General features: G+C 60.2%; 52 protein-coding genes and 3 pseudogenes (1 of these 55 cut by a window edge). 29 read left to right on the top strand and 26 right to left on the bottom strand.

Translation table 11 applies throughout. The annotated features are described in order from the left end of the window. A pseudogene (locus CKO36_RS08400) lies at positions 1–376 on the top strand (RNA-guided endonuclease IscB); its annotated part reaches 226 nt to the left of the window's first position; the annotation flags it as partial. A gap of 88 nt (positions 377–464) precedes the next feature. After that, entirely contained in the window at positions 465–2,513 is a 2,049-nt protein-coding gene (locus CKO36_RS08395; RefSeq protein WP_200283297.1) for a methyl-accepting chemotaxis protein, read from the top strand. A 61-nt stretch (positions 2,514–2,574) separates the two neighbouring features. Here the strand turns inward: CKO36_RS08395 and CKO36_RS08390 are convergent, their stop codons facing one another. Continuing rightward, complete coding sequence (locus tag CKO36_RS08390) at positions 2,575–4,380, bottom strand: PocR ligand-binding domain-containing protein (RefSeq protein WP_200283294.1); 1,806 nt, start codon at positions 4,378–4,380, stop codon at positions 2,575–2,577. A gap of 74 nt (positions 4,381–4,454) precedes the next feature. On the opposite strand from CKO36_RS08390, the gene CKO36_RS08385 reads away from it, so the two are divergent. After that, a complete protein-coding gene (locus CKO36_RS08385) occupies positions 4,455–5,189 on the top strand; it encodes a PAS domain S-box protein (protein ID WP_200283291.1) in 735 nt (244 codons plus the stop codon). Positions 5,190–5,192: 3 nt separating this feature from the next. Here CKO36_RS08385 and CKO36_RS08380 read toward each other — a convergent pair whose 3' ends face one another. Further along, the gene (locus CKO36_RS08380; RefSeq protein ID WP_200283288.1) at positions 5,193–6,956 is read right to left on the bottom strand and encodes a glycoside hydrolase 5 family protein; all 1,764 of its coding nucleotides are present in this window, start codon (positions 6,954–6,956) and stop codon (positions 5,193–5,195) included. A 502-nt stretch (positions 6,957–7,458) separates the two neighbouring features. Between CKO36_RS08380 and CKO36_RS08375 the strand changes: the two genes are divergently transcribed. The 3 genes from CKO36_RS08375 (at position 7,459) to hypE (ending at position 9,969) form a co-directional block, all read left to right on the top strand. Next, positions 7,459–7,713, top strand: a complete 255-nt coding sequence (locus CKO36_RS08375; RefSeq protein WP_200283285.1) for a HypC/HybG/HupF family hydrogenase formation chaperone — start codon at positions 7,459–7,461, stop codon at positions 7,711–7,713. Beyond that, a complete protein-coding gene (hypD, locus tag CKO36_RS08370) occupies positions 7,710–8,837 on the top strand; it encodes a hydrogenase formation protein HypD (RefSeq protein ID WP_200283282.1) in 1,128 nt (375 codons plus the stop codon). The genes CKO36_RS08375 and hypD overlap by 4 nt, the downstream gene beginning before the upstream one ends. 67 nt (positions 8,838–8,904) lie before the next feature. Next, positions 8,905–9,969 (top strand): hydrogenase expression/formation protein HypE, encoded by a 1,065-nt coding sequence (hypE, locus tag CKO36_RS08365; RefSeq protein ID WP_200283279.1) that lies wholly within the window; start codon positions 8,905–8,907, stop codon positions 9,967–9,969. Between the two features lie 15 nt (positions 9,970–9,984). Here the strand turns inward: hypE and CKO36_RS08360 are convergent, their stop codons facing one another. The 9 genes and pseudogenes from CKO36_RS08360 to CKO36_RS08325 form a co-directional block, all read right to left on the bottom strand. Further along, complete coding sequence (locus CKO36_RS08360; protein WP_200283276.1) at positions 9,985–11,940, bottom strand: proton-conducting transporter transmembrane domain-containing protein; 1,956 nt, start codon at positions 11,938–11,940, stop codon at positions 9,985–9,987. Positions 11,941–11,948: 8 nt separating this feature from the next. Next, positions 11,949–13,490 (bottom strand): proton-conducting transporter transmembrane domain-containing protein, encoded by a 1,542-nt coding sequence (locus tag CKO36_RS19660; protein ID WP_200283273.1) that lies wholly within the window; start codon positions 13,488–13,490, stop codon positions 11,949–11,951. Further along, positions 13,487–13,981, bottom strand: coding sequence for a hypothetical protein (locus CKO36_RS08350; protein WP_200283270.1), 495 nt, complete (start codon positions 13,979–13,981; stop codon positions 13,487–13,489). The genes CKO36_RS19660 and CKO36_RS08350 overlap by 4 nt, the downstream gene beginning before the upstream one ends. A gap of 9 nt (positions 13,982–13,990) precedes the next feature. Further along, on the bottom strand, positions 13,991–14,704 hold the full coding sequence (locus CKO36_RS08345) for a hypothetical protein (RefSeq protein WP_200283268.1): 714 nt from the start codon (positions 14,702–14,704) through the stop codon (positions 13,991–13,993). Between the two features lie 50 nt (positions 14,705–14,754). Next, positions 14,755–15,093: a hypothetical protein gene (locus tag CKO36_RS08340; RefSeq protein ID WP_200283265.1), complete on the bottom strand. Its 339-nt coding sequence runs from the start codon at positions 15,091–15,093 to the stop codon at positions 14,755–14,757. A gap of 121 nt (positions 15,094–15,214) precedes the next feature. Next, positions 15,215–16,063: a ribonuclease H-like domain-containing protein gene (locus tag CKO36_RS08335; RefSeq protein WP_275957836.1), complete on the bottom strand. Its 849-nt coding sequence runs from the start codon at positions 16,061–16,063 to the stop codon at positions 15,215–15,217. A gap of 164 nt (positions 16,064–16,227) precedes the next feature. Further along, entirely contained in the window at positions 16,228–16,350 is a 123-nt protein-coding gene (locus CKO36_RS20100; RefSeq protein ID WP_275957835.1) for a hypothetical protein, read from the bottom strand. Positions 16,351–16,354: 4 nt separating this feature from the next. Continuing rightward, positions 16,355–17,734 (bottom strand): annotated as a pseudogene (locus CKO36_RS08330) (DEAD/DEAH box helicase); the annotation flags it as partial. Between the two features lie 46 nt (positions 17,735–17,780). Next, positions 17,781–18,653: an HDOD domain-containing protein gene (locus tag CKO36_RS08325; RefSeq protein ID WP_200283262.1), complete on the bottom strand. Its 873-nt coding sequence runs from the start codon at positions 18,651–18,653 to the stop codon at positions 17,781–17,783. A gap of 69 nt (positions 18,654–18,722) precedes the next feature. On the opposite strand from CKO36_RS08325, the gene CKO36_RS08320 reads away from it, so the two are divergent. Next, positions 18,723–19,196: an EVE domain-containing protein gene (locus CKO36_RS08320; protein ID WP_200283313.1), complete on the top strand. Its 474-nt coding sequence runs from the start codon at positions 18,723–18,725 to the stop codon at positions 19,194–19,196. Between the two features lie 25 nt (positions 19,197–19,221). Here the strand turns inward: CKO36_RS08320 and CKO36_RS08315 are convergent, their stop codons facing one another. The 6 genes from CKO36_RS08315 to CKO36_RS08290 all read right to left on the bottom strand — a co-directional run bounded on the left by CKO36_RS08315 (position 19,222) and on the right by CKO36_RS08290 (position 24,282). Then, the gene (locus CKO36_RS08315) at positions 19,222–19,575 is read right to left on the bottom strand and encodes a hypothetical protein (protein WP_200283259.1); all 354 of its coding nucleotides are present in this window, start codon (positions 19,573–19,575) and stop codon (positions 19,222–19,224) included. A gap of 19 nt (positions 19,576–19,594) precedes the next feature. Next, positions 19,595–20,458: a phosphatase PAP2 family protein gene (locus tag CKO36_RS08310; protein WP_200283256.1), complete on the bottom strand. Its 864-nt coding sequence runs from the start codon at positions 20,456–20,458 to the stop codon at positions 19,595–19,597. Then, on the bottom strand, positions 20,455–22,110 hold the full coding sequence (locus tag CKO36_RS08305; protein ID WP_200283253.1) for an ArnT family glycosyltransferase: 1,656 nt from the start codon (positions 22,108–22,110) through the stop codon (positions 20,455–20,457). The genes CKO36_RS08310 and CKO36_RS08305 overlap by 4 nt, the downstream gene beginning before the upstream one ends. After that, the gene (locus tag CKO36_RS08300; RefSeq protein WP_200283251.1) at positions 22,107–22,685 is read right to left on the bottom strand and encodes a Uma2 family endonuclease; all 579 of its coding nucleotides are present in this window, start codon (positions 22,683–22,685) and stop codon (positions 22,107–22,109) included. The genes CKO36_RS08305 and CKO36_RS08300 overlap by 4 nt, the downstream gene beginning before the upstream one ends. A 123-nt stretch (positions 22,686–22,808) precedes the next feature. After that, a complete protein-coding gene (locus CKO36_RS08295; RefSeq protein ID WP_200283248.1) occupies positions 22,809–23,810 on the bottom strand; it encodes a glycosyltransferase family 2 protein in 1,002 nt (333 codons plus the stop codon). A 169-nt stretch (positions 23,811–23,979) separates the two neighbouring features. Next, positions 23,980–24,282, bottom strand: a complete 303-nt coding sequence (locus CKO36_RS08290) for a hypothetical protein (protein WP_200283244.1) — start codon at positions 24,280–24,282, stop codon at positions 23,980–23,982. A 328-nt stretch (positions 24,283–24,610) separates the two neighbouring features. Between CKO36_RS08290 and CKO36_RS08285 the strand changes: the two genes are divergently transcribed. Together CKO36_RS08285 and CKO36_RS08280 are read left to right on the top strand one after the other, a co-directional pair. Further along, positions 24,611–25,732 (top strand): efflux RND transporter periplasmic adaptor subunit, encoded by a 1,122-nt coding sequence (locus tag CKO36_RS08285; protein ID WP_200283300.1) that lies wholly within the window; start codon positions 24,611–24,613, stop codon positions 25,730–25,732. Beyond that, positions 25,729–28,776: an efflux RND transporter permease subunit gene (locus CKO36_RS08280; RefSeq protein ID WP_200283241.1), complete on the top strand. Its 3,048-nt coding sequence runs from the start codon at positions 25,729–25,731 to the stop codon at positions 28,774–28,776. The genes CKO36_RS08285 and CKO36_RS08280 overlap by 4 nt, the downstream gene beginning before the upstream one ends. A gap of 90 nt (positions 28,777–28,866) precedes the next feature. Here the strand turns inward: CKO36_RS08280 and CKO36_RS08275 are convergent, their stop codons facing one another. The 3 genes from CKO36_RS08275 to CKO36_RS08265 are packed head-to-tail and all read right to left on the bottom strand — an operon-like array spanning position 28,867 to position 30,714. Next, positions 28,867–29,862 (bottom strand): 2-hydroxyacid dehydrogenase, encoded by a 996-nt coding sequence (locus CKO36_RS08275; RefSeq protein WP_200283238.1) that lies wholly within the window; start codon positions 29,860–29,862, stop codon positions 28,867–28,869. Positions 29,863–29,901: 39 nt separating this feature from the next. After that, the gene (gene pdxH / locus CKO36_RS08270; protein WP_200283236.1) at positions 29,902–30,561 is read right to left on the bottom strand and encodes a pyridoxamine 5'-phosphate oxidase; all 660 of its coding nucleotides are present in this window, start codon (positions 30,559–30,561) and stop codon (positions 29,902–29,904) included. Between the two features lie 3 nt (positions 30,562–30,564). Continuing rightward, positions 30,565–30,714, bottom strand: a complete 150-nt coding sequence (locus tag CKO36_RS08265; protein ID WP_200283234.1) for a DUF2934 domain-containing protein — start codon at positions 30,712–30,714, stop codon at positions 30,565–30,567. A gap of 13 nt (positions 30,715–30,727) precedes the next feature. On the opposite strand from CKO36_RS08265, the gene CKO36_RS08260 reads away from it, so the two are divergent. The 8 genes from CKO36_RS08260 to CKO36_RS08225 all read left to right on the top strand — a co-directional run bounded on the left by CKO36_RS08260 (position 30,728) and on the right by CKO36_RS08225 (position 37,836). Further along, complete coding sequence (locus tag CKO36_RS08260) at positions 30,728–31,252, top strand: hypothetical protein (RefSeq protein ID WP_200283232.1); 525 nt, start codon at positions 30,728–30,730, stop codon at positions 31,250–31,252. A gap of 262 nt (positions 31,253–31,514) precedes the next feature. Next, on the top strand, positions 31,515–32,729 hold the full coding sequence (locus CKO36_RS08255) for a polysaccharide deacetylase family protein (protein ID WP_200283230.1): 1,215 nt from the start codon (positions 31,515–31,517) through the stop codon (positions 32,727–32,729). Beyond that, on the top strand, positions 32,726–34,192 hold the full coding sequence (locus CKO36_RS08250; RefSeq protein ID WP_200283228.1) for a glycosyl hydrolase family 57: 1,467 nt from the start codon (positions 32,726–32,728) through the stop codon (positions 34,190–34,192). Before CKO36_RS08255 ends, CKO36_RS08250 begins: the two co-directional genes overlap by 4 nt. A gap of 129 nt (positions 34,193–34,321) precedes the next feature. Next, the gene (locus CKO36_RS08245; protein ID WP_200283226.1) at positions 34,322–34,552 is read left to right on the top strand and encodes a type II toxin-antitoxin system Phd/YefM family antitoxin; all 231 of its coding nucleotides are present in this window, start codon (positions 34,322–34,324) and stop codon (positions 34,550–34,552) included. A gap of 2 nt (positions 34,553–34,554) precedes the next feature. Continuing rightward, positions 34,555–34,965 (top strand): type II toxin-antitoxin system VapC family toxin, encoded by a 411-nt coding sequence (locus CKO36_RS08240; protein WP_200283225.1) that lies wholly within the window; start codon positions 34,555–34,557, stop codon positions 34,963–34,965. Between the two features lie 78 nt (positions 34,966–35,043). Beyond that, positions 35,044–35,919 (top strand): TauD/TfdA family dioxygenase, encoded by an 876-nt coding sequence (locus tag CKO36_RS08235; RefSeq protein WP_200283222.1) that lies wholly within the window; start codon positions 35,044–35,046, stop codon positions 35,917–35,919. A 181-nt stretch (positions 35,920–36,100) separates the two neighbouring features. Then, positions 36,101–37,561, top strand: coding sequence for an NAD(P)/FAD-dependent oxidoreductase (locus CKO36_RS08230; RefSeq protein ID WP_200283206.1), 1,461 nt, complete (start codon positions 36,101–36,103; stop codon positions 37,559–37,561). A 71-nt stretch (positions 37,562–37,632) separates the two neighbouring features. Further along, on the top strand, positions 37,633–37,836 hold the full coding sequence (locus CKO36_RS08225) for a hypothetical protein (RefSeq protein ID WP_200283203.1): 204 nt from the start codon (positions 37,633–37,635) through the stop codon (positions 37,834–37,836). Positions 37,837–37,840: 4 nt separating this feature from the next. Here the strand turns inward: CKO36_RS08225 and CKO36_RS08220 are convergent, their stop codons facing one another. Continuing rightward, complete coding sequence (locus CKO36_RS08220; protein WP_200283201.1) at positions 37,841–38,917, bottom strand: diacylglycerol/lipid kinase family protein; 1,077 nt, start codon at positions 38,915–38,917, stop codon at positions 37,841–37,843. A 184-nt stretch (positions 38,918–39,101) separates the two neighbouring features. Between CKO36_RS08220 and CKO36_RS08215 the strand changes: the two genes are divergently transcribed. The 4 genes from CKO36_RS08215 to CKO36_RS08200 all read left to right on the top strand — a co-directional run bounded on the left by CKO36_RS08215 (position 39,102) and on the right by CKO36_RS08200 (position 43,269). Then, complete coding sequence (locus tag CKO36_RS08215) at positions 39,102–39,953, top strand: dienelactone hydrolase family protein (protein ID WP_200283199.1); 852 nt, start codon at positions 39,102–39,104, stop codon at positions 39,951–39,953. Positions 39,954–39,964: 11 nt separating this feature from the next. Then, positions 39,965–41,443, top strand: a complete 1,479-nt coding sequence (locus CKO36_RS08210) for an FAD-binding domain-containing protein (RefSeq protein ID WP_200283197.1) — start codon at positions 39,965–39,967, stop codon at positions 41,441–41,443. Positions 41,444–41,511: 68 nt separating this feature from the next. After that, a complete protein-coding gene (locus CKO36_RS08205; RefSeq protein ID WP_200283195.1) occupies positions 41,512–42,087 on the top strand; it encodes a hypothetical protein in 576 nt (191 codons plus the stop codon). Between the two features lie 717 nt (positions 42,088–42,804). Continuing rightward, a complete protein-coding gene (locus CKO36_RS08200) occupies positions 42,805–43,269 on the top strand; it encodes a peroxiredoxin (RefSeq protein WP_200283193.1) in 465 nt (154 codons plus the stop codon). Between the two features lie 31 nt (positions 43,270–43,300). Here the strand turns inward: CKO36_RS08200 and ccoS are convergent, their stop codons facing one another. Next, a complete protein-coding gene (gene ccoS / locus CKO36_RS08195) occupies positions 43,301–43,489 on the bottom strand; it encodes a cbb3-type cytochrome oxidase assembly protein CcoS (RefSeq protein ID WP_200283192.1) in 189 nt (62 codons plus the stop codon). An 80-nt stretch (positions 43,490–43,569) separates the two neighbouring features. On the opposite strand from ccoS, the gene blaOXA reads away from it, so the two are divergent. Continuing rightward, a complete protein-coding gene (gene blaOXA, locus CKO36_RS08190; protein ID WP_200283190.1) occupies positions 43,570–44,391 on the top strand; it encodes a class D beta-lactamase in 822 nt (273 codons plus the stop codon). Here blaOXA and CKO36_RS08185 read toward each other — a convergent pair. Together CKO36_RS08185 and CKO36_RS08180 are read right to left on the bottom strand one after the other, a co-directional pair. Then, positions 44,388–45,089 (bottom strand): PspA/IM30 family protein, encoded by a 702-nt coding sequence (locus tag CKO36_RS08185; protein ID WP_200283187.1) that lies wholly within the window; start codon positions 45,087–45,089, stop codon positions 44,388–44,390. The genes blaOXA and CKO36_RS08185 overlap by 4 nt on opposite strands. A gap of 15 nt (positions 45,090–45,104) precedes the next feature. After that, a complete protein-coding gene (locus tag CKO36_RS08180) occupies positions 45,105–45,527 on the bottom strand; it encodes a DUF2170 family protein (RefSeq protein ID WP_200283184.1) in 423 nt (140 codons plus the stop codon). Positions 45,528–45,680: 153 nt separating this feature from the next. On the opposite strand from CKO36_RS08180, the gene CKO36_RS08175 reads away from it, so the two are divergent. Then, complete coding sequence (locus CKO36_RS08175; protein ID WP_200283181.1) at positions 45,681–46,847, top strand: SPFH domain-containing protein; 1,167 nt, start codon at positions 45,681–45,683, stop codon at positions 46,845–46,847. A 38-nt stretch (positions 46,848–46,885) separates the two neighbouring features. Beyond that, complete coding sequence (locus CKO36_RS08170; protein ID WP_200283179.1) at positions 46,886–47,938, top strand: zinc ribbon domain-containing protein; 1,053 nt, start codon at positions 46,886–46,888, stop codon at positions 47,936–47,938. Between the two features lie 5 nt (positions 47,939–47,943). Here the strand turns inward: CKO36_RS08170 and CKO36_RS08165 are convergent, their stop codons facing one another. Further along, entirely contained in the window at positions 47,944–50,433 is a 2,490-nt protein-coding gene (locus tag CKO36_RS08165) for a heavy metal translocating P-type ATPase (protein WP_200283178.1), read from the bottom strand. A gap of 166 nt (positions 50,434–50,599) precedes the next feature. Between CKO36_RS08165 and CKO36_RS08160 the strand changes: the two are divergent. The 5 genes and pseudogenes from CKO36_RS08160 (at position 50,600) to CKO36_RS08135 (ending at position 56,509) form a co-directional block, all read left to right on the top strand. Further along, positions 50,600–52,335, top strand: a pseudogene (locus tag CKO36_RS08160) (IS1634 family transposase). A 237-nt stretch (positions 52,336–52,572) separates the two neighbouring features. Further along, positions 52,573–53,010, top strand: a complete 438-nt coding sequence (locus tag CKO36_RS08150; protein WP_200283172.1) for an AIR synthase related protein — start codon at positions 52,573–52,575, stop codon at positions 53,008–53,010. 3 nt (positions 53,011–53,013) lie between these two features. Next, on the top strand, positions 53,014–53,424 hold the full coding sequence (locus CKO36_RS08145) for a hypothetical protein (RefSeq protein WP_200283170.1): 411 nt from the start codon (positions 53,014–53,016) through the stop codon (positions 53,422–53,424). After that, on the top strand, positions 53,408–54,811 hold the full coding sequence (locus tag CKO36_RS08140) for an aminotransferase class I/II-fold pyridoxal phosphate-dependent enzyme (RefSeq protein ID WP_200283168.1): 1,404 nt from the start codon (positions 53,408–53,410) through the stop codon (positions 54,809–54,811). Before CKO36_RS08145 ends, CKO36_RS08140 begins: the two co-directional genes overlap by 17 nt. Positions 54,812–54,922: 111 nt before the next feature. Then, positions 54,923–56,509 (top strand): lysine--tRNA ligase, encoded by a 1,587-nt coding sequence (locus CKO36_RS08135; RefSeq protein WP_200283165.1) that lies wholly within the window; start codon positions 54,923–54,925, stop codon positions 56,507–56,509. Positions 56,510–56,688: 179 nt separating this feature from the next. On the opposite strand, the gene CKO36_RS08130 is transcribed toward CKO36_RS08135, so the two are convergent. Beyond that, positions 56,689–56,943, bottom strand: coding sequence for a hypothetical protein (locus tag CKO36_RS08130; RefSeq protein WP_200283162.1), 255 nt, complete (start codon positions 56,941–56,943; stop codon positions 56,689–56,691). Positions 56,944–57,040: the final 97 nt, after the last annotated feature.

The raw sequence follows: 57,040 nt of genomic DNA, 5'->3' as shown, positions 1-57,040 counted from the left end.
CGCCTGTGTGGGTCAACTCGATGCCCTGCAGGGCTGGGCCATCCCGACACTTGCGATCAAGGCCACCGGGCGCGGCTGTTACCAGCGTACCCGTCTTAACCGCTTTGGCTTTCCACGCGGTTATTTGATGCGTGAGAAGCGCGTTAAAGGATTCCAGACCGGAGATCGGGTCATCGCTGAGGTGCCAAAGGGCAAGAAAGCCGGAACCCATCTCGGGCGCGTGGCCGTTCGTGCATCCGGGCGCTTCAATCTCCAGACCGCAACGGGTCTGGTCCAAGGGATTTCATACCGCCATTGCCGAGTGCTGCAACGCGCCGACGGCTATGGCTATGCATTCACTCCAACCCAAACGGAGGCAGCGAAACCGGTGGGTTAACCGCGCTACGCGCGGTGCGCTCTACCTCCCCGCCCTGAAGGGCGGGGTTTCTCGCGCAAGACTGATGAAAATAATGAAAAAAAGTCACATGACGCTTAGCACAAAAATCACCCTCGGCTTTACAAGTGTGCTGGTGCTGCTGGTGTTTGGGGTCGGACTGGGAATCCAAAGCCTGATCGCGTCGCTCACCAGCTCCGAACAGGTGGTGCAGGCGGACAACTTGCGCACAGACCTGGTCACCCGCGAGGCTGAGCACCTGAGCTGGGCATCGGCGCTGAAGTCCTTTGTCCTCGACAAGGATGTCAATACACTCGATATCCAGCTTGATCCAACGCAGTGTGCCTTTGGGCGTTGGTACTACAGCGATGCGCGGCAGCAAGCCGAGATGATGTTCCCGGCACTCAAGCCAATGCTGGCAGCGATTGAGGAGCCGCATCGCAAGCTGCATGAATCAGCCGTCGCTATTAATGATGTTTACGAGCCGGTTGACCCGACGCTGACGCAGCAAATCTCCGACATCGAAAATAGCCAGCTGCATTGGGCGATGCAGGTACAGGAGGCCTTGCTCAACGGCGACACCAACCTGAATGTGCAGATGAATCCACGCGAATCTGCCCTGGGTAAGCTGCTCTATGGCCCCGAAGGCGCACGCCTGATTCAAAATGAGCCGCAGCTTGCGGAAATTTTCCAGGAGATCGCAGCACCGCACAATGTCTTGCATCAATCCGCTCAAGACATCCAAACCGCGCTGGCCGAAGGCCATCAATACAGCAGCGACTGGGGGAGTGTAGAGAGCGGCAATGCGGGCGTTGAGAAGGCCCAGGGCATCTATCGCGACGTTACCATGCCGGCACTGGAAACCATCGCTGGCTATTTGCACGACATTATCGAAACCAACGAAGAACGGCTGGATCGTGTGCAGGAAGCGGCATCCATCTACCGCAACGAATCCGAGCCGAATCTGGTGCAAGTGCAACAAAACCTGAGCGCCATGGGCGCTAAACTGCAAGCAGATGCCACCAGATTACAGCAGTCCATGGCTGACTCGGGTCATACCTCGAGTAATCTGCTGATGGGAGCAGGCCTCGTAGCTCTGCTACTGGGGCTGACAGCCGCCATCATGATTGTACGCGGCACTTCACGCCAGCTAGGTGGTGATCCGAGGGAACTCGTCGATGTCGCCGGGCGGCTCGCCGAGGGTGACCTGACGCGTGCGCTGAACGTACGTGCTGGTGACAAGACCAGTGTCATGGCGGTGATGGCGGTGATGACCGACAAGCTCAAGGAGGTGGTGAGCGAGGTTCGGGTGGGTGCTGAAAATCTGTCTTCGGCTTCCAGCGAAGTCAGCTCCACCGCTCAGGCACTGAGCCAAAGCGCCACCGAGCAAGCCGCCAGCGTCGAAGAAACCACCGCCAGCATTGAGGAACTCAATGCCTCGGTGCAGCAAAATACCGAAAATGCGCGGGTGACCAACAGTATTTCAAAAAGCTCGGCTGAGGAAGCCCGTGAGGGCGGTGCAGCGGTCAATCGCACCGTCACGGCCATGAAGGAAATCGCCAGCAAAATTGGCATGATTGAGGAAATCGCCTACAAGACCAATCTGCTCGCACTCAATGCAGCGATTGAGGCCGCACGTGCCGGCGAACATGGCAAGGGCTTTACCGTGGTCGCCGCCGAGGTGCGCAAACTGGCCGAAAACAGCGGCACCACCGCACAGGAAATCAATCAGCTCGCCACCAACAGTGTGTCGATTGCTGAGGATGCTGGGTGCATGTTTGAAGCCATGGTACCCAACATCATCAAAACCGCCGACCTGGTTGAGGAGATCACCGCCGCCTCCGGCGAGCAAGCCTCAGGCATTGCCCAGATCAACGATGCCATGGGTCAGCTCGACAAGGCCACCCAACAAAACGCCTCAGCCTCCGAGCAACTGGCCGCTACCGCCGAGGAACTCAGCGGACAAGCCGCGCAGTTGCAGGAAACCATGGCATTTTTCAAACTGACCGCCGGCAAGCGGTCAGCCTCCAGCCCAGCTGCCACAGCAGCGCCGGCAAGCGCCCCGCGTCACAGCCAAGCGGCTTCTGCGGACGATGAGTTTGGCAGTACCGGACACGAGCAAGACTTCGAGCGGTTTTAGCGAGCGGACCCGCTCCTGGTGCTGGGTGGGCTCGGCTTGCCGCACGGCGACTCAGCCGTTTTCAGTGCATGACAGGATCGATCTTGCCGGTCGGTGCGCGCTGCAACATCAACACCTCGCGCATCAGGTCGAGCAGCGACGAGAGCATCACCGGCTTGGTCAAATAGCCGGCAATCTCTGAGGCTGGCATCCCGGTCTCCTGGGCCTCTTGCTTGGCTGCCGCTAACTCCCGGGCGGTGCCCATGATCACCATTGCCACCGGAGTTTCACCGACGAGCGACCTCATGGTGCGGATGGTGGCCAAAGCATCCATCGCGGGCATCCGCCAATCGACCAAAACCAGGTCGAAAGCTGGAGCCTCTGTTGCTTGAACCCGCTCGATTGCGGTCGCACCACTGAGCACCGCTTCGGCGCCAAAGCCCATGGTCTGGAGGGTCTGCTGCAGGCTGCGACCCGAGGTGGCATTGTCGTCAATAATCAAGAGCTGTCGCGGGAGCAGCACGCGCACCATGGCCTGAGCCAGCGCACGAACATCGGTGGGTTGACGGCCAAGGTGGACCGTGAATTCGAACCGACTGCCCTGACCGGACGTACTCTCGACCCAGATCAACCCGCTCATGAGCTCGACGAGTTTTTTGGCGATGACCAGCCCCAGTCCGATCCCTGAATGACGACGAGATGTAGATGCAGCCATGTCTGCCTGGGCAAAGGGGCGAAACAGCATCGCCTGCTGAACCTCGCTGATCCCGATGCCGGTGTCACGCACGGAACAATGGAGTTCCAGGGCAGAAGCGGAGTGGACGGTATAGGCTTCGGCGCACACCACGACCTCTCCGCCGGGTGCAGTGAATTTCACCGCATTGTCAGCGAGATGGAACAGAATTTGGCCGAGGCGCAGCGGATCCCCCACCAGGGCGGTGGGAATGTCGGGGCTGAGATCGAAAATCAGCTCAATGTCCTTGGCCTCGGCCTTGGGGCCGATGTCATTGGCCAGACGCCCCATGACATCTTCCAACCAGAAATCAATGCGGTCGAGTACCAAATGGCCGATCTCGAGCTTGGAGAGATCGAGGACCGAATCCACCATCGCGAACAAGCGACCGCTCGCCGCGTCGATCTGGTCAAGCCATTGTTCCCGTTGCAGTGCCCCATCCGCGCGGCGCAACAACGCGGAAGTCTCGGTAATGGCATTGAGCGGCGTTTTGAACTCGTGGCTCATCACTGCGAGAAAGGTGCTCTTAGCGCGGTTGGCCGACTCGGCTTCATCCTTGGCCAGGGACAGCTCGGCGGTGCGGGCCTGAACCAACTCGGCCAGATGCGCTTGATGGTGCTGAAGCTCGCGGTTAACGTCAACCAAGTGGATGCGCGCCAAACCCATCTCGCCAATGAGCTGAGCCAGACGGGTTAGGAAGTCCATCATCGAATGAACTTGCGTCTCGGTGAAGACGGGTGCTTCCGCCAGAGTCTTGAGATAAGCCGATTCGTCGAAGCCGAATTCCCGCGCCTGGCGGCGAAAGTAATCGAGATTCGGTGGCTCGAAGAAAAACTGCCCAGTGAAGAAGTTAGCCAGATGCTCACCGCTGACATGGATGGGAACGGCGACATCGACCAAGCCATTCTGACAGCGATAGACATTGTAGCGCTCGCCGCTGTTGAGCCGTCCGGCGAGCATCGTATCGCTCTGGCGGCAGCGGGCAGCCGTCTGAGGACAAACGCGATGAAATTGCGTGCAGATGCGCTGCCAGCCGGTGGCCACCAGGATGGTACCCTCAAGATCCAGGATAGCGGTCACCGCCCCGGTCAGCGCGGTGAAACTTTGGCAGAGCTCGCGCAAGGCATTGATGTCGACGAGATCGGTGAATTTCATGCGGATGTCCCCCTTGCTGAACAGCATAAATCATTGGTCTACAATGATCTCTCGATCACATGAAGAATCAACTAATGAATACGATCCCATCCCTCCCGCCCACCATGGCGCGGGATGTTCTCGGCAGCATCAAGGATGGTGTCATCGCCTTGACCCCCAACGGTCGCATCCTGATGATCAACCCGGTGGCCGAATCCCTGCTGGGCGTGACCGCCCAGGGCGCAGTTGGGCAGACCTTTGCCGACACCTTCCTCAGTTACGATGGGCTGGATGCTTTCAACGACTGCATGCTCGAAGCCATCTACACCCCCGGCACGCCGCAAACCATTGAGCTGACTCTGAAGCCTAGTGGTGTGGAGAAGTTCGTCACTGTGCGCACCAACCTGCTGGTTTCCAGTGACGACGGCCAGATCGAGGGCGTGGTGGCCGTGATCGCCGACATCAGCGAGCGGGTGCTGCGACTGCGCGACCGGCTTGAGCAGGAACAGCTGCGTTCCGCAGCCGGGCGCTTCATTGTCGCGGTGCTGGCCATTTTCAGCGTGTTCACCTTGCTGCTTGAGCCCATTCAGAAGTTCGCCCTGGCCGGTGGGACCGATGTCGGCCCACTGGTAGGCTTGGCGGCCCTCATGCTCACCGCCTTTGGCATCAAACGATGGATCAAGCTGCGTTCGAGTTCTGGGTGCTCGACAATGGTCGCCAACCTAGTTACCACTCTGCCATTCGCAGCGCTACACGCGCATCTGAGTCCAGTGGTTGCGGCCATGGTCATCGTCCCGTCCATCCTCCGGGACGGGACAGTTACGGATTAATCGTCATTCGACAACCAAAGTGGTGGAGTCGAAAAACATTCGGTAGCCCTCCTCGGGTTCTTCCGTAGTGAGCGCGAAGTTGAAGTCATAGCGCCCGGGCGGAAGGCTGCCGCGATAGGCTTCGAAGTTGTCGAGTTGCGACACCGGGCCTTCCCAAGCAGGTGTACTTGGCAAAGCCAAGTTCTGATCTGACGCCCGTTTCCAGTTTCCTGACGGGCTATAGTGGTAGACGTCAAAGTCCTCGGGATCATCACTGCGATAAGCCGTCGCGCCCAGGTACCAGCGTGCCAGGGCCCCCTTGTAGGCATTGGGATTGACGCCTAGCAGCAGGCGGAAGGATTCGCCCGAGCCAATGACAGTCTCGCCGTTCGCTGCCAATTCGAGTATGGCCCCGTTGCCGTCACCCTCTGTCTTGATGTCGGCAAAGCTCTGCGCGAAAACTGCCATTGCTCGAGGTTGTTCGCGCGCGCGCACCGAGACCTCCGGATCAAGGTCGTTGAACAACCGGGAGATGCTGTCATAAGCCGCGCGTGGTACCAGGGTGTCAGCTGGCCAAGGTCGGTTGGCGGCCACGTTCCAATTCTCATCCCAGGGGCGGCTTGGATCCTTGACCACGGCATTAATACCAAACCATTCCTCATCCCACCAGTGACCAGGAAATGAGCCGGTTCCGTCACTGCCGTCCTGAACATTCGGCTCGCAGCTATTGCATCCCTGTTTGTCCCAACCATCAGACCACATGAACAAGGCTCCGCCCGAGGTTAGACCGCCCGTGAGGACGCTGTTATCGGTCATATCCTCATAATGATTAACTAGCCAGTCGGACTGAGCACTGGCACGGTTTGGAAGTTCCGCAGGAATGCCACCTTGGCTATAAGGGGCGTCCGGCTCATGGAATGAGGCTGGTACGCCCCATTCGGTAAAGAGCAGCGGCCGATCGCCATCACGTTGGAATTCGTTCCACAACTCGGGGGTAAAACCGTTCGTGCCATTGCCACGGTAGATATTTAGGCCCCAGACGTCGATGTTCGGCAAGGGCACGCCGTTTTCCTGTGGACCGAGTTCTTTGCCGGCGCGAACCGACGCCAAGCCGTCATCGACGAGGGAGGTAGTGACCAGTTTATCCGGCGCTTCTTCCTTAATGATGCTGCCAAGGCGGTCAAGCCAGGCCCAAAACTCCGGATTTTGAATAGTTGAGCTGTCGTTGAGTTCATTACCGACGATAAAGCCCATTAGTGCGGGATGATCTTTCATTTCGGAGGCAAGTTGGCGATAAACGTCCTCGATTTGCGCCTGGTAGTTGGTATTTTGCCAACTTCCGGACTCAATAAAGACGGTCACTAGCACATGCATGGGGTCGACGCCATTATTCCAAGCCATATCAAGGAATTTTTGATGGCTGAGGGTACGTGTTTTATCGACATTCAGTGGCATGACTTCCCACCTTTCATTGGCCCAGGCCCACATGGCGTAAAGGCGGATCATATTCACGCCTGCGCGGCGCATGGCCGGAAGGTCGCGATCAAGGATGTTTTTCCAGACCGGATTTTGCCCCTCAAAGTTGTAGAAGAAATCCCCATAGGGCATGTCCTTCTGGCGATTGCCGATTGGTAGAGGATAGTAGGCTACGCCTTTGGCGAAGAATGGTTCGCCATTGCGCAAAATCTCGTAGCCATCAGTCGACCATTGAGTGGTGTCCGACCAGGTTGCTGATGCCATGGTGGCAAGAGCAGCAAAAAGGACCCCAGTGATTGGGTGATGTTTCATATGTCCTCCCATTCTCCAATGAAATTGCCGTGTTTTGCTACAGTTCGCTTGTTTGTTAATGGGTTGAGTACCGCCTGAGCCTGGTGTAACCTCGCTAGCGATCGATGAGGCAGGAGCCTGATTTCAGCGACAACTCGCAACGAAACAGGCCATACTAGCTTACCTTGTTGTTGAGTAAAATACTAGGACATACTTCGCAGAAGTAAGCCGCTAAGCCCAAGGCGGTTCATTCGGAAATGAGTATAGGAAGTATAAACGCCATAATCTCAGAGTATCCAAAATGACGATTGATCATTTTGCAATGGCTATCTGTCCTCAGACCATTGATCTGGCTATGCAAAGGCTATGCAAAGCAAACCCAGACATCCGGATCATCCGGTACCCCCTGAAACGCGATATACTCAATAAAACATTGGCTTGATCAACACCAAATCGAGCCGCGCCAAACAAACGTTCACGGTCTGCCACCTACCCGTAACCGTAAAAACCCCGGAGTCTGTTCATGTGCCTTGCCATTCCTGTTGAAGTGCTCAGCATCGACAGCGCGACCGATCAGGCCTGCGTTTCGCTCGACGGTGTGCGTAAGGACGTTTCCCTGGCTTTGGTTGAAGGTGTGGAAGTTGGTGACTATGTGCTGGTTCATGTCGGCTATGCGCTTAATCGCATCAGCCCGGAGGAAGCCGAGGAAACTTTGCGGCTGATGCGTGCCATCAGTGCTTACGCAGAGGACGAGACGTCACCAGGGAGCCACACATGAAATTCGTCGATGAATATCGCGACGGCCCCCTGGCGCGTGATCTCGCCCGCGCCATCGCTGCCGAGGTCCGGCCGGATCGCGACTATCGGCTGATGGAATTCTGCGGCGGACATACCCACGCCATTTTCCGCTATGGTGTGCAGGATCTGATGCCTGGGAATCTGCGCTTCGTCCACGGCCCCGGCTGCCCGGTCTGTGTGCTGCCCATGGCGCGCATCGACCAGGCGATTGCCATGGCCACCCAGCATCCAATCACGCTTTGCACCTATGGTGACTTGATGCGGGTGCCAGCCAGCCAGCGCCAGAGTCTGCTCAAGGCCAAGGCTGCGGGCGCCGACATCCGTATGGTCTATTCCACCCAAGATGCTCTGGCCATTGCCCGTGCCGCCCCCGGGCAGCCAGTGGTGTTCTTTGCCATCGGCTTCGAGACTACCACGCCGCCCACGGCGGTCGCACTCAACACCGCCCGCGCTGAGGGGTTGAACAATTTCTCGGTCTTCTGCAACCATGTCCTCACCCCACCCGCGCTGCGCGCCATCCTCAGCGACAGCACAGAACAAGGTGCGCACATTGATGGCATTCTCGGCCCCTCACATGTCAGCAGCATCATCGGCAGCGAGGCCTATGCCTTTGTTGCCAAAGACCATGGCCTTCCGCTGGTGATCGCCGGATTCGAGCCACTGGATGTGATGCAAAGCGCGCTCATGCTGGTGCGCCTGATCAACCAGGGGGCCAGCGAGCTGCATAATCAGTACCGCCGCGCCGTGAGTCCTGAGGGCAACCGCAAGGCGCAAGCCCTGATGCAGGCGACTTTTGCCCCACGCGACAGCTTCGAATGGCGCGGACTGGGCTGGCTGCCGCACAGCGCCCTGCGGTTGGCCGATGACTACCAGGACTATGATGCCGAGCAGCGTTTTCCGGTCACACTCGGCGACAGCCGCGAAATCCAGGGATGCGAATGCCCCAAGGTGTTGCGTGGACTCATCGAACCGACCGATTGCAAGCTGTTTGGCCACCCCTGCTCACCGGAGAATCCCATGGGCGCCTGCATGGTCTCTTCCGAAGGCGCCTGCGCCGCCTACTGGAGCTATGGCCGCTCTCCGCGCCAAAGCACCAGCACCTGATATCCGCCTTGGCCACCTCCATTCACTCCCGCTGCCCTGCCCTGTTCCCCTGTTAACCGGCTCGCCCATGACCAGCACCGACACCAACAAACCCCGCAGACGCTTCTTCAGTCCACTGGACATGCACCAAGGACGCGTCGATCTCAGCCACGGTGGCGGCGGTCGCGCCATGGCGCAACTGATCGCCGAGGTGTTTCACTACCATCTGAATAACGACCTGCTGCGCCAGGGTAACGATCAGGCACTGTTCGGCCCGCTGCGCGGCCGATTGGTGATGAGCACTGACGGCCATGTGGTCGCGCCCTTGTTCTTCAACGGCGGCAACATCGGCAGCCTCGCCGTGCATGGCACCATCAACGACGTTGCTATGGCCGGTGCCCGACCGCTCTATCTGGCCGCCGGTTTCATCCTGGAGGAAGGTCTGCCGCTGGCGGATCTGGAGCGCATTGTCATCAGCATGGCCGAGGCCTGCAAAACGGCTGGCGTGCCCATCGTCACCGGGGACACCAAGGTGGTCGAGCGCGGTAAGGCCGATGGCTGTTTCATTACCACCACCGGCGTCGGTGAAGTGCCCGAGGGCATCAACATCTCCGGGGAGCGCGCTACCCCCGGCGATGCCGTGCTGGTCAGTGGCACCCTGGGCGATCATGGCATCGCCATCCTGTCGCAGCGTGAGAACCTCGGCTTTGGCACCGACATCTGCTCCGACAGCGCCGCCCTGCATGATCTGGTCGCCGCCATGGTCGAGGCCGTGCCAGAGATTCACTGCCTGCGCGATCCAACCCGCGGCGGACTGGCCGCCACCCTGAACGAACTGGCCGCTCAGGCCGGCGTCGGCATGCAGTTGCGCGAAGCCGAAATTCCGGTCAAGGCCGGTGTGCGCGCCGCCTGTGAATTTCTCGGACTCGACCCGCTGCACATCGCCAACGAAGGCAAGCTGATCGCCATCTGCCCCGCCAGTGCAGCCGAGCGGCTGGTCAACACCATGCGTCAGCACCCCCTGGGGCGGGAGGCCGCCATCATCGGCGAGGTCGTCAAGGACCCACAACAGTTGATCGAACTCGAAACCCCGTTCGGCGGTCGGCGCCTGCTCGACTGGCTGACTGGCGAGCAACTCCCGCGTATTTGCTAGCGGTATTTGCTTGGGCTAACCGGCTCCGAGCGCCCAAACCACCAACAAGATCAAAGTCACGCTCAGGGTCCATGGCGCCAGGCGGGTCGCCACCAGCCCGGCCAATCCCGCCGCCACTCCGTTCATGGCCCGGGCCAGCAATGGCTCCAATCGGCGGCGTTGTCCAGGCAGCGGCACCGCACTGCCAGCTCCACAGTCGGGCTGTAACGGCGCCCCCTGCAACCGCTCGACCCAGCGCCACAGCATGGCCCGCGCGCGCGCAACCGGCTCGGAGGTGCGACGCCCCAGCCACCAAGACAGCGCCAGCAGGGGCAGCAACAACAGCACTTGCCACAGGGTGAGCCAGAACATATTAAAACGTCCTTCCACACCGCCCAGGGTCCAGTCCAGCACTGGAACGCCCAGCGCCTGCTGCATCGCCTCCACCCAACTCATCGCCGGTCCCGGCACCACACCGGCCAGCAGCGTCAGCCCAGACAACCCCAGCACCGGTGCCATCACCCCATAGGGACGGGCGGCACAGGCCAGGCGGCCGCCGCAGGCACGCAGAATAGCTACCAACCGAATCAGTCCCATCAGGCTAAGCAGCGTACCAAGCACTGCCAGTGTCAGCAGCACCCAGCGGCTCCAGCCCAGGCCCGCATCGGTCAGCAAAGCGTCGTACAACAGCCACTTGGACACAAAGCCCAAGGTTGGCGGCAAGCCGACCAGACTCGCACCGGCCAAGAGCGCCGCACCACGCGCCAGCCACTGCAAACCGCCCACTGCCAGCCCGTCAGCCGTCAGCAGAGGCACCGCCACCAGACACAGACCGGCCAACACGGCCTCAGCCAACCCAAGACTGAACAGCTGCAACAGCCCACTGGCAGTACCAAAAGGCCCGCCCAAGAGCACCGCCAGAAGCACCAACCCAGTCTGACTCAGCGCCAGCCAGCTCAGCACCCCACCAGCACTGCCCTGCTGCCTGGCCCGCCAACCCCCAAACAGCAGCAACAGCACCGCCACCCAACACAGCAGGATGCGCAGATTCAACCCATAGATCCACTCCGATCCGCCCAGCTGTGCCAACCACTCAACACCAATGATGCGTGCCAGCAACAAAAGCAGAGCGAAAAACCCCACCCGCGCGGCAATCCCGTGCCAAAACACCGGCACCGGCGGTCGGGCCACACCGGGCTGCCAGGCGAACAGCGGCAGCGCACCCAAGCGCAACCCCAGCGCCCCGAGCAGCAAGACGCCCAGCAGCAGATCCGATCCCAGACCAAGGGTAGGCAGAGACGCCGTCACGCGCGCGAAATCAACGGAACCGGCCGCGCGGAAGATCAACGCCAAGGCTCCAAGCAAGGCCATGCCGCCGGCAAAAGAATAGGCTGCATAGCGAATCGCCGCGCTCAAGGCCAGCCCCCCACCAACCGTCAACAGCAGGAAGAACGACCACACCACCACTTCCCAGCTGACATAGAGCGCGAGCAAGTTGCCGCTGCCAAACAAACACAAACTGCTCAGCACTGAGAGCGCCAGCGCCACATGGAACAAATGCCAGATGCCGGGCGTTGCCCCGTCCAGCGCGCCGCCTCCAGCCGCATCAGAACGCCAAGTCGACGGCGCCAGAGCAAACAAACTGCATACAAAAGCCGCTCCGATGGTCAGTATGGCGAAAAACCATGACAGGCTGTCATAGCGCCACAGCAGCGGCTGCCGCAAAACCCGCAATGCAAAAGACGCCACCAGCGGCTGCCCGGTCAACACATCTGCCTGTGCCAGCGCCCAAAACTGCACTCCATAGCCAAACGCGAACAAGGGCGTGAACAAACGCCAACGTCCCAGCACCAACGCCAGTATCAAGGTGGCCACAGCGGCCAAAAACATAAAATCCAATGACGACAAGGCCTGCCAGGTCCCGCCCGCCGCTACAGAGGCAATCGGCTGGGTGGGCCAAGGCAACGGCAACGTGACGCTCTCCAAGCTCATGCTCAGGCTCATCCCCAGCCTCCCGCATCACAGCACCCGGATACCCGCTGCGCGAGCAGTGGAACTACCAGCCGATTCAGATCCTCAGCCACCGGCCCAATCATCAGGGTCGCCACCAGCAGCAACACCGCCACCAGCAGCTGATAAGCGCGCGCCCAGGGGCCGGACCGCAGCAACGACGGCAGTCGATCAACCCGTACCACACCCAGCGCCGCATCCTCCTGCAGCGCCGCAGCGCTGTCCTTCGCTGCCCGTGCGTAGCCAATCCGCATCAGCCGCAGCCAGGCCGCCGCCTCCACCGCCGTCACCAGCAAATAGGCCAACACCACCAGCATCGCCTCGGCGCCCTGATATTCCGCCAAACTCATCAGCAACATCAACTTGGCCCAGAACCCTGGCAAGGGCGGCACTCCGACCAGCGACGCGGCAAAGAGCACCAGCACCGCCGCCGTCCAGGGCATACGCCAGGCGATAGCGGTTAGATCCGTAAGGCGCCCGCGCCAGCGATGCGCCAGCACAAAGAGCGCTGACTGAATCAGCAAAAAATGGAACAGCAAGGCCAGCGCTGCAAACAATCCCGCCGGCCCAGGCAGCGAGAAGCCCACCGCAATTCCCCCGATGGAGGCCAGGCTGAGCTGCATCAAAAACGCAGGAAAATCGTCGGCGCGCCACATCCCGAAGGCCCCGGCCAGTGCCGACAGAATACCCACCACCCTCAGCACATCGGCGCCAGCCAGCTCGCCACCTGACAGCACCCGCGCCAGCGCCACCAGCGTCAGCGCCGGTACGGCCCCACTGAGCAACGCCAACACCCGCGCCGGCGCCGCCTGTCCGACCGCCAGTCCCCAGGCATTCAGTGGAAAGAGTCCCGCTTTGACAGCCAACCCCAGCACCAACAGCCCGAATCCCAACCGGCTGAGGACATCGCCATCAGCCGACCCCTGCGCGACAGCCGCCAGGCCGGCGGGAGTCAGCGATGCTGCCGTTATCTGAAGCAGCCCCAGTCCCACCACCGCCAGCACAGTTCCGACCGCACTCCAACGCACAACCCCCAGCACCGCTACCAGTGATCGCAGGCTCCGCTCCTGCACCAGCAGCGCCGCAGTGGCCAGGATGCAGAGTTCCACAAACAACCAACTGACCCACAAATCCCCGGCCAAGGCCAGTCCCACCAGCCCGGTTGTCAGCCACAGCAGCGCGGCATCCCGACGCACTGGATCAAAGTCATCCTCGCGGCGCGTCCAATTCAATAACACCAGCGCGAGACTCACCAGCGCCAGCACCAGTGCCAGCGGATCAACCCTAAACAGCAGTTCCAACGGCGCCCCCTGTGCTCCAAGCGCCAGTTGTACAGGCGCAACCCGCACCACTGGCAGCAGCGCCGCCCCCAGCAGCGCACACCCCACCAAGCTGAGCGGCCCGAGCACGGACGCACCACGAGCGGATAAGACAGCCACCGGACGCAGCGCCAGCGCCGCCAACGGCGGCCCTAACAGCAGCGCCAGAACCAGAAGCGGCGCATCAGGCCGCGTGAAATCCCAGGCCGTCACGAGTGTTCTCCCGTGGCACTGGTTGATGCTTTCGCGTCGGTTGGCACCTTCGCCTTGGCAGGGGACTCCTCACCAAGTATCGCCTGCCACTCAGCCGCCGCCAGAGCTGCCAAGCGCGATGGCTGCAACGCCCCCGTCCGCTGCTTGAGCACCAGCAACACCGCCACCAGCATCACTTGCCAGGCCAATCCAAGTAGGATCACCGCCAATCCCAGGCCATGCAGGCGAGCCATACTCCCCTCGGCGGCCGCCGCAACCGGCTGCAGATGCAACCCAAACAACGTCAAAGCTTCTGACGGCCAGGGGCCAATGCCCGCATGCAGCGCCGCCAGCTCGACCAACAGCAGCAGCCCGCCAGCCTGTATCAGCACCATAGCCGTCAGCCAACGTAGCGGATCCCGTAACCATAACAGCCCCACCCCACCCAGGCTGATCAACACCACCGGCACCCCCAGCACAAGACCGCTGATGAACACTGCATTATCCCCCAAAACGCAAGATCATTCGCCAGGCCCCGCACGTTCTTGGGTCTCATGCAGCGGTGGGAACGGCAGTTCAGCCAGCAGCCGCCCGGCAATTTCGATCAACGCTGCCGCGAACAGCAATCCCGCCAGCCAGTGTCCCAGCGGCCAAGACAGCATCGACAACATCGAGTCGATGGCACGAGCCATCGCAGCGGAATCGCTCCCGGTTAAACTCAGCCACCAGGCCAAAGCGCCACCAATCGCCACAACTAGCACCAGCCCCTGAACCCACAACGCAGGCACAGAGCAACGACGATGCCAGGCAAAGGTCCCGCGACGCTGCCACCAGGCCAACACCCAAGCCAGCGCCAACAAGCTGCCCCCCACCAAGACGCCAGCCAAAAACCTGGTCGACAGCGCCAGCAACAGTCCCCCAGCAAGCGCCAGTCCAACCGCAACCTTGCCGTGATGGCGACCCCTTGCAGTACCTCCATCTGAACCGGCCTTTGCAGCTGCACGCGGCTCAGACAGTCCGAGCTCAAAATCAGAACGCAGCTGCCGATCTGGAAGCATTCGCACCACCGCCCCAGCCACCGCAACAAGCATGATCACTAGAACCCACAGGCCATCAACCGCTGCCAGGCGCAGTCCATGACTGACATGGCCTGAGCCCCCGGACTCAGCCCCCAACAAACAGGCCGGCAACCCCAGCAGACCCAGCCACACTACAGCAGCACCGATCTTGCTCATCGATCGCCACGCTCCAGACATCCGCATCGAGCTGAAATCAACCCGGGACATCAGGAACGCTCTGCATCAGTGGACACAGAGGTTTCAGCCGGCGCCGGTCGGCGTAACACCAAGCCTAGTCGTGGCAACCCATTGCGCACCGGCGCTGCCGGCGGCTCACGGGCCGGCGCCAGCGACACGAACCCCGCCAACCCAAGGGTTCCCATCACCAGTTGCGCCAACGCCAACCACGGCGCCCCCATCAGCGCCGCCACTGCCGCCACCGCCAAGGCCAGCATCCCCAGCGACACCACCAGCACCGGCACGCGCCAGGTGACAAACGCCACCACCGCACCGGCCAGCGCAACGACTGACAACAGCAGACTTGCCACCAGAAACAGTTGGCTCATGGCTTTCAGAACACTCCCACCGCTAAGGGTATCAATCTCAGGCTCGGACAACACAGCCGTTATGCTACCCCGAATAACAAAAAATTGTCTTATCCGGCATTGGCAAAAGAACATAAAAAGATCAGGCGCCACCCCCGAGATCCAAAGTCCCATCCGCTGCGCGCTTGAGTTTGGCCAGCAAGCGCTGACAGCGATGCTCGCGAGCTGGGTGGTTAGGCAGGCGGCGAGCGTATTCAAGCGCTTGCAGCGGATCGCGCTGGCGATGCTCGTGAAATTTTGCCAGGGCTTCCAGGGCGCCGGGATGCTGGTCACGGGCGAGCATCTCCCACAGGCTGACGGCACGCGGCCAGTCCTGGGCACGGCGATACAGATGCGCAAGAAACCACATTGCCTCAGACTCCCTATGCGACGCGGCATGATTGCCAGCCAGACGGCTTTCCAGAAGTTCGCGCGCCTGTTGATCACGTCCGCGCTTGCACCAGTACCGCGCCAAAGCAAGGCTGTCGGCGCCATACGCAAGCGGTTCGCGATAGACAGCACTCAGCGCCGGAATCAACGCTACCAGCGAGAGCAAATCCTTGCGGTTATGTTCCACCACGTCCGGCAGGCGCCGCGGATTTCCCTGCCACAGCCAGTCCAGCCAGGCCGCTGGCGCCTCGCAGCCGGGTAAGTCTTGGCCACGGTCGAATGCCAGCAGACGCTGTTCCACCGTGCTCAAGCGGCAATCCGGCCAGCAGCGCGCGAAGGCACGGCGCACCGCATGCAGCAAATCCAGATGCGGCAAGGCCTCAAGCTGCTTGGCCAGTGCCGGAATGGCCACTGCCCCCTCCAGTGCCGCCAGCCGGCAGCGCGTCACCAGCAGCGACAAGTCGAAGGATTTGCCGTTGTAGCTGATCAGCTGGGTCGTCGCCACCAGGGACTCGGCGATGTGCTCCAGCATCAGCGCCTCGGCATCCAGACGGGTCAGCAGGTATTGCTCCAGTATCAGCGCCCCGGCGCCAGTCGCTCGGCGCCCAAGGCATCGACTAGCGCCGGCTCATCGCTGCGGCGAATGCTCGACTCCAACTGCGGCGCACCGGGACGCAGGCGGGCAAGCCGCTCGGCCAGCCCCAGCCTGGGTTGCTGTTCCTGCTGTTATTGCTGTTTCTGACTCGGAGCCGCCGGCTCGATCGCCTGCTGCGCTTGCGGCTGTTGACGCAGCCGAGCCAGCCGCGCCTTTAGGCTGCCGCCCGACGCGCCGGCTGAATGCGTACCCATTTGCTCATGCTCCAACCCCGCCAAGCAACCCCAGCACCAGGCGCGCAACCGCCTTGGGAGACTGCTCAAGCTGTTCATCTCCCGGCAAAATGGGGCCCACGCAGGCTGGACAACCACCATTGCATTCACAGGCCGCGACCAGCGCCTCGGCATCGGCGATCAGCGCATGGGTCTCGCGATACAGCGGCTCAGACAGACCGACACCGCCTGGATAATTGTCATACAAAAAGAGTGTCGGCTCAAAGTGCCCACCCACCGGAATCGCAACTGGTTCATTATCCGGCCCCCGCAACTGACCACGACCATCCTGCCCCACAGCAGCGAACCAGGTGCCCTGGCCATCGCCCACTGCACGACCGAGATCGCTGACCTCAGCCATGACACGCAGTGCGGCGACATGATGCAGAGCATAGGCCGCGCCCAAAAAGCCCTCAATGGCACGCTCGCGTTGCGGCAGTGCTTGGGCCAGCGCGACGGGATGCACCTGCCACCAGACCGCTGTGGTGTGCATTTCCTGATCCGGCAGATGGATGTTCCCATAGCCAATGTTGTCATGGCTGTAGTAGCGAATTTTCTTATATCCAGGGTAACGGCGCACCAGATGCACCTCGCCATGCCGACTCGCGGCCTGTTCCGCACAGCGCTCATCGAAGAAATCAAGAATTTTCAGCCGGGTATAATCAATCGCATCAGTGTAATAATCCGCCCGGGTTTTGCGCACAAACGCCTTGCGTCCGGTCCAGTCGAGCGACTCGACCTGATAGGGCTGCGACTGCACCATGTAGATGGCGCTTTCATACAGGGTGCCAGGCGCGCTGCTGTAATCCACCTCGGCGATGATGGTCTGTTTGCCAGCGTCGATGTCAATGACGACGAAATTCCCCTCCGTCACTGAGCGCAGCGAGACCGCATTGGCCGGGTAGCTGTCGGCGATCCAGTACCAACGCCCGCTCTGATATTGCAACAGGCCCTGATCGCGCAGATAGCTGAGCATTTCGCTCAGATCCTCGGCACCGAAGATCTCGCCATCCTGGAACGGCAGCTCGAAAGCCGCGCAGCGCACATGGTCCATTAGAATCAACAGCTGGTCGGGATGGATGCGTGCCTGCTCGGGTGAGCGGCCAAGAAAAAACTCCGGATGGCGCACGATGTACTGATCAATGGGCGCGCTGCTCGCCACTAGAACCCCGAGGCTCGGGCGATTGCGCCGCCCGGCGCGACCGAGTCGCTGCCAGGTCGCCGCCACCGTACCAGGATAACCATTGAGCACCGAGACATCCAGGCTGCCGATATCCACACCCAGCTCCAGCGCTGAGGTGCTGACCACCACATCCACCTGACTGGCGCGCAGCTCGCGTTCGATCACGCGTCGCTCACTGGATAGCAGCGCTTGAGACGCTGCAAAAACCGCTCAAAGTCTGACGGCGCACTCAGCACACCAGCGACGCGCCCGGCACCAGAATCTCAAACACCTCAACCACTTGCAGACTGATATCGCCGGGTAACTCCCGCAGTGCATCTGGCGGCAACGCCAGCCGCTTTGCCAGATCCGTCAGATACTCCGCCGCACGGCTGGCCAGGGCTTCGCCGCCATCAATGGCCGTGGAGCGCACAATGCAGCCCACTTGCTCGGCGCCCTGCACAATGGACGCTTCCAGGCGGAAATCCGGCGCCTGCTCCGGGTGGAGCTGATAGGCCACCGCCTTCCAGATCGACTCCGGGAAGCGCCAGGAACGCAGAAGTTCGGCGCCAAGTTCGGCAAAATTGAACCCGAACACCCGTTCCTCGGCCTGGGTCACCGGAATCTGCTCGTCCTCAATGAGTTGCAACACCTCACTGTAGTCTTCCGCACATTGACTGAAAAACACCAGCTTGCCAATGCTGTGCAGCAAACCGCCAAGAAACAGACGCTCACTGTCGCGTAAACCACAGCGCTTGGCCAGTTCGCGCGCGGCGATACCGGTCGCTACGCCATGGAACCAAAAGCGCTCCATATTGACCTTTTCCGGTGGCAGCCCCCGAAAGCGATCGACGGCAAAGGTGGCCAGGATCAGGTCGCGCAGCGGTCGATAGCCGATCATTGAAACCGCCTGGGTTACGGTTTCGATCGGGCGCGGGCGGACATAACAGGCACTGTTCACCAAACGCAGCAAACGGGCAGACAGGGCGGCATCGTAGAGGATAACCTCGGCGAGATCGGCCGGGCGTGTACTCGGATCATCAATGAGTTCCGTCACCCGCGAGGTCACATCCGGGAGCGAAAACAGCTGTACGGTTTCTTTGATCAGGTCTTCTGGTGTCATAATCTCAACACAGGCACACGGCCGCCTATCGTTATGGCTGCCCCCATCCGCACCGCAGAGGCGCACAATATGGCTTACTGGCTAATGAAATCCGAGCCCGAGGTTTTTGGCATCCAACACTTGGTCGCCCGACCGCAGCAAACCGAGCCCTGGGACGGGGTGCGCAATTATCAGGCCCGGAATATGTTGCGCGACCAAATGCAGCCTGGTGACCAGGCCTTTTTTTACCATTCCAACTGCAAAACACCAGGGATTGTCGGCCTCATGGAAATTATCACGGCCGGCTATCCCGACCCGACCGCTTTTGATCCCCAGCATCGCTACTTCGACCCCAAGAGCGACCCAGAGCAACCGCGCTGGTTTCTGGTCGATGTGCGCTACATCCGTCATCTGACCCGCACCATCACCCTCGCTGAACTCAAAAGCGAATCCCACGCGGCCGCGCTCGGCGACTTCGCGCTGCTGCGCCAGGGCAATCGGCTGTCCATCATGCCGGTGACCGAGGAGCAGTGGCAACACATCCTTGCACTTGAGCCTGGTTGATTGGCCGCATTCACCCTGGTTGAGTTTACAGCAACTTGATGACCGACTGCCGGGAGAGCCCCAGGGCCTGGGTGCCAAGTGTCAGCGCCTGCTCAGTGAAGACCTCGGCATCAGACCAACATTCGTCCTGATCGACCACTTCTGAGAGCATCTCGCTGACCACGCGCAGATTGCAGCAGCGCGGATGGGCCGGATCGCCCCCCGACTCGCTGCACACATAGAGCTTCGGCTCACGCTGCCCCTCCGGCACAAAGGCCAGAATGTAGCAATAGGTGCGTGCATCGGGGCTTTGGATGTCGCTCAAGAGGGTGGCGAAATACTCGCCGACCTGATAACGCCCCTTGGGAATGGCGGTCGTGATCGTTGGTCGATCCTGCATAATAGTCTCCCGAATGTTGTCATCGGTCCCCACGATAGCGCAGCAACGGCATCACCAGATAGTTGAATAACAGGCTCAGCAAGGCCAACGCCACCAGTACCCGCCCTGGCCAGAGCGCCTCGGCATAGCCGCGCCCCACCAAGGCCAAAGCAACCGCCATCGTCACCGCCAGGGTCACAAAGGCGAGATGTACGCTGATGTCGGTGACACCCCAGGACAGGCGCCGGGCCAGACCAACCCCCAGCCAGGCCGCCAGCAGACCACCGGCGAGACCAGCGGCCACATCGACTGGCCAATGCACCCCCAGCGCCACCCGGCTCAATCCGGCCAGCAGCGCCAATAGCAGAAAGAGCAGCCGCCATTCGACCCAGCGTGCATAGTAAATCAGGACACCAAAAAACACCCCAGCGGTCACACTATGTCCAGAGGGAAAACTCTGGTGACGATAACCGGGGCCGATGAGCTGAAAACTCCCGGCATCCAGCACCGCTGCCGGTCGCGCCGCATCGATCAGCGGCTTCAGCCCACGCGCATAGGCCGCTCCAAGCAGCGCCGCGCAGATCAGCGCCCAGAACACCCGTGGATGCCGTCGTGCAAAAAACAGCGTCAGTGTAAAAGCTAGATGCTCATCGCCGAGCTGGGTCAGATTCGCCCACAACCAGGCTGGATAGGCGCGAGCCAACGCATTCAATGCCGTAAAACCGGCGTGATAGCCGCCGCTCAGATAGAGTCCCAGCCCGGTCAGCCCAAACAGCAGCGCTGCACCCAACAAGCAGCGCGCACCACTGGGATTTAGCGGCGCATCCGCCACCAGTCCCTGCTGCAGCGCCGTCTGCAAATCGCGGCGCAAAAAGTCAAACAGCTCCACAGCCCGGTGGCTCATTGGGGCTGGACTCCCGGCGCGGGTGGTGTATCCACGCGCAGCAGTGCCACAGCCCCGCGTTGATAAAGGGTTTGCAACTGCTCAGGCGGATAGAGCTCCCGCAGTCGCTCAAGTTTGTCGATGCGCAAAAACACCAAGTCCCCTGGTTCGGGCGGGCGATCCGGCGTCACCGCCTGGCGATAGACGCTAAAACTCGGCAGGCTGGTGCGATAGATCACCGTCGGTTCATCTAGCTGCCGCGCCAGCTGTGCCGCCTCCTTAACCGGCGCCTGCATCACCTCAAACACCCGTGGCACCAGCAATCCAAACACCACTAGGGTCTGAATCACACCGGACAGTACCAGTTGCTGCCAGAGCGCCATCCGTCGAGCGGCGAACAAACTGATCGACAGCAGCAACGCCGACAGCACGCCCAGCCAATAGAAGCCATCCAGCACCGCTCGGCCCTGCTCAAAAAGCGCGATCTCATGGACCTTGTCGCTTTGTTCCGCCAGCGGCCCGAGCACCAGAGGCAAGGCCAGCAACACCAGCAAAAAAGCCAGCGGCGGCAGCCAGGCCAACCAACGATTGGTCAGGCGCTCGCGATAACGCGCCAGCAGAATAAACAGCGGCGTGAGTCCATAGACTAAATAATGCGGCAACTGAGTGCTGGAGAAGGAAAAGAACAGCAGTACCGTCAGAAACCACAAAAGCAAAAAACGCTCCAGCGGATCAGCCCACATGCGCCGTAGCGCCAGAATCAGCGCCAGCAGCCAACCGCTGAACGGCAGCATCACCAGCGGCAGCATGACCAGATAGTAGCCCGGAAAGCCGTCATGGCCATGAATCACGCCGCCAAAGCGCCCCAGATTGTGCTTGAGGAAAAAGCTGTGGAAAAAGCCACTGCCATTATCGAGATAAATGGCCAGATACCAGGGCGCGGCCACCGCCACAAACACCAGCCAGCCGCGCGGCTCAAACACCGCCCCCAGCCAGAGTTTGATCTCCCGCCAGCCCATGCTCAGCGCAAACAGCAGGCTGACCAGCAGCGGAAAGAACACCGCCACCGGCCCCTTAGTCAAAAACCCCAGCCCGAGCCACAGATAGACCCGCCACAACAACGGCGCGGCGGCTACGCCGCTTAGCCGCGCCAGGCGATAGCGATAGACATCAAAAAATGCCAGTGCAATGAACAGATTCAACACCGCATCGGCCACCGCTGCCTTGCCGATCAGACCGATTTCCAGCGACAGTGCCATCACCAGAGCCGCAACAGTCGCCGTCGCGGTATCGAGGCGCTGGCGCACGAACACCCAGAGCGCCAGCAGCCACAGACTCGCCGCCACCGCTGAGGGCAGGCGCAGTGCGAATTCGTTCAACCCCAGTGCCTTCACCGCCCCGGCTTGCAGCCAATAGATCAGCACCGGCTTGTCGTAGCGCGGCTCGCCGTCTTTATAGGGCGTAATGAAATTGCCGCTCGCTAGCATTTCGCGCGTCGCTTCGCTAAAGGCCCCTTCATCCAGATCATAGAGCGGCGGACCGCCAAGCTGCCAAAAGAACGCCAGCCAGACAACCAGCAACAGCAGCCAGGGCGACGTCAGCCAGCGAGTCGAAAGCGGAGCCGGGGTCGATGCCTGAGCCGGATCGCGCGCGAGGTCAGCGTTCGTTGTCATGTCACAGCCGTTCCAGGCAGTTCCACATCCAGATAGATATCCGCCACAGCCAGGGAAGTCGCCAGACAATCCAACCGTATCTCGCCACCACTGTAGCCTTCCGCCTGCCAGTTGTTACTCCGGCGAAACACCTCCACCCGAGCGGCATCCTGCGCCACCAGCAGATATTCCATCAGGCTGGGCAAGGTCTGATAAGCCAACAGTTTCTCGCGTCGGTCGATGCGCTCAGTGGATTTGGACAGTACCTCGACAATCAGACAGGGCGAACGCCGGAAATAAGGCTCACGATCCTGCAGGTCGCAGGACAACAGCAAATCCGGATAATAAAACAGCGTCTGACCGCTGATTTCCAGCTGAACCTTCATATCCGAGGTAAACAGCTGACAGCCCTTGCGCCGAGCGGCGGGGGTCAGGGCAAAGGCCAGCGCATTGACGATCAGTCCATGCTGATCGCTCGCACCCGTCATGGCATAGACCTGCCCGTCGATGTATTCATGCCGGATCTCGCTCTCGGTCTCCCCGGCCAGATAGTCTGCAACACTCAGAGCAGATGTCTGCTCAGCAACTGACAACATAATGGGACTCCTGACGCTAAACCCATTCGACGATAAGCCAGTGTAGTCGAACCTGCCTGCCCATGTTCAGATGCGAGCGTCAGGCGCCTCGCGCGCAAACGTCGAGACGGACAGCTGCGGCCATTAGCGCTCTTTCCAGTCGCTCACCGCCGGATCGCTCTTGCTCAAAACGCCATAATGCGTGCGCCCGGACGAGGCGAAGAAGGTTCGCACCAGCATCTCTGCCAGCACGCCGGTGGTCAGCAGTTGCACCGAAGCGACCAACAGCAGAATGGCGATAAACAACAGCGGGCGCTGGCCGATGTCCTCGCCAAATCCGAACTTGATCATCAGCAGATGCAGCATCAGCAAAGAGCCGAGGGCTCCGAAGCCCAGCCCAATGGAGCCGAAAAAATGCCCCGGACGGCCGCCGAAGCGCAGAAAGAAAAAGGCCACCAGCAAATCAAGCAGCACCCGAAAGGTACGCGAAATACCGTATTTTGACTGCCCAAACTGCCGTGCCTGATGACTGACCACCGTTTCCCCGATACGCTGCGGCGAAGTCACGGACGCCACCCACACCGGAATGAAGCGGTGCATCTCTCCGTACAGGCGGACTTCCTTGATGACCTCGGCGCGATAAACCTTCAGCGAGCAGCCGTAGTCATGCAGGCGCACACCCGTGACCTTACCAATCAAACGGTTGGCGAGGCGTGAGGGGATTTTGCGAATAATCAGAGCATCCTGACGGCGCTGCCGCCAGCCTTGCAGGAGATCAAGATCGCGCGCAATCAAATCATCGAGCATACGCGGGATCTCGACCGGATCGTTCTGCAGGTCGCCATCGAGCGTGGCGATAAAGGCACCGCGTGCGACATCAAAACCGGCCTGCATGGCGGCGGTTTGACCAAAATTGCGCCGGAATCGAATCACCCGCACATGCGGACCATACTCAGCAGCCGCTTGTGCAAGCTGCGCTGGCGTGGCATCGCGACTGCCATCATCGACCAGGATCAGCTCCCAGGGATGGGCGTAAGCCGACAACCCCTGATGCACACGCTCCAGCATGGGCATGACATTTTCAGCTTCCTGATAAAGCGGGATCACGACCGACAGCGAACGGTCGGGCGGCGCGTCTGACTGCATCTTTACACAACCTGCCTACGGCCTCTCAGCCACATGGTTCCTCCCGGCACCATCGCCGGGTGGCAGAGTATATACCAGAGCCGCTGCTGTTATCCTGATCCCGCGCCCAACGCTGATTCCCGCCATGATGCAAAACTGGCATCAAGCGAAGGACATCAGCACACAGCTCTCAGCCTTCTCCAGCCGCAATAAACATAAATGCCTGCGCGGAACGCTCACCAGAACGGGCATTTCGTGTTTCAACGACGAATCCCTTGGCGCCATTGACCTGATAAATTTGGAACACCGGCGCTTCCTTGCTGTCAGTCACACAGTTCCCCGAGATAATAGGCTGTTCGCTGAAGACACCCTCGTTGAAGAAAATGTCATAAAAACCGGGCTCCGACTCCTCAGACACACTGAAATTGCCGGAACCATTGAGCACGTTCCCATCTTCGTCCACATAACCCAAGACCATTGTTGTTGGCATCATTCAAACTCCTACATGTGCGGTTTCTAACAAAGCTCGTGGCAAACCCCGCTATCGCGGCGGTTTTGCGCATGACAGCCTCGGCCTTAAGCAAATAACTTGCCATCTCATGGGACTCCCACTGACCAAGACGAGCGCGCATCGCTCCATCGTTCCATCGTTCCTTGTGGTATCGAGTAGCGAGGATTCATTGAAGCGTTGTTTTGACCCAACTTGATCAGGTGCTTTACCATAAGCAGACCATAGGGGTGTGCGCATCACAGTCATCTCGCGTCCGCCCCAGACCGGCATCCCTACCACCCTGCCACGCCACTATCAGCGCTTTCACACCATGCTCCGCCGCATCCTGCTCGTTTTCATCGTCGTCGCCATCGTGATTGGCGGCCTGGGTTTCTTCAAATATCGCCAAATTCAGGGCGAAATGGCCATGTTCTCGCAGCCGCAGCCGCCTGCAACCGTCACGGCCACACGCGTCGAGGCCGTGACTTGGCAACCGCAGCTGCGCGCCGTTGGCACGCTGCGGGCGGTACAGGGCGTCATGGTCAGCAATCAGGTGACCGGGCAAATTGAGCAGATTCTGTTTGAGTCCGGTGACATGGTGACTCAGGGCCAGGCACTGGTGCAGCTCGACACCGAGGTCGATGAGGCCGATTTGGCCGGACTCGAAGCAACACGTGCATTGGCCGAGACGCAGCTGAAACGCAATCGCCGCCTGCTGGCCGACCGGGCTGTCTCGCAGGGCGATTTCGACGAAGCCAGCGCCAGCCTGCAACAGAGCGAAGCCGCAGTGGCCGCCAAACGCGCTCTGATCGAGAAAAAAACCATCCGCGCGCCCTTTGCCGGTCAGCTGGGCATTCGCCAGGTCAATCTGGGCCAATATCTCGCCGCCGGTTCCAGCATCGTGGCGCTCGAAGCCCTGGATCCGGTCTATGTCGATTACGCCCTGCCCGAGCGCGAACTGGCGCAGGTCGCTGTGGGTCAGGGGGTCGAGGTGCGGGTTGCCGCTTATCCCGGGCAGCTGTTCACCGGAACCATTCGGGCCATCAGCCCGGCGGTCAATCAGGCCACGCGCAATGTGCAGGTTCGCGCCCAGCTGGGCAATCCCGACCATCTGTTGCGCCCCGGCATGTTCGCCAAGGTCGCAACCCTATTGCCGCAACAGGATCAGGTGCTGACGCTGCCGCGTGAAGCCATTACCTTCAATACCTATGGCGATTCGGTCTTTATAATTCAGCCCGGTGAGGGTGAACAGGAGGGGCAGTCGGTGGTGCAGCGCCGTCAGGTCCAGACCGGCAGCGTGCGCAACGCTCGGGTGGAAGTGCTGTCCGGCCTCACCGAAGGCGATCAAGTGGTCGCCACCGGCCAGGTCAAGCTGCGCAATGGCGCAGCGGTGTCCATCACGGACGACAGTACGGATAACAGTACGGACGACAGCACGGACGCATCCCAGTGAAATTCACCGACATCTTCGTCTACCGCCCGGTGCTCGCCAGCGTGGTGAGCCTGCTGATTCTGGTGCTGGGGCTGCGTGCCATCATTGAGATGGAAGTGCGCCAGTACCCCGAGACGGCCAACACCGTGGTCACAGTCACCACCGCCTACCCCGGCGCCAGCGCCGAGCTGGTCAAGGGCTTTATCACCACTCCCTTGCAGCAGGCCATTGCTCAGGCCGAGGGGATCGATTTTCTGAACGCCACCAGCAGCCAGGGCGTGTCAGTGATCGAAGCCAACATGGAACTCAACTACCCGGCCAATGATGCCGTCTCCGAGATCCAGGCCAAGGTGGCGGGTCAGCTCAATGTGCTGCCCGAGGCGGCGCAAAATCCGGTGATTGACTCCACCACTGGCAGCACCACGGCGCTGATGTATCTGGCCTTCTACAGCCGCGAGATGTCGTTGTCGCAAATCACCGACTACATGATCCGGGTGGTGCAGCCGCAGCTCCAGGCGCTTGAAGGTGTGGCCCAGGCGGAGATTTTCGGTAACCAGACCTTCGCCATGCGGGTGTGGCTGGATCCTGATCGCATGGCCGCGCTGGGCATCTCCGGCGAGCAGGTCGAGGCCGCGCTACGCAACAACAACTACCTGGCCGGTATCGGTCAGTTGCGCGGCGAGCGGGTGCAGATTGATCTGAGCACTACCACCGATCTCAGCGATGTCGAAGACTTCCGCCGACTGGTGATCCGCGAGGATGGCGGCACCCTGGTGCGCTTGGATGACATCGCCCGGGTGGAACTCGGCCCGGCGGATGACAACTCGCGCACCCTGTACAAGGGCATCCCGGCCATCTTCATCGGCATCGAACAGGCGCCGGGCGCCAACCCGCTGACGGTCGCCCAGCGGGTGCATGAGCTAATGCCCAGCCTGGAAGCCCAGTTCCCGGAAGGGCTTGAGGCGCACATCCCTTACGACGCCAGCGAGTTCATTGAGGAGTCGATCAAGGAAGTTTTTACCACCCTGGCCGAGGCGGTGCTGATTGTGCTGTTGGTAATCTTCTTGTCGCTGGGCTCGGTACGCGCGGCGCTGATCCCCTCAGTGGTGGTGCCATTGGCGCTGGTGGGCGGCGCTTTTCTGATGCTGCTGATGGGCTTTTCGATCAATCTGCTCACCCTGCTGGCAATGGTGCTGGCCATCGGCCTGGTGGTGGATGATGCCATCGTGGTGGTGGAAAATGTCCATCGCCATCTGGAAATGGGCAAGGACGGCATCAGTGCCGCTGTGGATGCCGCGCGCGAGCTGGGTCTACCGATTCTGGCTATGACCACCACCCTGGTCGCCGTCTATGCGCCCATTGGTTTCATGGGTGGACTGGTCGGCTCGCTGTTTACCGAATTTGCCTTTACCCTGGCCGGCGCAGTGCTGATCTCCGGGGTGGTGGCTCTGACCCTGTCGCCGATGATCGCCGGGCGGGTGTTGCATTCCAGCCAGGAGGAAAGCCGCTTCGAGCATCTGGTCGAACAGTTCTTCGCCTGGCTGGCGCGCATCTACAGTCGTGCACTGGACAGCTGGCTGAAATATCCGGCCGTCACCATTCTGGTCGCCATTGTGATCATTGGCGCTATTTACGTCATGTACGACATGACCAAAAAAGAACTGGCCCCGACCGAAGACCAAAGCATTCTGTTTGTGATGGGCACCGCGCCCCAGACTGCCACCATCGACTATGACGTGCGCTATGTGCGCCAGATGCAGGAGATCTTCGAGACCTTCCCCGAGTATCAGGAAAGCTTCCTGCTCGCCGGCATGGGCGGGGACACCACCAGCAGCTTTGGCGGCTTCAAGATGGCACCGCCCTCGGAGCGCGAACGCTCACAGATGGCGGTGCAGCCCGAGCTGCAAGGCGCGCTGAGTCAGATCACCGGCTTGCAGACGGTGGCCTTCCCGCGTCCCAGCCTGCCGACGCCCGGCAATGGCATTCCGGTCGAATTCGTCATTCTCTCCGACGGCGAGATCGAGCAGATCAACGGCTTTGCCGATCAACTTCTGGGCGAAGCCATGGCCAGCGGCAAATTCATGTTCCTGCAAAAGGATGTCCAATACACCCGCCCGCGCACCGTGATTGAAATCGACCGCGATCTGGCTGGGGATCTTGGCATCAGCATGCAGGTGCTGGGGCGCAATCTGGCGGTGATGCTCAATCAGGACTATGTGAATTGGTTCAGCCTGGAGGGGCGCAGCTACAAGGTGATTCCGCAGGTCGAACAGCCCGCGCGCGCCACCGCCGATCAGATTCAGAACTACCATATTCGCACCGCCAGCGGCGACCTGGTTCCGCTGTCCACCCTGGTGACCATCAGCCATCAGGTGGTGCCATCCAAACGCACTCAGTTCCAGCAGCTCAACTCCATCAGCCTGTCCGGCGTCATGATGCCCGGCGTCTCGCTCGGCGCTGCCCTGGCCTATCTGGATGAGCGTGCGACGGAGATTTTCCCGCGCAATGTGCGCTGGGACTACAAGGGCGAGTCGCGCCAGTTCAAGACCGAGGGCGGTGCCCTGGAAGCGACCTTCTTCCTGTCGCTGCTGATTATCTACCTGGTGCTGGCCGCCCAGTTCGAGAGCTGGCGCGACCCCTTTGTGATTTTGATGTCAGTGCCACTATCCATTGCCGGAGCCATGGTGTTTCTGTTCCTGGGCTTGGCCAGCATCAACATCTACACCCAGGTGGGGCTGATCACCCTGATCGGGCTGATCGCCAAGAACGGCATCCTGATCGTGGAATTCTCCAATCAGTTGCGCGAACGCGAGGGTCTGGACAAATCCGCCGCCGTGCAGCAGGCCTCGGCCATTCGCCTGCGCCCGATTCTGATGACCACAGTCGCCATGCTGGTAGCCATGGTTCCGCTGCTCACCGCCAGCGGCCCGGGCGCAGTCAGCCGCTTCGACATTGGGCTGGTGATCGCCTCCGGCCTGGGCATTGGCACCCTGTTCACGCTCTTTGTGGTACCGGCGGTCTATGTGCTGATCGCGGCACCGGATGCCAAGCCGGTGGCCCAATAGCCGGTGCAAACCGGCGAGGTCATATTCGACGACACTGTGGCAGCCATCGCTTTTGCAAGGCAGGCGATTTGCCGACCAGACCGCCGGCGATCAATCCACGCGATTGCGCGTTGTCCCGGTTTGAAAGGCGGCGATATTGGCGGCGATTTCCTCCACTACTCGCTGACGCGCTTCGCGACTGGCCCAGGCAATGTGAGGTGTAACAATCAGATTTGGAATCCCTGGCGCCAGCAGCGGATTCCCCTGGCGTGGCGGCTCGGTGATCAACACATCGACACCGGCGCCACCAATGCTTCCCCTTCGCAAAGCATCGGCCAGCGCTTGCTCATCAACAATGCCACCACGCGCGGTATTGATCAGCAGAGCCTCAGGGTTCATTAGATCAAGCTCGCGGGCTCCGATCAGACTGCGGGTCGCGTCCGTCAGCGGGCAATGCAAGCTCAAGACATCAACCTGGGGTAACAGCTGTTCAAGCGGCCAGCGACTCTCTGTGGCTGGCCCAGCCGGGCGCTGAGCCACCAGCACTCGCATGCCAAAGGCCTCAGCCACTCGCGCCACCGCCTGACCCAGTTCTCCGTAACCGACTATCCCCAAGGTACGTCCAGCCAACTCCCGAATCGGGTAATCCATCAGGCAGAAGCGTTCATGCTGCTGCCAGGCCCCGTTGGCAATTGCGCGCTGATAGTCTGGCAGCCGAGTTGTCAGGGCGAGCATCAGCGCAAAGACATGCTGCACCACCGCAGGAGTGGCATAACGCACCACATTGGCCACCGCAATGCCCCGTTCCCGGGCGGCGTCCAGGTCGACATTGTTGGTGCCGGTGGCAGCAATACAGATCAGCTGCACACTGTGGCTCTGTTCCAGAATCGGGCGACCCAGCACCACCTTATTGGTCACGACGATCCGGGCATCCCCAATCCGCTCCAGCACCTCGGTCGATTGGGTGTGCGAATAATAGCGCCACTGGCTGACAACCCGATCCAAGGCAGACAGATCAAGATCGCCCTGATCGATGGTGGCAACATCCAGCAGTACCCCACTGAACGCCGATTCCTTGCCATCCTCGCACCCTGAATGCTCTGACATCAGCAACTCGCCCTCGTCACCCAACACGCCACCTGCTCATCAAGGCGCCAGACGCTCCAACGTCCAGCCGGTATTGGCCGACAACCGCGAATAACGAAACCGATCATGCAGGCGATTGTCGCGCCCCTGCCAGAATTCAATGCATTCCGGCACCACACGATAGCCGCCCCAAAAATCGGGCAGGGGAATCTGCCCGGTGGCAAAGCGCTGCTTGATCTGCTCGACCTTGGCTTCGAGTAGTGCCCGCGAGCGAATCACTTGGCTTTGCGGCGAAGCCCAAGCGCCAATCTGGCTACCGCGCGCCCGGGTGGTGAAGTACTTTAGGGATTCCGCTGTCGCAATGCGCTCGGCGCGTCCATTGATCTGCACCTGGCGAGCAAAGGCCACCCAGGGGAACAGCAGGGCCACCTGCGGATGCTGATCGATCTGGTGCGCCTTGTCGCTGCCAAAGTTGGTAAAAAACACAAAGCCGCGCGCATCATAAAGCTTGAGCAATACGCTGCGCACCCAGGGCTGACCCGTGCCATCGACCGTTGCCAGGGTCATGGCATTGGGCTCCGGGATACTGGAGGCACAGGCGAACTCGTACCACTGTTCAAACTGCACCAGGGGATCGGCCGCAAGATCGGCGCGGCTCAGTCCTTGATCCATAAAATGCTCGCGCCATTGCACCGGCGAGCGGTCAGAAGTGGCGTGCATGAATTATCCCAGCTGGCCAGATGCTAGCAACGCCTCGACTTCCTGTTCCGCCGCCGCCCAGTCCTCAATCTCATGGCCCGGCTCGAAGTTGCGTTTTTCAGCCCGATAATAGGCGGCATCCTGGATCATTTTATAGCGTTGTTCCGCCGACACCGGTGAAGCCCCCTTGGCCGCTGAGGTGCGCGACGCTTTGCGAGTGGTGGTTTTGCGAGTGGTGGCCTTTTTAGTTGCATTAGCATTAGCAGCAGCAGGAGCGGAGGCAGACGCTGCTGCGGCTTCGCTCGCTGCGGTGTTTGCCGCTGAGGTCTTTTTGGTGCTAGGGCTGGTGCTGCTGGAACTGGCGGCACTGGTTTTGCCACTGGCGCGGGTTCTGCTGCTGGCACTGGTTTTTTTGGTGGCTGCTGCTGAAGTCTTGCGGGTAGTGGCAGTGGCTTTCGGTTCCGCCGCTGCCGATTCAGTCGCGGAGGCTGCTTTCGCTGTCGTTGCTTTCGCTGTCGTTTTTGCTGCTGAGGTGGTTTTTGCCCTGGTGGTACGTTTTTTCGGCGCGCTGCTCTTCGCCGATGCGTCAGCACTGGCCGGCGTTGTCGCAGCTTCCTCCCGGGCTTGCGCGGCACTTCCTGGGGTCTTTTTGGTTGCGACCTTGTTTGCCTTGTCCTCAGCCATAATGATTCACCCTTACACTCATAATTAGGAAATCGCTCATATGTTCCATCGTTGACGCCAGGACTGATGAAGAGATTTCATTTGTCTGACGTGAATTTTACGCATACACGAAAGACTTTGCGATCCAAATCTGCCCACCAAGAAAAATTTTGCTCATGCGCACCTGGCTCCTGACCATCAGGCCAGCGCGCCTTTGCTAAAATGCCAGGCTGCAAATCGTCACGATCCGGGGCACCCGCGTCGCGACGCCCAATCACTGACCACTGCCCAGCAATCGCTGCCCACTACCGATGATCACCCAGCACGCGCTCGTTCTCAACCTTCATCAACCTGCCGGCAACCTGGAGCAGTTGCTCGTCGAACAACCCTGGGAAGCCAAAGAAATTCTCTTTGCGCTCGATCGCATGCCACGCAGCCTGTGGGGCTGGGAGGATTACGCCCGAGTGCATTTATCACTGTCGGGTACCCTGCTCGAAACCCTGTCGAACCCGGAATTTCAAAGCCGCGTCTATGGCATTATCGATTGCGGCAAACTATTGTGGCACCTGCAGAATCAACACCTGTTCGAGATCCTCGGCACCGGCTACTATCACCCGGTGCTGCCATTGATTCCCGCCGCTGACCGTGATGAGCACCTGCGCCGCTGGCAGGGCATCGCCAACCATCTGTTCTGGCGCCCGCGATTCGGTGGCTTCTGGCCACCAGAAATGGGCTTTTCCCAAGAGCTGATTCCGCTGCTGCGCCGCTTTGGTTATCGCTATGTCATTATTGACAGCGAGAATGTCGAGCCAGTCGGCGACATGAGCTGGCAAGAGCTGCGCTATCGCCCGCATATTACCCGCCACGCAGGGGAAGACATCATCGTGGTGGTGCGCGACCGCGAGCTGTCCGATGCCCAGGAATCCGGCATGGATCTCGACTGGTTCCTGCGCGAAATTGCCGAGCGCACCAAGTGGTGCGACTTCCCGCCTCTGGTCACCACCGCCAGCGACGGCGAAAATGGCGGTTGGTTCCGCAATGTCACCGAGGGTGCCAATTTCTGGAGCGCCTTTTATCTGCCGCTGCTGGAACAGGCGCGCACCGACAAGGCTCAGGTGCGCCCCAGCTTTATCGAAGACTATCTGAACGCCCATGGCGCGGTTGGCGAGGTACGCATCCGCACTGGCGCCTGGAATACCGGCTGGCACAATGGCCAAGGCTTCACTCAATGGACCGGCTCCCAGGCCCAGCGCCAGGTCTATACCGACTATCAGAATTTCAGCCAGCGCCTGCATGCCACCCGCGCTCAGGCGCCACACACCCAGGACGCGCTTGAGGCCGCCACCTGGCAACTGTTGCGCGCCGAGACCAGTTGCAACACCTACTGGGGTGAGGCCTGGCTGGAGCGCGCCCAAGCCGATCTGCACGGCGCGCGCGTAGCCCTGGAACCTCTTGAGACCGCCGCGCCCCAGGCAACGGCCCCCACCACTCCTACCGAACAACCAACCTCGGAGAACCATCCATGACCCAAATTTCCGAATCCATCGACGGCCTGCCCAACATTTGCGGTGCCGAAGATCAGGTCGCAGCGGCCATGCAAGCCGGCCAGCAGCGTCAGCTGGCGCAGTCCCCCGGCGGCGTCGACTTCGGGCGCATCCGCGCCGCTGCCGCCATCGCCCTGCATCAGCACCAGCCGCTGATTCCCGCCGGCGGTGGCGACCTGCACACCGCCGCCATCATCAGCAATCTCAAATACATGATGGACAATCAGGGCATTGGCGATAACTACAATGCCCCGGCTTTTGTCTGGTGCTACAAGCGCATGGGCGAGTTCATCCCCCAGCTAATTGGCGAGGGCAAATCCCCGCGCGTGATGCTCGAATACTCCGGCACCTTGCTGCACGGCCTGCGCGCCATGGGCGAGGATCACGTCATTGATGCGCTCAAGGGCATCACCATGAACCCAGACTTCAACTGGGCGGTGGAATGGCTTGGTATGCCCTGGGGGCACGCGGTGGCACCCTCCACGCCGGTGCAGGATTACCGGCTGCATGTGCAAGCCTTCCAGCACCATTTCGCTGCCATCTTCGGCTTTGAGGCACTGGAGCGGGTGCGCGGCTTCTCGCCCTCGGAAATGGCCCTGCCCAATCATCCCGACGTGGCCTACGAGTTCGTCAAAACCCTGCGCGACTGCGGTTATCAGTGGGTGCTGGTGCAGGAACATTCGGTCGAGCAGATCGAGAACGGCTGGCATCCGCAGCGCCCGCATCTGCCGCATCGGCTGGTCTGCACCAACTCCAAGGGCGACACTGCCAGCATCATCGCACTGGTCAAGACCCAGGGCTCGGACACCAAGCTGGTCGCGCAGATGCAGCCCTGGTACGAAGCTCAAAGCCTGGAGCGCTGGGAACTGGCCGGCCAGTCGGTCCCACCACTGGTCACGCAGATTGCCGATGGCGAAAACGGCGGCGTGATGATGAATGAGTTCCCGGACAAATTCTTCGAAGCCGTGCGCGGTGCCTCCGGCTCCGACACCCCGCTGATGAATGGCAGCGAATACATCGAACAGCTGTTCGCGATGGGCATCAAGGAAAGCGACTTCACCGAGATCCGCCCGGTGCAACAGGGCAAAATCTGGAGCCAGATGCAGCCCGGTGACGGCCCGGAGACGCTCGACAAAGTCATTGAGACGCTGAAACAGGAAGACCACCAGTTCCACATGGACGGCGGCAGCTGGACCAATGATCTGTCGTGGGTGAAAGGCTATGACAATGTACTGGGACCGATGGAAGAAGCCAGCTCCGCTTTCAACGAGAAGGTGCTCAAGCCCGGTGTTTCACCCAGCAACCCGCACTACCGCAACGCGCTCTATCACCTGATGTCCTCCCAAACTAGCTGCTACCGCTACTGGGGCCAGGGACTGTGGACCGACTACGGTCGCGAAATCTGCCGCCGCGCCACAGCCATCGCCGAGCACGATTTTTCCTGACACACGGGTGTCTACAACCTTAGCAACGAGCGGCCGCCGTTCGGCGGCCCGCCAGACGCGGTTGCAGCGGTATTCAGTGCCCCTCATATCGCTGAATGATCAGCTCAGTTACAATTAAGGAATCCCATTATGCGTACCATTCGCACCATTGAAGCGAAAGCAAAGTTTTCCGATCTTCTGGCTGAGGTTGAAAATGGCGAGGAAGTGGCCATTACCCGGCATGGTAAGGTGGTGGCGCTGCTCCTACCCGAAGCACCGCGCATGGCGGCGGATCTGTTTCGCCCCTTCTGGTCAGAATCCACCAGTAACCTGGGCACACCAGAACATATCAGGTCGCAGCTTTCCTCGGATCCATACTAACGATGCACTACCTACTCGACACCAGCATTATCATCGCTGCCATCCGGGGCGATACCCAGCAAATCCGCGATAAACTCGACACCACATCACTGTCAGAAATTGTGCTCTCTCCAGTGGTTATGGGTGAATTGGAACTCAGTGTGGAAAATCGCCAATGCCCGGAGATTAACCGCGCCCGCTTGGATTACTTGGTTGAAGGCCTGCGCCTGAAACCCATCAATGCCGAAACCAGCCTGCAATATGGCGCGATCCGCGCGGAGCTTGAGCGCTTGGGTGCCCCGATTGACAGCAATGATTGCTGGATTGCCGCGCAAGCACTGGAGTTGGAAGCGATCCTGGTCACCGCTGATGTCGATGCCTTCTCCCGGGTGCCAGGGCTGGTGGTGGAAAACTGGCTCGTGGAAACCTGGTGAAGGTTCCAGCCGCCATCTTCGCTATACTGTGCCCCCTCTGCGCCCTCCTCTCCCCCCAGCTTGGCAGGAATCTCCCCCATGTCTCAGTCCCCATTCGATCTTGACCACGACAGCGCCTATGAGCAATGGCGCGAACAAAAGCTTGCCAAGACACCGCGCACTCTTGATGAGCTGGTCGTGGAAATCAACAATCCCTTAGACCTGAAGCCCGCCGAGCACAAAGCCCTGCTGGAACGCTGCCAACGAGCCAATATGGCCATCTATGTGAGCCGGGCGGGAGATAATCCGAGCAAGGACATTCCCACCAACATGGGCAGAAGTTTTGGCCTGCACACGTTGGATCACAATCCCGGGGCTGATGAGGACGCCATCACGTCGCTGACTGTCAACGAAGATGCGCAGCATAAAGAATTTATCCCTTATTCCAACCGTCCCATCGCCTGGCACACCGACGGCTATTACAATCATCCAGACCGTTGGATTCGCGGCCTGCTGCTGCATTGCGTCCATCCCGCGCAGGAGGGTGGCGAGAATGATCTGCTCGATCATGAAATCCTGTATATCCTGATCCGCGACCGCAATCCCGCGCATATCCGCGCCTTGATGACGCCGGATTGTATGACCATCCCAGCCCATGTGGTCGCAGGCGAGATCCGACGCCCGGAGCGCAGCGGACCAGTCTTCTCGGTGGCCGTTGACGGCAGCCTGCACATGCGCTTCACGCAGCGCTCGCGCAACATTCACTGGCGCGAAGACGCAGCGACCACAGCAGCGGTTGAGTGTCTGAATGAGCTGCTCCGTACCCCAAGCTCTTGGCATGTGCACGCCAAACTGGAATCCGGCTGGGGACTAATCAGCAACAACGTCCTCCATACCCGCAGCGGCTTCAGCGATGGCGAACAGCCGCGCCTGCTCTATCGCGCCCGCTACTACGAGCGCATGCGCGTGACCTGAACCCCGTCTGGAGTCGTCGGAGAATCCTGATCAAAATTCCACACAAACTCAATGGAAGAATACAGAAAACGCTGTAAGCACCAAGGCATTTTTTTCACTAAAGATTGACTCAGATCGTTTTCCTGCGCCGCCAGACTTGCTAGCGTCAAAGGTTCTTTTCAACCGTTATGGAGCTTGGATTATGGCGCGAATTCTTATCCTCGGCGCCGGCCTGTCCGGTCATACCGTGGCCCGTTACCTGGGCCGTTCACTGCAAGGCAGTGCGCATCAAATCACCGTTGTCTCTCCCAAATCGAAGTGGAACTGGATTCCGTCCAACATTTGGGTCGGTGTCGGTGTGATGACTGAAAAGCAAGTCGTCTTTGAACTCGAACCGGTCTACCGCAAACTTGGCATCAACTTTCGCCAAGCCAAAGCGGTGTCCATTCATCCCGAAGGTGGTCCCAATCAGTCCCAATCCTTCGTAACCATTGAATACACTGACCCAGCGCGTGCTGGTCAGACTGACACGATCGAGTATGACTATCTGGTCAATGCCACCGGGCCCAAACTCAACTTTGGCGCTACTCCGGGGCTGGGTCCGGAGGGCGGCTATACCACCTCGGTCTGCACACCTGAGCATGCCATTGAGGCCAACAACCAGCTGCAAGAAAACATCGCTGCCCTCAAACGCGGCGAACAGCGCACCTTTGTTGTCGGTACCGGCCATGGTATGTGCACCTGCCAAGGCGCGGCTTTCGAGTACATTTACAATATCGACCACGAGCTGCGCGGCAGCGGGGTGCGCGATAAGGCACGCATTGTATGGATCAGCAATGAGTACGAACTCGGCGACTTTGGCATGGGCGGGGTGCACATCACCCGTGGAGGCTATCTGACCAACGGCAAGGTCTTTGCTGAATCCCTCATGGTCGAGCGCGACATGGAGTGGATCACCCGCGCTCATGTCAACAAAATCGAGCCGGGCACCATTCATTATGAAACCCTGGATGGCACGGAGGGCGAGCTGGCCTTCGACTTTGCCATGCTGATTCCGCCCTTCGCCGGGGTGGGTATCAAAGCCTATGGGAAAGACGACAGTGACATCACCGATCAGCTGTTCGCTCCCAACGGCATGATGAAGGTGGATGCCGACTACACCCCTAAACCCTTTGAGGACTGGAGCAAAGCGGACTGGCCAAGCACCTATCAAAACCCGCTCTATAAGAATATCTTCGCCGTCGGCATCGCCTTTGCTCCGCCGCATCCGATCAGCAAGGTAATGAAATCCCCCAGCGGCACCCAGATCAGCCCGACCCCGCCGCGCACCGGCATGCCCTCGGCCTCCATGGGGCGGGCCGTTGCTGGCAGCATTCACGATATGCTCAACGGCGCCCCGGAGCCCACCCATCGGGCCTCCATGGGCGAAATCGGCGCGGCTTGCGTGGCCTCGACCGGCTCTGACATCCTCAAAGGCACGGCGGCCACCATGACAGTGTTCCCAGTGGTGCCAGACTATGAAACCTATCCGGAGTATGGTCGCGACATGAAGCTCACCTTTGGTGAGATTGGCCTGGCTGGCCACTGGATGAAATACATCCTGCATCATGTCTTCATCTACCAGGCCAAGCTGGGTCCCGGCTGGCATTTGCTGCCTGATTGACGCCCCAAAAGACCGGCCATCTAAAAAGCCGATCCTCCTAGGAACAACATACAGCATTCGGAGTCAATGCAATGACCACTAAAGCAGGAGTTCCCTCCCAACCCGAAGCCGATCAGAATCCCGTGAAAAACCGTGAGCCCTACCAGCAGGCTTATTATCCGCCGGTTCCCACTCGGTTCACGCGCTATTTCCGCACCTCGATTATTTGGCAGTTTTTCCGCTTCTGGATCATCAACTTCAAAATCTTCAAGTTGTTAGCGAACTCGCACGGTTAGGCTGTCATCCGCCCTCGGCGGTCACCGCCGGGGGTACCAGCACCGTCAGCGCACGCGGCTTAATGCTAAAGCGCAGTGGTGTGCGCAAGTGCCGGATTTCCCCATCCAGCAACACGGACAAAGTCCCCTGCCCCGCCAGCTCCACACGCATAGCCTGGCCGGTTTGCATCAACAACACATCGTCCATGTTCCAATCACCTGACATCAGATGCCCCAGTAGAGCGCGCAAGCGCCGTAGGGTCGCGCGCCGCATTGCATAGAGTTCCAGCACGCCGGCATCCAACTGGGGTCGATAGGGCAGCAGCCGCAGCAAGCGGTCAATGCGGTTATTCACCACCACCAAGGTGCGCGAGCGCAACTGATGCGGATGACGCCGGTATTGGTAGGGATCATCCGTCACCAGCGTCATGCGCAAATGCGGATAGCGTCCCCACAGCTGCAGCGCCTTAAAAAACACTGCTGGCCAACGCCACCAGCGCGACCGTTCGCGCAAACGCTCACGATAGCGTGCCAGCAAGGGGGCCACGCCCAGCATGCAGGCACAGAGAAAGACGTGCCCATTGACCCAGCCGACGTCAATCTGTCGCGTGCGGGGAGCCAGCAGCGCCTGCACCGCCGCCTCGGGATCCAGCGGCAGATCCAGATCGCGTGCGAGCCAATTCATGGTGCCACAGGGCACAATGCCAATAGGCACCGACTGGCCATCCAGGGCTTCAACCACAGCCAGCACAGTGCCATCACCGCCGAAGATATAGATCGCCAGCAGATTATCCCCCTGACGCGCCTCCAGATGCTCTCTCAGGTACTCCCGTAACGTCCACGTAAAGCCCTGAGGATCGAACAACAAGGTGTCCAGCTGCACGCCCTGCACCGCTAGACCGGAGCGCAAGCGTGCCACCAGTGGCGTCTCAACAGACTCGGCCTGCTCGCGATCACCGGCACTCGGATTTACCACCAGCAGCACACGCCCGGCGCCGGTGTCACCAGTCCCCGCGCGCGACCAGAATGACGCGTCTTTTCCGGCAGATAATTCCGTCTCCTCGGGCGAGCGCCCAGGCGGGGGGACATCAGATTCAGCCATCACTGTGCATATCCTTTCAAGTCAATTCCAACCCTGTGCCCGCCTGAACGCGTCCTTGCGCAACCGCGTCTGGCGCCCCAACTATTCTGGCATCAGGATTTATCCTGCCATATTTAATTAGCACGTTTAGTTTTTTATCCTACATCAAGAACACAACCAACCCACGACAAGAGGATCTTATGCCATGCACCTGACGCCACGCCTGCTGACCGCCCTGCTCCTGCCGCTGCTGGCCTTCACGGCTCAGGCTGACAGCCTCCGCCCTATTGACAGTGCCAACAGCTCCGACAGCACCCACACCGAAACATCCGCTGCATCGATCCACAGCAAAACCGTCGATTATCAGGATGGTGAGACCAAACTGACTGGCTATCTGTACTATCCCGCCGATACCACACAGCCGCGCCCCGGCGTCATTGTGGTGCATGAATGGTGGGGATTGAACGATTATGCCAAGCAGCGCGCGCGCATGCTGGCGGAACTCGGCTATGTCGCCTTTGCCATCGATATGTATGGTGATGACCGGGTCACCTCCCACGCCCCGGATGCCAAAGGCTGGATGCAGCAGATTACAGAGCATGTCGAGGCCTGGCAAGCACGTGCCCTGGCCGGACTGGAGATTCTCGCCGCCGATCCGAAGGTTGATGCCGAGCGCCTCGCCGCCGTGGGCTATTGCTTCGGTGGCGCCACTGTGATGCAAATGGCCTACGCCGGTGCCGACCTCGACGGCGTGGTGAGCTTCCACGGCTCCTTGCCGCCGGCACCGGAGAATCTGACAACCCTGAAGCCCAGCGTGCTGGCGGCTCATGGCGCGGCCGATGCTTTTGTCCCTCCCGCAAAGGTCGCTGCCTTTCAGCAATCACTTGAAGCCATTGATGCCGACTGGGAATTCGTCGCCTACGGCGGTGCGCGCCATGCGTTCACCAATCCCAATGCCGCTGACTATGGCATCGACAATGTTGCCTACCATGCCAAAGCCGATCAGCGCTCCTGGGCCTTGATGCAGGATTTCCTCACCGAAGTCTTCGCCGACTGACCGCTGATTTCGTGCCAACCACCGCTATCCTGTGGTTCCGCCGCGACCTGCGCCTGGATGACAATCCGGCGCTGCTCGCGGCGCTCAGGCGCTACGAATGCCTCCTGCCGCTCTATATCCACGCACCACAGGAAGAAGCGCCTTGGGCGCCCGGCGCTGCTTCCAACTGGTGGCTGCATCACAGCCTGACCGCACTCGATCACAGTTTGCGGGCACGCGGTTCGCGCCTGCTCATCATGCAGGGCGGGAGCCTCGACTGCCTGCACCGGCTCATGGCTGCGCATGGACACATCGACGCGGTGCTGTGGAATCGCTGCTACGAACCAGCCGCCATTGCGCGCGACAGTCACGTCAAGCAGCAACTGCGGGCCGCTGGTATGCGCTGCGCAAGCCACAACAGCTCCCTGCTGTTTGAGCCCTGGGAAGTCAAGACCTCCGCTGAGCAACCCTTTAAGGTGTTCACCGCTTACTGGCGACGCTGCCAGGCCCGGCTCGCCGACATTCCGCCGCCTCAACTGGCTCCCGAGCAATTACCGCCGGTCGCGCTGCCGACGCCTGCCCTATCCAGCCTGGCTGAACAACCCCTGGATGCACTCGGTCTGCTGCCTCGCATCGGTTGGGATGTGGCCTTTGCGACCCACTGGCAGCCGGGTGCTGCCGGCGCTCAACAGCAATTGCACCGTTTTCTGGATCAGGCTGTGGCCGATTACCCTGAGGCGCGCGATCACCCGGGATCGGTCGGCACCTCAAGACTCTCACCGCATCTGCACTTTGGCGACATCGGACCACGCCAAATCCTGGCCGCCATTCGGGCACTGGATCACGACAGCCAGGCAACAGACGCCTTTGTGCGACAGCTGGGCTGGCGTGAATTTAGCGTCCAGCTGCTGTATCACTTTCCCCAGACGGACCTTGCGCCCCTGAACCCGCTGTTTGCCGAGTTCCCCTGGCGCGATCCGGCCCCATCCGACCTCCTCCAAGCCTGGCAGCAAGGCCACACCGGTATTCCACTGGTCGATGCCGGCATGCGCGAACTCTGGCACAGCGGCTGGATGCACAATCGCGTGCGCATGGTGGTGGCCTCCTTTCTCACCAAAAATCTGCGTCTCCCCTGGCAAAGCGGAGCACGCTGGTTCTGGGACACGCTGCTGGATGCCAACCTGGCGAACAATACGCAGGGCTGGCAGTGGACCGCCGGTTGCGGTGCGGATGCCGCGCCCTATTTTCGCATCTTCAATCCCGCCCGGCAGGGCGAGCGCTTCGACCCCGCAGGCGACTACGTCCGGCACTGGTGCCCCGAGCTGGCCCGGCTGCCCCAGCGCTATCTGCACCAGCCCTGGACCGCGCCTGTCGCAGCCTTACAACAATTTGGCGTGCGACTGGGCGGCAACTATCCGCAACCAATCATTGATCTTGCAGCTTCCCGCCGCGAAGCCTTGGCTTTTTGGCAACAGTTGCGTCACAGTGACAGAGGCGAGCATTTGGCGTAAACTAGCCCGCCTCGCCTCACCTGAAGTCGTTCACTGTTATTCAACTGCCGCCTGCAATAGTAAAGCTTATGAAGCCGAAGCAAGATTCCGGTGCGTGCTGTTTCGAACCCAGGCGCATCCACTACCTATGTGCACTCATGCTGGCCGCGCCGCTGGCACTCGCCCAAGCTGAGGACCAGCCCCCCAGCCCCGTCGCTCCTCAAACTGAAGCCGTCGATCTCGCTTCCCTGCTCGATGGCGTCGAGCATCAGTGCCACTACAACGACATTCTGGAGCGCTTCTGGCGCACCCTGCCCAATCCGCAGCAAGCCATTCGCACCCTGGATCCCCAGCTACAATCGGCCCTGGGTTCCATCAGTGTTGCAGACGAAGACGAGTTTCGTATGTACTCCATCCCGGTCCATGGCACCTGGCATCAGGTGCCGGTCAAACAAATCCAGTTTGGTCTTGGCAAGGGCAACGGCATTCACGTCATGTTGGTGGAATTCGACGCGCCACCCAGCACTGCGGAAGCCATTTTTGCCCCGCTGGTGGAGCAATCCAAAACCGCAATGGAACGCGACCCGGACAATACGCTGCAAGCCTCCACGGATCTCTATGTCGAAGACGGCAAAATGCGCCTGATGTGCGATTTATCCACTTAAAAAAACCTTATATCAAGCGCAGTCTTTCCGGCCAGCACTCAGCCTGGCACCGTTTAAGTCTCATTGTGCAGCGCGGGCACAAAAAAAGCCGTTGCAGCGGTCGTAGCGACCACTGAAACGGCAAATAGGCTTGCTACCCGATAAGAAAACCATCAGACACTGTTGGGATCCGGCCGCTTAGCTACGGCGGCTATCCCGGGTTTTGGCTCCGTTATGACTGACAACGCCGACGAGGAACCCGCCGGATACAATCGCAACCAAGAGTCCGCCGATAGTCAATGCATCGAAAATCATCTATAGTCCTCCGGAATGTTCGTCAAACCCTGGCTAAACTCAGGGCACCTTCAGCGGATGCAGTTGATTATCCGCGAAAAAGGCTACTCTGTTATTTCCTTATATACTAATATTGTAACAAATTGTAACCGAGCTGCCAGAACAAGATCACAGTTCTTTCGTATTGATTATTCGCAATTGACAATTGACTGCCGCCGGCCCTGATTGCGTAACCGTCGATTCGTTGTTTGCAACACGAATATAAAAAAGCCCACCGCAGCGGATCCGCCACGATGGACTGCCCACCCTCATGCCAAACCCCTGCCGCCCCTGCGCAATACCGCACCCGTCGGCGCAAGACAGTTGACGCGCAACCCAAGGCCCCCTACATTCCGCAACTATGGGAACCGCAACAACTCACTTGCCATCGGAGCCTTCCAACTCATGTTGCAAACTGGCGACACCGCCCCTGAATTCTCTCTGCCCGACGCCGACATGGATGTCGTGGACAGCACCAAACTCTGGGCCAACCGACATCTTGTTCTGTGCTTCTATCCCAAGGACGACACCCCAGGCTGCACCATGGAAGCCTTGGAGTTCACTGACCTGCATCCTGAGTTTGAGGCCGCCGGCGCCGATCTGGCTGGCATCAGCCGCGACAACTGCGCCAGCCACGGGGCTTTTCGCGACAAATATGGGCTTACCCTGCTGCTGCTTGCGGATACCGAGGGCGAAGTCTGTGCAGCCTATGATGTCTTGCGCGAGAAGGTCGTCAACGGCGTCAGTCGGGTAGGTATTCAACGCTCGACTTTCATCATCGAGCAAGGTGGGCGTATCCGCCACGCCCTCTACGATGTCAAGCCCAAGGGGCACGCCCAGCGCATACTGGAGCTGGTCCAGTCACTGTAGCCAAAGCGACCTGGGGCGACCAAGAGATCGCTCAATCTTCAGCATCGGCGTCTGGAAAGCGGCGCGGATCGGCGGGCTTGATGTCATCATCCATCAGGATGCGCTGCCCGTCGCCTTCGAGATCGTCGAACTGTCCGCTGCGCGCCGCCCAGAACAGCACAGCGACTGCGGCCAGGCCGAGCAACAGCATCCCGGGAATCAGACCATAAATAACTTCCATCTGCGCTCCTGCATTCTAAGCCTCACCCCTTACTGCCAGCCGCTGCCTGCCTCCAACCCCAGCCAGACCCACCGCTGACCATGCGCCTGCCCCTGTTTAGCATCCTGTTCTGTGCCATCCTGTCTGCCGCTTCCAACGCTGTCGCTGCGGAGGATAGCAGGATTGCAGAGCTGTTTGCCCAAGCCGGTGTCGAGGGCACCCTGATTATCGAAGCCGTCACCAGTGGCGAGCGCATGGTGCACAACCAGGGGCGTGCAACCCAGCCCTTCATTGCGGCCTCGACCTTTAAGGTGCTGAACACCTTGATCGCCGTCGAGAACGGCGTAATCGCCGATCCCGAGGCGCCCATTCCCTGGGATGGCACTGAATATGCCATCCCCGCCTGGAATCAGGATCAAACCCTGCGCAGTGCCTTTCAGGTCAGTTGTGTTTGGTGCTACCAGCAGCTGGCGCGGCGTATTGGCACCCAGACTTACCGTGACATCATCCAGCAGATCGGCTACGGACAGCTGCACGTGCCCTTCGCGGTCGATACCTTCTGGTTGGACGGCGCGCTGACCATCAGCGCTGCCGGGCAAGTGGCCTTCCTGAAACAGCTGGTAACGCGCCGCCTTCCTTTCCAGCCGTCCACCTACGACGCGCTTGAGGCTGTGATGCGCTCCAGTGAGGCTCCGGGCGCCCGGCTGTATGCCAAAACCGGCTGGTCGACCCGGCGCACGCCGGGGGTTGGCTGGTACATCGGTTATCTGCAACGGCCCGACGAGACCTGGGTCTTCGCGCTCAATCTCGATACGCGCGACGCACAAGACCTGCCCTTGCGACAACAGCTGGTTTTGGAGGCACTGCATGCCAAGGGGTTGCTGCCAGCCACGCAGACGCCGGCAGATGTTATCCCACCTTAGGTTTTCGCCGCCCCCCGCTGCTTCAGCCGCGCCAGAATGTCATGGGCGGAGCTTGTACCGCTTGGGGTAATACCGGCCGCTTGGAGCTTGGCGTGCAGATCGGCGCCCTGCTCTTCCTGATGCAGGGTGCGCGCGGCAGCGGCGCGATCGGCGCGCTGTTGTTGGCGGCTTTTGATGCGCGCGAGCGTTTCACTGGCGGAAGTGGCGGCGCTGGTCGCTCCGGCATGACGGGTGGTAATGGCATCGTTGGCGTTTTGCACCGCCTCGGTGGCTTTGATCATGTGAACCTCGCGTCGCATTGCCTTGATGTTGCGCTCGGTCTGACGGATGGAGTGCTTGAGCTGGCGGATATTCTCGGTAAACCCGTCCATGATGGCGCTTTGTGCGGCGAGTTCCTGTTCAAATTCAGCGATCTTCCCTGCGATTTCGCCAGCCAGGAGATCCTCCCCCTTGTCGAGCGCCTGCATGGCGTAGCCTTCGTGCTGAGTGATGGACTCCTGCAGGGCTTGCACGCGCCGTTCGACGCCCATGTGCTCTGCCATAACGGCGGCCAAATCTTGCTTGGCCAGCCCCAGCGCTTCCTCGGCATCACGGATTTCCTGATCGAGAATGCGAAAGGCCTGGCTATCGACAGCGGCTTCACCCGCTTCGTTTACAGCACCGCGCACGGCGGTGACTAACTTGGACCAAAATGCCATGGATGTGTCCCCTTGTTATCGTGATGGATATAAATAATCAGCCGCCAGATCCAGTGCGCTCAGGGTGTTATCACTGAGCGCGGTAATGTCCTCTAGGATCTCCGCATCCGTTGCGCGTACCGAGAGCGCGCCGAACAGCAGATATTGATCGCCGAGTTTGCCGAAGGATGATAGAGGCATGGATAAATTCAGGGTCAAGAGCACATCAAGCAGTTCGGTGCGGCGCTCGGGTTGAATGTCGGCCTCGCGCCATAGCACCGTTGAGACCAGAATTTGCTCATCATCCAGGGTGAGCAGAATCGGCAATTCCTCGCGATCCTGCACCCACAGACGCAAGCCTTCGGCACCTTCGGAGTGCATTTCCGCCCTCAGGGTCAGGCCATCGGCGGTCGTTTGACCCTGGATCGCCTCGTACAATTGATTAAGACGCTGACTCATGGTGGTTCCTTCAATCAAGTGGATGGAAAAAAACAGAGTTGGCGGCCGCGACCCGAGCGTCGGGTCTCACTTGCCAAGCCTAGGCCGGTCAATTAACGTGCGCTCAGGCGCCGGCATTTTCAGCGACCATCGCTTCAACAGGGGGCATCAGGCATGGGCTTGTTCGATTTTTTGGCCAACGAATTTATTGACATCATTGAATGGACCGACGACTCGAACGATACCCTGCTCTATCGGTTCGAACGTGAGGATCATGCCATCAAGCAGGGCGCAAAACTCATCGTGCGCGAGGGCCAACAGGTGCTCTTTCTCAATGAGGGCGCACTCAAGGCGCATTTTGATACCGAGGCGCTGGAGTTCGCTGATAGCTTTGGCCCCGGCACCCATACCCTGGAAACCCGCAACCTGCCCATCCTCGGTCGTCTGCAGGGCTGGAAGTACGGCTTTGAAAGCCCCTTCAAGGCCGATGTGCTCTTTGTAAGCACCCGCATCTTTGCCGACCAGAAATGGGGCACGCCCAATCCCATTATGCTGCGCGATGCCGACTTTGGCATGGTGCGCTTGCGCGCCTTTGGTTCCTATGCCTTTCGCATTGGCGAACCGCAGCAGTTTTTGCGCCAGGTGGTGGGCACCGACGGGCACTTTACCACGGATGAAATTGCCGGAGAATTGCGCAACCTGATCATCACCCGCTTTACCGATGCCTTGGGTGAAAGCCGCATCCCCGCCCTCGATTTGGCCGCCAATTACAATGAATTCGGCGATTTTCTCACCACGCACCTGGCGCCCGAGTTTGCCAACTATGGCTTGGAGCTAACCGGCTTTCGCATTGGCAATATTTCCCTGCCCGAGCAGGTCACCGAGGCGCTGGATCGCCGCTCCAGCATGGGCGCGTTGGGCAATCTCGATCAATATCTTAAATATCAAACCGCCGAAGCCATCGGCCAGGCCGGCAGTCAACCCGGTGGTGGCGGTCAGGGCTTCGCCTTGGGATCTGGGCTGGCGATGGCCGAGCGGGTCAATCAGGTCTTTCAACCCAGTCCCAGCACGCCAGCGCCGGTTCCAGCTCCGACTCCGGGTGGCATGGCACCGCCACCGCCACCACCACCGCCGGCGACGCCCAGTTACCATCTGGCCCGGAATGGTCAAACTCAGGGGCCCTTTAACCTGGAACAATTGCGCCAGATGGTCGCTCAAGGGCATTTGACCCCTGACATTATGGTATGGACAAACGGCATGGCTGGCTGGGCGCGCGCCGGCGATCAAAATGATTTGCGACCCTTGTTCGCGCAGGTGCCGCCACCGCCGCCTCCGGCCTGATACCACCGTTTTTTCCAGCCGCGCTCGGAGACCGGATCATGTCCAAGCCAGACCGCGATGGCGATACCTATGAAATGCTGTGGGACTGCGCCTATTGCGGCACCTCGGGCTTACTGGGCCTGTCGCATCGGTTTTGCCCCAATTGCGGCTCGCCCCAGCAGGCCGAACAACGCTATTTCCCCTCCGACGCGCAAAAGGTCGCGGTGCGCGATCATGTCTACACCGGCGCCGACCGCCTTTGCCCAGCCTGCGCTACGCCTAATGCGGCGGCGTCAGGCTTTTGCCAGCAATGCGGCGCGCCCCTATCCGAAGCCGCTGAGGTGCAACGCGCCGCTCGCGAAAGCCGCAACGCGGGTGAAACCTTTGCTGCCAGTGCCCCGGTGCGCCAACAGTCCCAGCCAGGATCGGTACCGTCAGCCCCTTCATCCTCCGCCCAGCCTCAACGCCGCTCCCCCTGGCTGTGGGCCGGTCTGGGCGTCCTGGCGCTGCTTGTGGTGATCGGGCTGATCTTTTTCTTCTGGCGGGTCGAGATCCAGGCCAGCGTCGAGACCACTGGCTGGAAGAAGGAAATTCAGATCGAGCGCTATCAAAGCGTGCGTGACAGCGCCTGGTGTGACAGCATACCTGCCGATGCCTATCGGGTGGATCACGCGCGCGAGGTGCGTTCGTATCGAAAAATCCCCGATGGCGAAACCTGCCGCACCCGGCGCATCGATCAGGGTGATGGCACCTATCGCGAAAGCCGCTCATGCACCACCAATTACCGCAAGGAACCGGTGTATGACGATAAATGCCGCTTCACTGTGGATCGCTGGCGGTATGCCCGCTCACTGGTCGCCCAGGGCCAGGATCGTCAGCCGCACTGGCCTATCGTCTCCGGGCTGCGCGAAGGCCAGTGTCTGGGCTGTGAGCGTCCCGGTCGGCGTCTGTCCGAGTATTCAGTCACCTTCACCGATCAACAGGGACGGCGCGAACGCTGCCCGATCAAAGAGCCGCTGTGGCGGCAGCTGCACCAGGGGGATCGCCTTCGCGCGCAGCGGCGAGTGATGGACAAGGGCATTGTCTGCGCGTCCATTGAGCGACGGAATTAAGCCGCCTAATCGACAGCACGCCCAAACACTCGGGCAATCCGTGTTGAATTGCCAATCACGGCCAGCGAACTCAGTGGCATGGCGATGGCCGCTACCAGAGGGGTGATCAGCCCGGCCATGGCCAGGGGAACCATAATCAGGTTGTACCCAATCGACAGCCCGATGTTCTGACGAATAGTCATCAGGGTGCGCTGCGCCAGTGCCAGCGCCTGGGGCACACGCCGCAGTTCATTGCCGGTTAGAATAATGTCCGCGCTGGCGATGGAGACATCGGTCCCGCTGCCCAGGGCGATGCCGACATCGGCGCTGACCAGAGCCGGGGCATCGTTCACCCCATCACCGACCATCACCACCCGCTGCCCGGCATCGCGCAAGCCGGTGATCACCGCCGCCTTGCCCTCCGGGCGCACCTCGGCCAGGGCTTCGATACCACCGAGACGCGCGGCGATGGCCGTCGCAGCCGCTTGGGCGTCTCCACTCAGCAGGGACACCCGCATGTCTTCCGCAGCCAGTGCATGCACCGCCGCGCGCGCATCCTCACGCAGATCATCGCGTAGCAGCAGCCGCCCCACCTCGCGACCGTCCATCGCCAAATGCAGCACCGTTGCTCCAGGCCAGTCTCCGGTCGCCGTCTGCGCAAGCCGCGCCTGGCGCGAGACTCCAACCGTTTGCAGCCAGGCCGCTGACCCCAGCACCAGTTGCTGATCCGCCACGCGCGCAGCCACACCCTGCCCCGGCTGCATCCGCCAGTCATCGACCGGCAACGCCAGAAAATCCACCCCCTGCTGGCGGGCAAAGTCGCTCAGCGCTCGCGCCAGCGGATGCTCGGAGCGCTGCTCCAATGCGGCGATGCAGGCGAGCCGCTGCCGCCAGGCCGCACTGAGTGGCTGGTCCTTGTCATCGGCACGCCACAGACCCGTTTCATCAAGCAGCGCCACCACAGTGGGCCGCCCTCGGGTCAGGGTGCCGGTCTTGTCGAACACTACCTGGGTGGCAGTGGATAGCTGCTGAAGCACCGCACCATGCTTAATCAGGATGCCATGGCGCGCTGCGCTGCCGGTGGCCACCGCAATCGCCATCGGGGTCGCCAGCCCAAAGGCACAGGGACAGGTGATGATCAACACCGAAGTTGCAGCCAGCAGCGCCGTCGTCGCATCCACCGACCACCAGAGCCCGCCGGTCAGCACCGCCAACAACAGGGTGATGCCCACGAACCAGGGCACCACCCGATCAGCCAGCGACTGAATGGGCGCCTTGCTGGCTTGGGCTTCCTCAACCAGATGCAGAATCCGCCCAAGCTGGGTGTCACGCAACACGCCAGTGACCCGCACCTCCAGAGCACCAGCGCCATTCAGGGTACCAGCGGCTACGCTCTGGCCGGGGCCGCGCGGGACAGGCGCGGACTCGCCAGTCAACATGGATTCATCGAGTTGACTGCGGCCGTTCTGCACCACCCCATCAGCCGGCACCGCCTCGCCAGGCCGCACCAGCAGCCGATCACCGACCCGCACTGCGCGAATTGGCACCAGACTGGGCTCGCCATCCGCGCTCAGCCGGGTGGCGGCCTTAGGCTGAAGATCGAGCAGGCGCTGAGTAGCCGAAACCGCCTCGCGCCGCGAGCGCGCCTCCAGATAGCGCCCGAGCAGAATTACAAACAGAAAATTAACCAGGGTGTCCCAATAGACCGCGCCCTGCCCGGTCAGGGTGACCAGCAGCGACAAGCCATAGGTGATCCCGGCACCGATGGCAATCGGCAAGTCCATGTCCAGATGACCATGCCGCAATCCACGCCAAGCACCGGCAAAAAAAGGCCCGCCCGAATAGATCAACGTCGGCGTGGCCAGCAAGAACCCTACCCAGTGAAACAGAGTGCGAAACTCACCCTGATCGGCCCCGGCATAGAGAGCGATGGAAATCCACATCAGATTCATGGCCGCAAAGCCAGCAAAGGCCAGGCGATACAGCAGGGCGCGATGGCGACGCTGGAGGCTGAGTTCCGCCGTGCGCGGATCGAAAGGCACCGCCGCATAGCCCAGCTCGCCGAGGCGGCGCAGAATCCGCGACAGCGGCAGGCGCGCATGATCCCAGCGCAGCCGCAGTCGCCGACCGGTCAGATTGACCCGCGCCTCCAGCACACCCGGCAGGCTGGAGAGACCATTTTCAATCAGCCAGACACAAGCCGCGCAGTGAATGCCCTCGACAGCGAGCTGCGCCTCGCGCGCATCCCCCGCCACCTCGGCAAACGCCTGCTGCACCTCATCAAGATCGTAAAAGTCGAGCTGACGCGGCAGCTCCGGAGGCGGACTAAACACCTCCCCCTCCGGCGTGCGCTGATAAAAGCCCTCAAGCCCGGCGGCATGAATAGCCGCACACACCGCCTCACAGCCATGACAGCAGAACGCCCGCGGCGTACCCTTAATGCACGCCTGCACAGCAGTCGTCGGCAGAATTGGCAGACCGCAGTGAAAGCAGCGCGATGGCTGTGGGGGTTCCATCAGGGATGATTACCGACTCAGGCTTGAAGATTCAAAATCGTTGAGCAATCGTTTCAGACTCCAGTTCTGGCCGACTGAGGTATTACTCATCGTTCGCTTAATTTTACCCCGCGCTGATAAAAATGAGGCAAGCTGCGACCACTTACTACTTCTGAGTCACGCCCCCATGAACGCCACTCCCACAGTCACTCACCTTGAGCGCGTCGATGACATCCCGCTGCTCTTGGCGCAACTCGCCAAGATGAAGGTCGTCTCGCTGTTGGACAAACACTTCCCGACACACGGAAACTGGCAAGGGCTGAGCCTGGGCCGAGTGGTGGTGTGGCTGGCCTACATTCTCAGCGAGGGGGATCACCGTCTGAACGCCGTGCAGGGCTGGGTGGCCGGACTCATGATGACCTTGCGGCTGTGCTTGGGCATCCCCGGGATGCGGGAACTTGATGTCAGTGATGATCGCCTGGGCCTCGTCCTCGATCATGTGGGTGGTAACGATGCGGCCTGGGAAGCGTATGAGCGGGCGCAAAACGCACAGCTCCTGCGGGTTTACGACCTCAAGGCTCGGCGCGTGCGCATCGACAGCACCACCGCAAAAAGCTACGTGGATGTCACGCCGAAGGGGCTGTTCCAATTCGGTCATAGCAAAGAGCATCGCCCCGATCTAGTGCAACTGAAGGTCAATCAGTCGGCTCTCGATCCGCTGGGATTGCCGTTGAGTACCCCTGTGGTCAGCGGCGAGCAGGCCGACGACCCATTGTACGTGCCGGAGATTCGCAAGGTTCAGGCGACGCTCCAGCGCCCAGGCGTACTCTATGTCGGCGACTGCAAGATGGCGGCGCTCGCCACTCGCGCCGACGTGGCTGGATGTCATGACCGTTATTTGTGCCCGCTACCGGCCGTTCAGATGCCAAAGGCCACCCTGAGCGTCTTGCTCGCACCCGTGTGGACGGGGGAGCAGGCGCTCACGCCCGTGCATCGCGCCCCTGAGACAGCCTCTGATCAACCTCAACACATCGCCGACGGCTTCTCCTATCGGGTCACGCTCACGAGCGCCGAGGGTTTGCAGTGGCAGGAGCAACGCCTGGTGGTGCAATCGTTCAAGCACGCCGCTGCACAACAGGCGCGTTTGGATCAACACCTACAACAGGCCGAGCGCGAGATCACCTTGCTCAACCAGCGTGGGCGCGGACGCAAGCGTTTGAACGAAGCCCAGATGCGCGCTGCTTCCGACGCGATCCTGAGCCGACATCAGGTTACAAACGTGTTGTGCGTCGAGATTGAGGTGGAAACCCACACCACCCATAAACGTGCCTACCTCGCACGCCCCGCTCGCAACATCACCACAGTTGAGGTTGCTGTAAAGGCCATTGGTGACCCCGTGGCCTATGACGAGCATGTGCGCGCGCTGGGCTGGCGTGTCTTCGTGAGCAACGACCTCGCGCTTGACCTGGAGGAGGCGGTGCTGGCCTATCGCGAGCAAAATACCTCATTGAGCGCGGCTTCAAACGCTTGCGCGGCAAGTCGTTGGGCTTGACCCCGTTCTATCTCTGCTCGAGCACCCGCATCAAGGGGCTCATCCGTCTGCTTTCCATCGCGCTGCGCGTGTTGTGCTTGGTCGAGTTTACGGTTCGCGAGGCCTTGCAGGCAAAGAACGAAACGCTCGATCACCTCTACGAGGGAAACCCAAAACGGGCCACGGCTCGCCCGACGGCTGAGAGGATGCTCAAGACTTTTACGGGCATCACCTTGATCGTGGTCAGCCTCGGTGGCACACAATGGCACCGTATGATCCCACTAAACAGCGTGCAGTCGCGCATTCTTGACCTGAGCGGATTCCCAGCGAGCGTTTATCAAGACCTGTGTGTGGAATCCGATGATGCAGCCCCTAAAATGAGCGAACCATGAGTATCATGATTATCGTCTGGTGTTTCGGGTTAGATGTTCTGGTCGTGTGGTCGATGTTCTACACGAACTGGCTGTGCTGAGAGCAGGTCGAGCTTAGCGGACCATCTCCGGCCAGCGTGAGCCTGCGCTCTCACTCAACAAAAAACGTACTATTTTTTTTGTTGACTTCCCCCGAACCTCCTCCTATCATGATTATCGTCTGGTGTTTCGGATTAGATCTACACGAGGGTTGAATCGATGTTTGCAAACCTCTGCGAAATGACGGTCCAAGGCGGCTGCTCCTGCAAAGTTAATTCCACTCTCCTTGGTGAAATGCTCAAAGGCCTTGGTCAGCATCAAGGGGCTGGTATCACCGTTGATCACACCACACAGGATGATGCGGCTGTAATCCGCACGGATGTTCTCTTTGGAGACGAAAACGCGGTCATGTCAACAGATTTCCAGTTGGCTCCTGTAGAGAACCCTTTGGATTCCGGTCTAGTTGTTGCGGCGAACGCTATCAGTGATATCTATGCTATGGGCGCCAAACCAGTTGCGGCTATGGTCATGATCGGTCTACCTGTTGATAAGTTCCAGGATAGTGCCCTGATCGATAGGATGCCTTGGTTTTTTATCTATATCGAGCATGAAAACACCATGCTCGACACGACCGGTACACAACAGAGCGGAGGCTAGGCAATGATCAACCAAACGACTCCACGAAAACGGTTGGACGACGAGCGCTGGGATGGTGGCAGTGTGTATACGACCAGTACGGACGCACGTCGCCGCCAAGACACTGAGGTGCTCAAGGGCATGCTCTACAATCTGCCTCGGCAGCTGAATGCCTTTGCCAATGATCAAGAGTGTCAAGAGGGTAGCGCAAACGTAGAAGACATTTATTTTGTGATTCGTCAGGTTGAGCAACTGTTTTTTGCTCTAGACCGGCTAGAGGCATTGGCCGAGGCCAATCACAAATCGTTGTCAGAGGGATTCTTCGGATTCAAGCTGATACGCCTGACTGGGAAGGTCGACTTCTCAACCGGGCACAATAAGTCCACCCAGCTGCAAGCCGCAACGGAGGTTGTCCAACATGGCGTCGCCGCTTAAGCATGAGCATGAGCATGATACCTTGAGTGGGATCAAGCGCCGCCTGCGCGGCGCCTACGACTTGGACTTGAATGTCAGCTACAGCCGCCTCGGCTCGCTTTTCCATCCACAGCTAGGAACTGCGGTGGGCGATCTGACCGCCGCAGTAAAACGTCTCTATGGTAGCACCCGGCTGTCGTTAGGCACCAATGGCACGACCGCATCCAACACGCTCATGGTACTCAGCGCCGCCGTCGAGGGCGAGTCGCTGATCATGGATCGACACAGCCACGGCTCAGTGTATGGTGCGCTTGTCTTGGGAGGCGCCACTCCGCACTACTTGCCGCCACGTTTCGACCAAGACCGTGGCGTGCCTCAGGTATCCTTGACCTCGGATGTCGAACAGGCGCTCGCGACCCATCCGCAAGCACGATCAGTGTTAATAACCGCGCCAAATTACTACGGTGCTCAACCCGATCTGCCCGGAATCCGCAAGCAAGTGCGAGCAGCGGGTTGTTGGCAACTCATCGATGCGGCACACGGTGCCCATCTGCGGGCCAGCCCGCGTTTGGCACCGGCGATTGAGGAGATGCAACCGGATCTAATGACGACCTCGCTCCATAAAACGCTCGGTGCCTTGAGTCAATCTAGCGTGTTGCTGGGCTTTGGCGACAACCCTGAGCTCGACGCTCGCCTGCAGGAGCTGATCGATACCACGCCGGTGATTAGTACGTCCTTCTCTACCGTGATCCTGGCCAGCATCGAGCCGGCGCTCGCGGAAGTCCAGCAGACAGATCGCTGGGAACGAGCCGTTGATCTTGCCGCAGACCTGCGCGAGCGCCTGTCGTACCTCCCCGGTTGCCGCGTGATCGATCTGGCGGCTCAGATCGGCGTTGCCGCTTGCGATCCACTGCGAGTGTGTCTGGATGTGAGCGCAACCGGACTCACTGGATACACGTTAGCTGACCAACTGGAAGCGGCGGGACACATTACGGAGATGAGTACGGATCGCCATGTTTTGCTGCTTCTGACCAGTGCAACCAGCCAAGCCGCTACCGACTCGTTCCTGGCGACCTTGACCGAGATCATCCAGGCCGCCAACGTTAAGCCCCATTCAACGCGCACGGGCCTGCACCCTCCAGATGGCCTGCCGAGCATGGTTTTGACGCCGAGACAGGCCTTTCTAGCGGCTCGCCGCGCCCAACGCCGGGTTCCTGTCGCCGACGCTGTTGGCAGCGTCAGCGCCGAAACCCTGGCTGCGTATCCACCGGGGGCGCCGATCGTCATCGCCGGCGAGAGACTGCGCAGTGACGATCTTGAGTATCTGCGCTCCGTGCGTCGTCTGGGTGGTGTGCTTAAAGGATCCGCCGATTTAGAGCTGAATACGGTTGCCATCATTGATGATTGAGAAATGACTATGAACGATAACGCCTCGATTTCAAACTCCACTGCCTCCGCACAACCTGCGGAGTTTGATGAACACGATCTCATCGCGCAACGCCAGCACAAGCGCGCTCAGTTGCTGGATCTGGGCATCGATCCCTACCCACATGCTTTCGCGGTGAGCCATCGCCTTGAACAGATCCAGGCGGTCGATTTCGCGGCCTTGGTGCAGGCGGGCGAAGCGCTCAGTGTGCCTGGACGAGTTCAGGCGATCCGTCGCCATGGCAAGCTGTGGTTTATCGATCTTGGCGACGCCCGTGATGGCGCTCGGTTGCAGCTCATGGTACCGCGCCAGGATAGCAATCCTCAGACGCTGGCCGTGATCGAAAACATCGATTTAGGCGACATCATCGGGGCACACGGAACGCCCGTATACACACGAACGGGTGAGCCAACCTTGCGCGTCGATGCACTGACGATGCTGACCAAATCGTTGCGCCCGCTGCCTAGTTTCAAGAGCGCGGCCGAACCCGTGGGCGAGGAACTGGCCGCACGCCAACCTGAGCTTGCCATGCTGTTTGGGCGCAAGCGTCGCGTGTTGCGACAACGCGCCCGAATTTTGCAGTGCCTCCGCGCTATCTTTGCGGAACGTGGCTACACGGAGATCGAGACGCCCTATCTCAATCCCCATTTTGGCGGCGCTGAAGCCAGACCGTTTGTCACCTACGTCAATGCGCTCGGTCAAGAGGTCTTCCTCGCCATCAGTCCCGAGATCGAACTGAAGCGAGCTATTGTCGGCGGTTTTGAAGAAGGGGCGTATACCATTGCCCGGAATTTTCGCAACGAAGGGATCGATCTCAGCCATAACCCCGAGTTTACGAGTCTTGAAGTGTACGTTCCCTACGCCGACTATACCGCGATGATGGCCTTAACCGAGCGCCTCTTTAGCCAGTCATGCGTGGCCTTGCATGGCGTTTCGCAAGCACCCTTCAAAGGGGTGATGCTGGACTTCACCCCGCCCTGGCCGCGCGTGGAGATGCTCCAGTCTGTCACGGCAGCGACTGGTTTGGACGTAGCCAAGCTCGATGCCGAGGCGCTGCGTACCGGCATAGTTGAACGTGGCTTAGCCGATGCGTACAACCTCGAGACCCTGGATGAGGCGGCCTTGCTCGCGCGTCTCACACAAGCTGGTTTGGACAGCGAGGGCGAACACGATCCCCAACGACTTCGCGAGCGGTTGCGCCGGCATCGCCTGCATGTCCCAATCGAGATCGATCAGGAATGGGACTTTCTAGTACTGGAGCTGTTTGAGCGCTATGTGGAACCCACGCTGATTCAACCCTGTCATGTGGTTAGACATCCCGCCCGTTCAACCGTGTTGTGCAAGCAGGATCGTCAGGGTCGGTTAAGCAATGGCGAGGGCCTGATCGAACGGTTCGAGTCGTTTGCCTGCGGGATGGAACTCAGCAATGCCTACAGCGAATTAAATGACCCGATGATTCAACGTGCCCTGGTTGAAGCACAAGCACAAGCACGCGATGCCGGGGATGACGAGGCAATGCCCCATAACGAGGCATTCCTTCAGTCGATCGAGTACGGTATGCCGCCTTGTGGCGGTTTAGGAATTGGCGTGGATCGGCTGGTGATGTTGCTGACCGATTCGGCTTCGATTCGCGATGTTATTGCCTTCCCCCTCGTGCGACGCAAGGAAGACGCCGCCTAGGTCGCATGCGCGCCGCATTACCTGCCACCGCCATCGCATTTCCAATGCGGTGGCGATCCTCACCTAAGGAGAACCTGAACCGATGGCCGATCCACACCTCCCCTTTGATGCTGCCGCCCTCGCCTCAATGATCGCTCGTTATCCCTCGACTTTGGCCATTTTCAGCCCGCTCAGCCCGCTCAGGCCGTTGCGGCAAGCTGATCGAGCAAAGGCTCCAGGCGCTGGGGTGAAATGAGCACGGGGTCTGGGTTTTGAGCTGAGGTGTCGAAATAGGTTTCGCCCCAAATGCGCCGTCGCACCAAAGCCAGACAATCTGAGAAGGTCGCCTCGGGCTTGAGGTACCAGGCCGTCGAGCGCGGCAAGTTCGCCCAGGTCTCAGGCCAACGATGGACCATCAGACAGACTAAGGGATTGTCACAAAATAAGTGTTCCATTTTGTGCTGGTGAAATAGTGTAATTCCAGTCGCCATGGAAGTCGTGTCGCTTGATGTTGACGGCAGCCAACTCAGCGGCAGTGACTTTTTGGCCGAG

The sequence above is a fragment of the Rhabdochromatium marinum genome (assembly GCF_016583795.1).
Taxonomy (GTDB): domain Bacteria; phylum Pseudomonadota; class Gammaproteobacteria; order Chromatiales; family Chromatiaceae; genus Rhabdochromatium; species Rhabdochromatium marinum.
Note: the sequence above shows the minus strand (reverse complement) of the source record. Positions and strands in the feature narration are given on the sequence as shown.

Bases quoted from the DNA above. Each gene is read 5' to 3' on its own strand.
- CKO36_RS08295 (WP_200283248.1), bottom strand. From the start codon at position 23,810: ATGCAGTCAGACGCGCCGCCCGACCGTTCGCTGTCGGTCGTGATCCCG.
- CKO36_RS08130 (WP_200283162.1), bottom strand. From the start codon at position 56,943: ATGGAACACTTATTTTGTGACAATCCCTTAGTCTGTCTGATGGTCCAT.
- CKO36_RS08345 (WP_200283268.1), bottom strand. From the start codon at position 14,704: ATGAGCAAGATCGGTGCTGCTGTAGTGTGGCTGGGTCTGCTGGGGTTG.
- CKO36_RS08275 (WP_200283238.1), bottom strand. From the start codon at position 29,862: ATGTCAGAGCATTCAGGGTGCGAGGATGGCAAGGAATCGGCGTTCAGT.
- CKO36_RS08300 (WP_200283251.1), bottom strand. From the start codon at position 22,685: ATGTTGTCAGTTGCTGAGCAGACATCTGCTCTGAGTGTTGCAGACTAT.
- hypE (WP_200283279.1), top strand. From the start codon at position 8,905: ATGACCAGCACCGACACCAACAAACCCCGCAGACGCTTCTTCAGTCCA.
- CKO36_RS08250 (WP_200283228.1), top strand. From the start codon at position 32,726: ATGACCCAAATTTCCGAATCCATCGACGGCCTGCCCAACATTTGCGGT.
- CKO36_RS08235 (WP_200283222.1), top strand. From the start codon at position 35,044: ATGTCTCAGTCCCCATTCGATCTTGACCACGACAGCGCCTATGAGCAA.
- CKO36_RS08220 (WP_200283201.1), bottom strand. From the start codon at position 38,917: ATGGCTGAATCTGATGTCCCCCCGCCTGGGCGCTCGCCCGAGGAGACG.
- CKO36_RS08150 (WP_200283172.1), top strand. From the start codon at position 52,573: ATGTTTGCAAACCTCTGCGAAATGACGGTCCAAGGCGGCTGCTCCTGC.
- CKO36_RS08315 (WP_200283259.1), bottom strand. From the start codon at position 19,575: ATGCAGGATCGACCAACGATCACGACCGCCATTCCCAAGGGGCGTTAT.
- CKO36_RS08255 (WP_200283230.1), top strand. From the start codon at position 31,515: ATGATCACCCAGCACGCGCTCGTTCTCAACCTTCATCAACCTGCCGGC.
- CKO36_RS08395 (WP_200283297.1), top strand. From the start codon at position 465: ATGACGCTTAGCACAAAAATCACCCTCGGCTTTACAAGTGTGCTGGTG.
- CKO36_RS08200 (WP_200283193.1), top strand. From the start codon at position 42,805: ATGTTGCAAACTGGCGACACCGCCCCTGAATTCTCTCTGCCCGACGCC.
- CKO36_RS08375 (WP_200283285.1), top strand. From the start codon at position 7,459: ATGTGCCTTGCCATTCCTGTTGAAGTGCTCAGCATCGACAGCGCGACC.
- ccoS (WP_200283192.1), bottom strand. From the start codon at position 43,489: ATGGAAGTTATTTATGGTCTGATTCCCGGGATGCTGTTGCTCGGCCTG.
- CKO36_RS08320 (WP_200283313.1), top strand. From the start codon at position 18,723: ATGGCTTACTGGCTAATGAAATCCGAGCCCGAGGTTTTTGGCATCCAA.
- CKO36_RS08185 (WP_200283187.1), bottom strand. From the start codon at position 45,089: ATGGCATTTTGGTCCAAGTTAGTCACCGCCGTGCGCGGTGCTGTAAAC.
- CKO36_RS08140 (WP_200283168.1), top strand. From the start codon at position 53,408: ATGGCGTCGCCGCTTAAGCATGAGCATGAGCATGATACCTTGAGTGGG.
- CKO36_RS08230 (WP_200283206.1), top strand. From the start codon at position 36,101: ATGGCGCGAATTCTTATCCTCGGCGCCGGCCTGTCCGGTCATACCGTG.
- CKO36_RS08325 (WP_200283262.1), bottom strand. From the start codon at position 18,653: ATGACACCAGAAGACCTGATCAAAGAAACCGTACAGCTGTTTTCGCTC.
- CKO36_RS08390 (WP_200283294.1), bottom strand. From the start codon at position 4,380: ATGAAATTCACCGATCTCGTCGACATCAATGCCTTGCGCGAGCTCTGC.
- CKO36_RS08290 (WP_200283244.1), bottom strand. From the start codon at position 24,282: ATGATGCCAACAACAATGGTCTTGGGTTATGTGGACGAAGATGGGAAC.
- CKO36_RS08180 (WP_200283184.1), bottom strand. From the start codon at position 45,527: ATGAGTCAGCGTCTTAATCAATTGTACGAGGCGATCCAGGGTCAAACG.
- CKO36_RS08245 (WP_200283226.1), top strand. From the start codon at position 34,322: ATGCGTACCATTCGCACCATTGAAGCGAAAGCAAAGTTTTCCGATCTT.
- hypD (WP_200283282.1), top strand. From the start codon at position 7,710: ATGAAATTCGTCGATGAATATCGCGACGGCCCCCTGGCGCGTGATCTC.
- CKO36_RS08310 (WP_200283256.1), bottom strand. From the start codon at position 20,458: ATGAGCCACCGGGCTGTGGAGCTGTTTGACTTTTTGCGCCGCGATTTG.
- CKO36_RS08305 (WP_200283253.1), bottom strand. From the start codon at position 22,110: ATGACAACGAACGCTGACCTCGCGCGCGATCCGGCTCAGGCATCGACC.
- CKO36_RS08165 (WP_200283178.1), bottom strand. From the start codon at position 50,433: ATGGAACCCCCACAGCCATCGCGCTGCTTTCACTGCGGTCTGCCAATT.
- CKO36_RS08240 (WP_200283225.1), top strand. From the start codon at position 34,555: ATGCACTACCTACTCGACACCAGCATTATCATCGCTGCCATCCGGGGC.
- CKO36_RS08380 (WP_200283288.1), bottom strand. From the start codon at position 6,956: ATGAAACATCACCCAATCACTGGGGTCCTTTTTGCTGCTCTTGCCACC.
- CKO36_RS08215 (WP_200283199.1), top strand. From the start codon at position 39,102: ATGCACCTGACGCCACGCCTGCTGACCGCCCTGCTCCTGCCGCTGCTG.
- pdxH (WP_200283236.1), bottom strand. From the start codon at position 30,561: ATGCACGCCACTTCTGACCGCTCGCCGGTGCAATGGCGCGAGCATTTT.
- CKO36_RS08175 (WP_200283181.1), top strand. From the start codon at position 45,681: ATGGGCTTGTTCGATTTTTTGGCCAACGAATTTATTGACATCATTGAA.
- CKO36_RS08145 (WP_200283170.1), top strand. From the start codon at position 53,014: ATGATCAACCAAACGACTCCACGAAAACGGTTGGACGACGAGCGCTGG.
- CKO36_RS08385 (WP_200283291.1), top strand. From the start codon at position 4,455: ATGAATACGATCCCATCCCTCCCGCCCACCATGGCGCGGGATGTTCTC.
- blaOXA (WP_200283190.1), top strand. From the start codon at position 43,570: ATGCGCCTGCCCCTGTTTAGCATCCTGTTCTGTGCCATCCTGTCTGCC.
- CKO36_RS08170 (WP_200283179.1), top strand. From the start codon at position 46,886: ATGTCCAAGCCAGACCGCGATGGCGATACCTATGAAATGCTGTGGGAC.
- CKO36_RS08225 (WP_200283203.1), top strand. From the start codon at position 37,633: ATGACCACTAAAGCAGGAGTTCCCTCCCAACCCGAAGCCGATCAGAAT.
- CKO36_RS08285 (WP_200283300.1), top strand. From the start codon at position 24,611: ATGCTCCGCCGCATCCTGCTCGTTTTCATCGTCGTCGCCATCGTGATT.
- CKO36_RS08360 (WP_200283276.1), bottom strand. From the start codon at position 11,940: ATGAGCTTGGAGAGCGTCACGTTGCCGTTGCCTTGGCCCACCCAGCCG.
- CKO36_RS20100 (WP_275957835.1), bottom strand. From the start codon at position 16,350: ATGGGTACGCATTCAGCCGGCGCGTCGGGCGGCAGCCTAAAGGCGCGG.
- CKO36_RS08205 (WP_200283195.1), top strand. From the start codon at position 41,512: ATGAAGCCGAAGCAAGATTCCGGTGCGTGCTGTTTCGAACCCAGGCGC.
- CKO36_RS08340 (WP_200283265.1), bottom strand. From the start codon at position 15,093: ATGAGCCAACTGTTTCTGGTGGCAAGTCTGCTGTTGTCAGTCGTTGCG.